The sequence below is a fragment of the Sedimentimonas flavescens genome (assembly GCF_019264375.1).
Lineage (GTDB): Bacteria > Pseudomonadota > Alphaproteobacteria > Rhodobacterales > Rhodobacteraceae > Rhodobacter > Rhodobacter flavescens.
In genome coordinates, this window is the sequence record NZ_JAHVAI010000008.1 from 112,299 (window position 1) to 159,180 (window position 46,882).

Below are 46,882 nucleotides of genomic sequence, written 5' to 3' on the forward strand. Positions count from 1 at the left end.
ATCGCCGATCGCGGCGCCCATGCCGTCATCCCGCCCCGCAAGAACGCGAAGCCATGGAAGGCGATCACTGCCGGCGCCGTGGTGCGCAACGAAGCGCTGCGGGCTTGCAAATACCTCGGCCGCGCTTTGTGGCGACGATGGAGTGGCTATCACCGTCGAAGCCGCGTCGAAACCAAGATGCATTGCCTGAAGCTACTGGGACAGCGGTTGATGGCGCGGGACTTCGACCGCCAGGTCGCCGAACTCCAGGTCCGCATCGCTGTCCTGAACTGCTACACCGCCCTCGGAATACCCGTCACAAAGGTCGTAGGATAAGTCTGTCCGGGGAAAGGGGAAACTCGACCGTCAGCTGATTTGTGCAACACAGCCCATGCTGACCGCCGCGAACGACCACTCCCCGGCCACAGCGCAGTTTTACCGATGCACGCGGCTTGGCGCTGGACGGCTTTCATTGCGATGTTCTTTACTCTGCACCGTAGCACTTCCGTAGCACCGCCCTGCCAGGCAGAAACGGCGAAAGCCTCCCGGAGAAGGCTAAGCGCATGCAATCTATGTAAGATTTTGGTTGCGGGGGCTCGCAACCACAGAATCTTACCCAGACCACATTGCCAGCTATAATCATGTAGCCAGAAATCTCTAAACCACATCAGGCAAAATCAGCACCAGCCTGATAGGGGTTATACAGATCTTTCTGCCCTTATCAGGCTCTGCGCGATCCCTTCCTTGCGGCATAACTCGGCGATGCTGTCGTCACCGCGAAGGCCTTCCAGCACGATGCGGATCTTGTCCTCGGCCGAGAAATGGCGACGCGTATGCCGACGGATGTCTTTCACAACCCGCTCCGCAGGGGGCTTCACTGGCGATTTTGAATGGGAGGATTTGGGTTTCATCTTCGTTCCTTCGTCACTACGACGAAGCCCAAATCCTCCTTAAATCACAACCTCAAATCTGTGCCATAGGCGCTGACGGGGGACACCCTACATCACCGTGAGGGCTTTCGCGCGGGGCGAGTTGTCCCTGTTTCGGCTTCGATTCTTCCCTGAATTGTGTCGGCGTCCTACCGGCCCATCGCCTGAATGCACGGTCAAGGGCCGCTGGGCCGGAGAGACCTACCCGAAGGGCAATTTGCGCAACGGGTAGGTTCGTGTTCGACAAAAGGTCTTCGGTGACGCTCTGGCGCACGTCGTCCTTCATCTGACTGTAGGAGGTGCCCTGTGCCCACAGGATTCGCTGGATGCGGCGTGGATGCACGCGGCAGATCAAGGCAAAGTCGTTCAATGTCAGATCCTGATAAGCTATGTTGTCCCTCAGAATGCCGCGAAGATAGGAAAGGGTCGCTTCGCTGGCGCCATCTGCGGCAAACTCCCCTCGTGACACCTTCACTAAGTCCCAGTCCAGCGAGAATGGTGCCCAAAGCCAGTGCGTCGGAAATGAAATCCGCATTCCGTCGATCTGGGATGTGACGAGCGCCTGTTTCGGAAGAAGACCCGGCAGAAGCCCCTGGGTGGTCGGTACAGTGATCAGGATGTCTTTTGGGTTGAAGGTTTCTCCGAGCCCTTTCTTTATCAAAGTCACATAAAGTGCGACACCGACTGCATCCAACTGTGTCGACGGCGTAGTAACCTTGACGGTGCGGTGAATGTCGAAGTTTACAATGCCGGGTGTGATGAAAACGGAGTACCGCACGTTATCAACCTGCTTTGAGACTTCCACCACCAGCCGGGAAAGAAAATCTCCCAAGGTGAGAGTGACAGCAACCGCGCTCGCTGGCCCGTGCATGAGCTGTGGCGGCTCTTCGAAGATACCATCGGCAATGACCTCAGCGTCTATTGCTCCAACATCCAGCCCTCGGACGTGATCTTTGCCAACCGCACCGCGAAGATGCGGGAGCTGGATCGGCAGCTTCTGAGCCTCTTCGTCACCCGTGCGGCGATTTCCGATATACAGCCGGGCGAGTTCTATGCCTTCATGGACCAGCACACCGACGCCCTGCGCCGGTATAGCGAAGAGCACCCGAAGACGCTGGAAGAGCGTTTGCAGAAGGCGGGCGGGAAGTATCGGTGGACTTAGTGTATTGAGCAGGAAATGTCGGATGTCTGGTTCTCCCGTTCAGCCTGAACCCTAGAGATCAATGATTTCTGATTTCCGATTAATCCAATCACGCACCAACCATATCAACAGAAAGACAGCCGGAAGAAAAAACAACAAAGGCTTAGCCATATAGTCGGTGACAAACTTTGTTGGAAACCAAGTCGCACAAACGACTATGGTGATAGCAAGCCAGCCCCTATCCGGCAGCCTCCTCAGAATAGCAAGAGCAGCGTCAAACTTTAGAACCTTATTTTTCACCAAAGACAAAAGTGAAAAGGCAAGTAATGTCACGTGAATCGCGAGAAAGCGCCCCCAATCGAACGCGACGAGCATCATTGCCGCGGTCATTGCCACACTGGCTCCAAAGCAAGCAAAAACAAATACTAACCGCCTAGTTGGCAAGTATCGCCATGGAGAAGTCGCAAGTAAGAAAATTGCGATAGGAAGAAAATACGCGATGCTTCCGAGAAGAATCTTTGTGCCGCCAGACCCAATCTCAAAAATGATCAGCTTCATGTTTTTGCGTGCGCTTCCAGAAAGAGCATCTATTGCACCGCAATCGCTTGCTGAATTCGAAAACAAGTAGAACGCTTTCTTGTACACCTCACAGGCGGCTAAAGCGTGCTCCTCTGAACCACGATATGTCAGAGCAAATGTCAGCGCCAAAGCCATGGCCACCAAAGCGGGTAGAAGCAGCAGAACCCGAGTTCGGCTGATTGATACACTCACGAGCGTAGCAAAAAAATATGGCGTCCATGCAACTAACCCTTCATGGACCAATATGATCACAGGAAGAAAATAAAGACCGATCACAATCGCTTTAAACCTTCTCGCATCATCACCATCAAGCTTGAAGATAACAAATGCATACAGCGCAAAAATTAGAATCTCCTTATGCCCTGCAAAATCTGACACCGCATAAGGCAACATGAACGCTGGCGAAAATATCAGGGGCCAAACCCACGGATTTCGTGACGTGGAAAGCGAAAAAATGAAATAGCTGCGCCACCATATAAAAATCAAAGGTAGAAGAAATACAAAGGCCAATACGTTTATCGGCACACGTAAATGTTCTGCCAGAAAAATTAAAATATCGCCACTTATACCCCTTCGGACAAACCCTCCGGATGAATTGATACCCCATTCGCTAAGTTGGTAACTATCTGGATCCAGAAGATGGATCGCAAAATTCATCACGAGCAAGACACCAACAATTTGAAGATAATACTTCAGGTAGGCTTCTTTGAAAAAACTACTTTCCATTACTCTCTAGCCCAAACAAACTTCGCCGCGCACCTGCGATCATCTAATTAGCCCAAATTATCAATAGGCACCTAAATCGCACAGCCAATCTACTCCTGCGAAATGAGCCCTCTAGAACACACCGCAGAAATGATTTTCTCCACACGGGTACTATACTGTTATTTCAACACCCAAACATAGAGACGGCGTCTCGATTGGTCCTTTCCGGACCAGTGAGCCTCACCTCCACTCCGAATAGTTGCTTCTCCGCCACACCTCTTTTCCCGCCCCACTTGCTTCCAGAGTGCTTCCACGGGCTTAGGCATAACGCAAAACACCGCCCTTAGGCGGCGCGTAACGTGTTGCTCTCATTACAAGATTTTGGTTGCGGGGGCTAGATACACTCAAGCACCTACAATTGTGCATGCCGTCTGATCGAGATCGATGAGAGTCCCTAGACCCAGCCGATCCGGCAGGTCAGGGCCGACAGACGCAAGGTCTATGGGGATCGCAAGCTGGCGGGCGATTTGCGCGATCAGGGCGAGCGTGTCTCAGAGAACCGTGTTGCACGGCTGGCGCCGCTGGCCAGGATAGCTGCGTACATCGGCTATAGGCGCCATCCCGGCCGATATTGCGGCAAGTCCGCCGTGGTGTCCGAGAACAGGCTGAAGCAGGATAAGGCCGATCTGGTTTCCGTTCGTGCTCTAATATTTAACGCGTTTGAGGCGCATCTTGCGGCACTTCGCTAGAATGAACCATTCGTGATCACGCGGCACAAACCGAGACATGCCCAGAACTCGATCCGCCAGTTCTGCTATAAGGATAAGTAAAGAGACGATGCACGACATCATTCCCGACATTCACGGCCAAGCGGACAAGTTGCGCCAACGCCTCAGCGCCCTCGGGTACCAGGAAAGGTCCCGTGTATGGAGACATCCCGACCCGGACCGGATCTGCGTTTTTCTCGGCGACTTTATAGATCGCGGCCCCAAGAATGGCGAAGTCATCGACATCGTACGCAGGATGCTGGACGCGGGAACGGCGCGGGCCATCATGGGCAATCACGAACTGAACGCCATCCACTATCATACGACCGATCCACGTACGGGCGACGGCGTCCGGCCACGCTCGACGAAGAACTCCCACCAGCACCAAAGCTTCCTGAACGAATTCCCCCTCGGCGGCGCAGGGACCCGAGACCTGATTGCTTGGATGAAATCGCTTCCGCTGTTCTTGGAGTTCGACACCTTTCGCGTGGTCCACGCCTGTTGGGACGAGGCACGGATCTCCGAACTCAGAGCGCACACCCCGAACGGCATCCTGAACGACGATCAGTTTATCGCCGCAGCAGACCCGACGACCCAGCTATTCGACCTCGTGGAAACGGCCACGAAGGGTCCCGAATATCCTCTCCCGGGGGGCTGGGGGTTTCATGACAAGGATGGGACCTGGCGAGACCAGGTCCGCATACGCTGGTGGGCCCAGAACGCAACGAGTTGGGCCGAGATCGCCGCCTCGGTACCCGACCTGTCTGACCTTCCCACAGCCCCTCCACCTAAGGACATTCTGGAACGGAGCTACCCGCAGGGCGCGAAGCCCGTATTCTTCGGGCACTACTGGTTGACCGGAGACCCCGAACTTCAGGCACCCAACGCGCTTTGCCTCGATTATTCGGCCGGGAAGACCGGGCCACTGGTGTCGTACCAAATGGATCCCGCTCAGGAGACCCTCTCGCTGCAGCACTTGAGCGGACACGAGAACGCGCAACCTCCTAAACAGGATCAAAAGGAGCGTCAGTAATGTGCACTGAAGAGAAGAAAGCCCTGTCTCCCCACGTGGACCACATTCTGCTCTGGGATCGAGATCCGGTCGTCAGAACCAGCGACGATCGATGGTTCATCGAGGGCACCCACGGTTGGTTCCAAACGAAGATCACGCAGATCACATCAAGCATGAACCCTGGGTGGTTCTATAACGCGGACGACCCGGATGGCTGGAAGAAATTCTTGCCTTCCGAGGACGATGTCGCTGAAGTGGAGAGGCTAGTCTCGAGTGGCGGATCCGCCGCCTAGCTGTTGATCTTGCGCCGCGAACCTTTTCCATTTCTTCCTTCGGTACCAATGTTTCGATTTGTACACACGGCTGACCTGCACCTTGATGCCCCACTGAAAAGCCTTGCGCTGAAAGACGAAAACCTCTCGGACCTTGTCGGCAACGCGACCCGCCGAGCGCTCGAGCGTATCGTCGATCTATGCCTTAAAGAGCAGGTCGACGCTCTGCTGATCGCGGGCGATCTCTATGACGGCGACATGCGCAGCATGAAAACTGCCGCCTTCCTCGTTAGCGAAATGGAACGACTGAACGAGGCCGGCATCCGTGTGTTTATGATCCGCGGAAATCACGACGCCGAAAGTGTATTAACGCGCGAACTGGAACTCCCCCCGAACGTGCATGTCTTCACGGGCCACGGCGGAAGTGTCGAGATCTCCGAAAAGGCTGTCACAATCCATGGTGTGAGCTTCGCGAAACCCCATCCTAATAAACTTTGGACCTAAATCACTAGTGGTGACCTGCATTAATGACAGGAGCCACCACGCATATGATAAACTTATCGAAAATGTGCGCTCCTTTAACTTGTCGAAGCTTTGGGTGGCAAAGGAGTTCCTCGAGGACAACTGGCTTCTCGTCTTTAACGTTAGTGGATGGCGCCCGGACTTGATCCAAAAGAATAACCAGAAATACACCGCAAGTCCTAAGGGAACTGGACAACTATTATCGTGGAAACCTAGAGATCCAACCACTGAGCCTTCATGCTTCAATCATTTTATATCTTGCTTTGAGACCCGAATGCTTTCCTTAAGATAGCATAAAAAATTCACAAGTTAGCCATCCAAATAGATCATTTGAGAAGTATAAAATGTGGAATCTCCCGTTAGGATCGGCACCAGGATCTAGCTTCTGCGCTCAATACTGCGTTTCCGCGCAAATATACACCAGAAAACGTCGCCGCTAATCCACATTACCATTTTCTGGGCGACCCCACGCTTGCCCCATTCACCGACAGATCGCCATCTTCGGACAACTTTAGGTTCCACACTAGACCGCCATCCGCTTCCCATTTCGAGAAACCTCGCGCCATCATTAAAGCCATCAGCAAATCGCTCATTTCCGGCGGCGCAGACCGTAAGGCATTCAGAACGTTATCAAGCCCCGTCATCCGAGCAGTTGCCTGCCCTTCGGCAGGCTCGCCAGTCTTAGCATCAACATATATATCGCCATCCAGCATTAAGTCGTATCCTTCGCCAGATATCCACGCCGGATGCACGCTCAACTTAAACGCTCCTTTCGGAAACGACGCTTCCATCCAGGTTTGGCGCGCCTGTCGCATCGTCCAACTGTCCAGAGCATAGAGAAGCCACATATTTGCGAACTTATCTGCATTAAAATCCGAGAAGGAGAACGTCACCTTTCCTGATCTTGGAGCAATGGCGGCCTGCCAATCTGCCAATATTTTTTTGGGCAACGACAGCCCTGCAACGCCTAAAGATGCGACTACCATTCCATCTGCAGTGGCCCCCCGGGAGTCGACCGATAGCTCCAGCCCATCCACATGATATTCTCCGACTTGTGCCACTGAAATCTTTGCGTTTTCCAATTCAGCACGAACTGAAATCTGGTCAAAAAACGGGATCGCCCTTTGAGCATTTTGAATAAACTTCGCACCGTCAGCCCCCTCCAATCCAGGGTAAATTGCAAGACCCGCAGCGTCATTCATGAGCTCCCGGATCGCATCCCAGACTACCCCGGCCAGCGAAAAATCGATCTTCAGTGCTTCCACCCCCAAAGAAGACTCTGTCGTTCGAGTGAGTGACGTAATCTCTAGGTTTATCGGCCTCTCTTCGGAAATGCTCTTATGGACTTGACCGAATTTTGCTTGACCAATCAGATCCAACGCATTTCCATTGAGTTCAGTATCTATCCAACCATCAAAACCCATGGTGCTTTCCGAGATAACGACCTTGACCCCAGGATCATTAGCAGAGTTTAAACCTTGATCATATCTGATGACTGTCTTCCTCGTCATCGACGAAAACTCTAGGCGCACATCAGAGAAAAGCATCGTCGCTTCATCAAAATTTCCACTAAATTTTAAATCATAAATACTGAAACGGAACTCCATATTTCCGTATTGACTCGCGCTTGTCATTCTAAATTCTTGCGGTTCACCTTCGAAGCTCCACCGCCCCGTACTCACCTCCTCGAGCTTGATATTGTAGGGTGTAATCGCAAGTGTGTGACCCAAAGTGTCGATCCAGGAACCGAGCGGCAGCTCCGCATCGATGGTAACCAAGTATTCCTTACCTGCCCCTGTGACGTCGATCGCAGAACCCACTGGACCTAATAATGTCCGCAAATGCGACTGGATCTGCGACGCATCTGCTGACGCGCCGCTGGGCAACATCAGCGCTAGCGCCAGTGTAACCGCTACACATGCGGATCCTTTGATTTCCATCGTATGCTCCACCACTAACACTGACTTCAAAGTTGCGTAGTGCAACCAGCAATCATCCCCCCATTCGATACTGAAAATTTTGCCTCAGTTAATGGCGAGCTGGATCGACGATGAATTCGTTCGGCCATGATGTCCATACCTTGCAGATGGACGCAGATTACACGACCGCGGTTCTCCTAAGGGCTCAACACTCCATCTCCTCAAAGATGAAGGGAAGATCCCGCTCACGCACGATACGCTGAGCATCTTCGACGGAGCCATTCATCTGAGCCCCTCGATAGTTGCTCCCAGGCTGATCGCCTTCGATGAGGTCTATATCGAGTTCGTCGAGAAGCTCCCCATCGACATCAAATGCGAAGAACTGGAAGGCGAAGCCCCGACCATCAATTGGACGCACGATGTCGTTGCCGTCTTCCTCCTCATAGCTGACCTCGTGCGTAAACCACTCGCGCAGTTCTTGGCGGAGTTTCGCGTCTTCCTCAGGGCTCAACGTCGACAGGAACTCGTAGACCTCATCAGTGTCGCAATCCTCGAGCCAGCGACTTTCATCGTCAAACTCCTGCGAGAACCCACAAATCCACTCTCGCAAAGCCTGGATGCGGTCGAGCAGATCCCAGTGCAGGTCCCCTTCGGCGATTTCCTCGGGCTTCACGTCGTAGGCCGTGTAGCGATCCCCGGAGGGCTCGTAGTTCAGGAGCCAGAGCTCACCATCTGCCTTGACACCGAACCGGAGCGGCTCCCGCCGCAGAAGTTCAGACGCGGTCTCGAGGATCTCTGGCGCGGCTTCCGCAACCGATGGAACGAAAGCTAAGGGCAGAAGACCCGACGCGAGGATGGTTTTCACGAAGTCACGACGGCTGAAGCAGGTCATGGGAATGATCCTTGTGATCTAAATGGATGGAAGCTGCAGATCACTGCAGATGTGCTGGCTGAAGGCCGGTCCAGGCCACGTGGAGCGCATGCCCGCGCCAGAGCGGCCGTGCATCACCCGACGCCTGCTCAGACGCTCCCGGCTCGGCAGAAGACAGCCGCACTCCCACGAAATACCCTTGAGCGCCTTTCATGGCCGGGCTCTGAGCCATCTGCGCCAACACGGGCGGTCGGGCCGGAAACGGCTCCTGGTCCCGGCTCGCGCGCAGCACGATCCAGGAAGGGCCTGTGGGGCCTTCGAACCAGATCGCCGGCTCGATGTCCGGATCGACCTGGGCCGTTAACTTGGTCACACCATGCTCTGCGGCGAGTTGCATCTGCACGACCTGGCTCGCCATGCTGTGCAGTTCCCAATCTGTCATCTCTATCAGCGCATCGCTGACGAGTGCCGGCGGATCGACCGGCAGACCCGTATAGGCATCGACGAGCCCCCATCCCGGCAGGTCGGGGCGCCAGCCGTTGGCTCCGCGACGCATCGGCATCAGGCAGGCATGGCCCTGAGACCCCGTGGCGATGCGGTCGAGCAGCGAGCGATCCCCCGGCATGGTGAGCCGTCTGTCGACATCCTCGAGGCGGATGAAGAAGAGCTGGTTGCCGAGCCGGAACGACAGATGTTCCAGGAAGGGCGGCGTCACCGTCCGCTTGAGCCAATAGGGGAACCCGGGCGGCAGGCGTGATGCGAGATGTTCGCCTGCGGCGGTGAAGCAGGCCACGAAGTCATCGCTCGGTTCATCAGGTCGAAAGGTAAACATCGCTCACACCTCCATGCTGACGGACGATTGCCCGTGAGGCGCGGACGCCCCTTCAAGCGGCTCGGCAAGGCTCTCCCCCGCGCGGAGCGGCGCCTCCCAGGGCAGATCATCCCGCCCGAAATGTCCGAAGACGGCCGTGGGCGCGAAGATCGGTCGCCGCAGGTCGAGCCGATGAATGATCGCCTGTGGCGTGAAGGCCGCCTCGAGATCAATGCCCTCCTCGGCGTAGCGCCCGAAGATCTCGCGCGCCGAGACCGCGCCCTCCGCATCGATGGCGAGGCTCACCGGAGCGGCCCGGCCGATCGCATAGGCGATCTGCACCTCGCAGTTGCGCGCCCATCCCCGCGCTACGACATCGCGCGCGAGCTGGCGCGCGGCATAGGCCGCCGAGCGATCGACCTTGGTGGCGTCCTTGCCCGAGAAGGCCCCGCCGCCATGCCGTGCAGCCCCACCGTAGGTATCGACGATGATCTTGCGCCCCGTGAGCCCGGCATCCGCCGCGGGCCCGCCTTGGACGAAGCTGCCCGCCGGATTGAGGTGCAGGCGGATCCGATCGCTCCAGAGATCGCCCAGCGTCGGTCGGATTACCTCTTCGCGCAGGAGCTCCCGCAAGTCCTCGAGCCGCAGGTCCGGTGCATGCTGGCTCGACAGCACGACGTCGGTGATGCCCAGGACGCGCCCCTTGTCGCGCGCGACGGTAACCTGGGCTTTCGCATCGGGGCCTAGGACATGACCGAGCGATCCGCGACGGAGGACATCATGGCGGCGCATCAACGCATGGGCGAGCGCGATTGGCAGCGGCATGGCGTTCGGGGTTTCCGCGGTGGCGTAGCCGAACATCAGGCCCTGGTCCCCCGCCCCACTGTCATCCCGCCCGACGCCCGCCGCGATTTCTGGAGACTGCACGGAGAGCTCGGACAGGATCTCGAGCCGATCGAGCTCGAGCCCCCAAGTCGGGTCGTCGTAGCCGATCTGCGCGAGGACGCCCCGGGCGATTGCCTCGGCGTCGATCCGAGCCTCGGTCGAGAGTTCCCCGAGCAGAAAGAGCCGGTGCCCCTTGATCGCCGCCTCGACGGCGACACGGGATCCGGGATCCTGGGCGAGGCAGGCATCCAGGATCGCATCGGAAATCTGGTCACAGATCTTGTCCGGATGGCCGGCCGAAACGCTCTCGGAGGTGAATAGCGAAGTCTCGAACATGTCTTGGTCCTCTCTTTAGTGCTTTTGCCAGGATGGCCGGGCGCACAATCTGAAGTTCAAATGCCCGTGGTTGAGGTTAGGCGATCAACGCGTCAGCGCGATGAATGGGGGCATGCCGATCTCGAGCCAGAGAAAGCCGTTCTGGCCTAGCGCGCGCGAGTTCGAACGCAGTGTCGAGGTGAAGGTCGAGGCAGCACAGGCCTCGCTCGGTTGGCCATGCGCCATCCTGGCCCCGCCCTTCGGCTTCGAGATGCCGGATCCCGAGCGCCTGAAGCCGTGCCTCGAGGCAGCTCTGAGCCGCTTCGTTTTTGGCGGGCATGCTTGGCTGGCTGCGGGAGTTCAAGGCCGTCAGGACCGCCGCGGTGGTCGCCCCGTGGCCGCGCAGAAGTTGGTCGATCCGATCATCGCTTAGGCCAACCCGCGCAACGCAGAGCGGCTCGCTCATGATCACGTAGTCGGTCGCCTCGTAAGCCGCAAAAAGCTCTGCCGCGCTACCCAATGAAAAACCCTCCGTCGCTGTGGCGAGGAGGGCTGACGACGTAACCTACGACCCCTTGGTTGCCCATCGGCCGCATCCCCTTTCGGGAACCACCTTGCCGGGTCTCGGCAGGTTGGCGTGGACGTCAGCCCAACTCTTGATGCTGATCCTTGGGTACTCCAACCGCCAAACGCAGTCAAGCGCTGCTAAGTCGCGTCGATCATCAACGTCTTCGGAACTGAACACCTAGCGCAGCACCCCTTCAACTAGGACGACATAGCCCCAGCCCTGCGTCGCGACCCTGGGACAGGGCTGAGCTCGGTCGTCGGGCTTTGGCTCGTAGCGGATCACTGCACTGACTTTCAGATCAGTGACGGCGCCTCCCTGCCCGACTGCCTTGGACAGCACCCCGATCTGGCGACGGCCCTCCGTTTCCGACTGGTGCATCAGCGCCTTCCCGGCCCATCGGTCCGGCGCCTCAATCAGGATCGGATCACCGACCGCCACGAATGTCTCGATATAGGTCTGGATGCGCCCGGGATCCGCATTGGAGTGTGACCGGTTCATCGACCAGCTGATGAAAACCTCCTTCGGTGTTCCGGTCAGTATGCGGCCACCGTCCTGCGCGCCCGTAAACTTCTTGATCGTCTTTCCCGCCCAAGAATACTCGCGATCTCCCAGATGGAACACCAGCCGGGACTTCGCGCGGGTCAGCGCCACGTAGAGCAGCCGCGCTTCTTCCGCCGCATCCGCCTCGATCTCTGCGCTCCTGTCGCCGAAGGACATGCGGGACGGCAGCACCACGACGTTGTCGTATTCCAGTCCCTTTACCTTGTGGATCGTGGAGACGAGGATCTCGCCCTCGGGGCGCGTGGCACCGAGGAGGCGCTGCAGCTCGTCGCTGCGCAGATCCTTCAGGAATTCGACCAGCGTCGAGAGATAGGGAAAGACGGTCTCCTGTGCGCAGAGGTCCCACAGTACGGAGAGATCCGGGGCCATCCGGCCTCCGGCACGGGTTTCGGGAATGTCCGTCTCCGCGTGGAAGGCCTCCAGCAGGCGCGCCCGCAGCGGATCGGTTAGGGCCTGGTCCTGTTGTGCGATCTCGCGTTCGAGCAGATCCAGCCAGAGGGCCACATGGCGGAGCGAGCGGATCGCGATGTTGTCGCTGCTCTGCACAGTGACGACGGGGAAAACGCCGGAGAGGGCCCGGTGGACACTGGCCACCTCGTCGTTGGAACGGCACAGGACCGCGAGGGATCCCGGGTTCTCCGACAGGAGCCGCCGGCTGGCGGCGCGGACCTCTTCCAGCGTCCGCTCCCAGCTCCAACCCCGCGCATCGATACGCTCCACCGTCCCCAATGGCGCCCCGTCTACGGCGCGCAGCCGGTCGGTCTTGAGCCGCCGCGAAAGGGTCCGACGGCCGAAGAAGCCGTTGATCATCTCCTGGCTCTTCTCAACGATCTCCGGGCTGGAGCGGAAGTTGACGCCCAGTGTCAGCTCGGACAGGTCCGCGCCGCCGAAATCCGCCCGGAAGCGACCGAAGTAATGATCGGCGAACACGCCTCCGGCTTCCACCGCCGGGCGCCCCCAACCCACACGGACCGGCTTGCGGTTCCAGCGCAGGATGTCCTGATCGTCATCCCCGATCGCCATGACCCCGGCCCGGTCCCCACTCCCCGCATGCAGTGCATGGATGATCTCGTAGACCTCCTCGTTGACGTCCTGGAACTCGTCAACCAGAAGCGCCCGGCACTCGCCGGCCACGCTGGCCCTGAAGGCCGCATCCCGTGTCATCCTTCGGGCGAAGGTCGGCAGGAGCTCTTCGGGCTCGGACGGGGCCGTGTCCCCCAGATGGCGCATCGCGAGACCGTGGAAGGTATGAACCCGGACGCGGGACGCATAGGCCGCGTAGCCGAGCGAACGGAACAGGTCCCGAACCCGCTTGCGGATCTCGAAGACCACGGCACGGTTGAAGGCTAGCACCATGATCTCGGACGGTTTGACATGCTGCTCGCGGATAAGATGGACGATCCGGCCCACGAGAACCGAGGTCTTGCCCGCGCCCGGTCCCGCATTCACCAGCAGGTGGCGGTCAAAAGGGTGCTGCATCGCCGCCCATTGCGCCGGTTCCGGTGAGGTCCGGTAGAAATCGAAGAACTCCGACGCACGGGTCGCCCGGAGCTGGTCGCGCTTCTCGGCGAAGATCCCGGTCTCGTCCTCGATCTCGCCCAGTTGCTCGTCGACGAAGCCCTTGAGCGCATCCACGTCGGTGCAGGCAAAGTAGCCCGGCACGAACCGGTCCCGCGCGTCTTCGGGTAGGTTGGCATGGACCTCCATGCCGAAGATCCGCGTCTCGGCGAAGCGGTTGACGCTGTCGAGCTCCTCGACCAGATCGGGGTATTGCCCCAACCCCGGCACGCGCCCTTGCGGCTGCAGCACGTAGGACGGCGGCAACAGGTCGGGCGAGGTGCTCACGAGCCCGAGCGAGGACAGCAGGCGGATCAGGCTGGAGAGATCCGAAGCGTGGAAGGTCCCGGCGGGATGCGCCTCTTGCATCCGGGTGATGAGATCCGCGACCTCGAGGCTCCCGTCCTTCGGGCTCGGGGGGAACAGGCGCGACAGGGCTGCGGCCTGCGGCAAGAGGTGATCGAGACGCTGCGCCGCGATCCGGCCTTCGGCATCCGGGCAGCGGGCCTGCCAGTAGAGGCAATCGCTCTCCGGGTCGAGACCCTGCTTGAGGCGGATCCCGACAACCCGGGCCAAGGTGCGGAAGCCGTTGATGTAGCTGCGCCGGAACCGGTCTTCCCGCAGGATGAGTTCGACCTGTTCGCGGGACTGCTTCGGAAGTCTCCGAACCTCGGGATCGACCAGCCGGAACGGCGCCGGATCGTACCAGTCGTGCGGGTCGAAGCGGAACCTGCCCGTGCCGCGGAGCTCTGCGAGCAACCGGCGCACCGCCTCCGTCACCCGCTCCATCAGGGTCCGGATATGCGACTCGCTCTCGGACAGCACGGGCCGCGTCGTGTAATCGATCAACCAGACGGGCGTCAGTGCCTCGCGGCGTGCGAGGTCCGCGATCACGGACATGGCCACGTCGAGGCTCTCCATCCGGCAGTGGCGCCGGATCCGGGAGAGATTGATGACGGCCTTGCGTTCCCCGGAGTGCTCGTCGTCGTCACCGGTCCGCAGACCAACGCTGCGCAAGATCCTCTGCATCAGCTCCGGAAGTGCCAGCTCCCTCTCGCTCAGCACATTGGACGTCGCCTCCAAGATGGCCGCTGCGACCTTCCCCGCCAGGCTGTCCTCCTCGGACACTCGTTTCAGGCGAACTGGCGAGAAGCGGATCTTGAGCAGGTCCGGCACCGTGCCCGCCTGCAGGACATGCCCTGCCTCCTCCAACCAGTGGAGCGCCAAGCGCAGGCGCGTGGCATCGCCCCGGCGTTTCGCTGGTGTTCGGTACTTTTCGACGGAGAAGCCGTCCTGTGGAACAAAGGCTATGGGGCTGTCTCCAACCGTCTCGACCGCCTTCAGGATGTCCCTCTCGATCTCGTCGATCTGCGGCACCCGCAGTTCGTTCTCGGCCCGCATGCTCCGGATCGCCTCGAAATCCTGCCCCGAGTAAAGCAGCAGCGCGTCGAGACGGTCGAGCCCCGCCTTCTCGCGCTCCCTGACACCGCGCCCGATCCGGCCCACCTCCTGCAGGTAGTCCTCAAGGTATCCGGGAGAAGCCAGATGCACGACCCAGTGGATGTCGGGGATGTCCATCCCCATCCCGAAGGCCTTGGTCGCCACCAACACATCGAACCCGCCACTTCGGAAGCGGTCGTAGATGTCCTCGCGCGTGGCGCCATCGAGACCGGCGTGGAAGCTCTCGACCTCCTGGCCCGTCTCGCGCGTCAGCTGATCCGCTAGCGTGTCGGCATGAGAGCGGGAGAGGACGAATACCAGCACCGCGCTGCGCTGCCCGGTCTCCTCGACGTTCCTGCGAGCCGTACGTATGACCTTCACGACTTCCGGGATCCGCTCCTGCAGCGCCTTGCCGTCCGTCTCGAAGATGTTCCCCTGCAACTGACGCGTGCGAACACGGATATGAGCGCGCAGCGGGCTGACCTGCGTCGTAGGATCGGGACAGATCGCGAGCGGCAGCCGGTCCGGATCTTGCGACAGTTTCTCCAGCAGACCGCGCATCCGCCGACGGTCCGAGGCCGTGAGGGTCGCCGAGAGCAGCAGGACCGGCGTCGGTTCCGGTAGGCGGCCGGTCCGCAGCCGCGACATCAGGAAGCTGAAGGCGAAGAAGTAGTCGGGGCGGAACTCGTAGCCCCACTGGTTGATGCAATGCGCCTCATCGAAGACGATGTATTCCAGCCCGTCGTCCGCCTTGATCCGGCGCAGTAGCACATCGACGAAACTGGCCACGCGCAGCCGTTCGGGTGCCACGTAGAGCATCACGATCCGTTGGTCGAGAACGCCTTGCAGGACCTCGCGCTGTTCCTCGCGGGACTGGTCTCCGCTGAGGAAGTCCACGGATTCCTCGAACCCCTGTTCATGCAGGCGCAGGACCTGGTCCCGCATCAGCGCCCGCAGCGGCGAGATCACAAGAGTGAGCCGGCGGTTGCGCAGGCCCCGGGCCAGGGCCGGCACCTGGAAGAGCACCGATTTGCCCTCTCCCGTCGGCAGGGTGACGATCACGTCGGCCCGGCAGTCACGGATATGCTCCATGGCTTGGAGCTGTGTCGGCTTGAACCCGGTCACGGGGTTGGTGCCCGCCGCTCCAGAGGGCTGCCAGTGCGTCACCAGGAAGTGCTCCATCGCGGCCATCCCGGAGGGGGCCTCTTCCCGTTCGATCTGCAGCGGGGCGAAGACGGTCTCCAGTCGCCGGCTTTCCTCGCTGGTCCAGGGCGTGAGCTCGACCGCCAGCCGCTTGAAGGCACCTCCCGTCAGGTGCCGCGTGTCCTCCAGCCGGGGGTCGAGCAGGACGGGGACCCGGGCGCTCTCCTCCAGGCCGGTCTCGCGCAGCCATGGCCGCAGCCACTTGTCCACCCGCTTGTCGATCCCGTCGAGTACCATGGACGTGGAGATCTCACGCGGCCCGTCCTCCTGCCCCTCTTCCTGCGCAGCCCAGGCGGGGGCTTCCAGCGCGTACCACTCCTCCAGCGGGGCCGCATCGACGACCGGCTGGAGGGTGATCCCGGTATCCTTCGCCAGCGCGGCCCAGTCGCGCCACGTATCGAGACCGGCGACAAGGCAGTGCCCGTTGGCCGCTGCCCGTTTCAGGTGTTCTCGCCGGCTGCGATGCTGGGGCTGTTTCTCTCCCACGCCCAGCTCGGCCAGCGCCGTTTCCAGCAGGCCCAGCATCGTGCGGCTGCGGGTGCTGCCCACCAGCAGGATCGGCACCGTATCGCTCTCCGCGGGCAGGCTGCGCAGCGTCGCCAGCTGTTCCGACCAGTAGCCGGCCTGCGTCCGGGAGCCGGGATCGCGCACGGTGGTCTGGCGAGAAACCAGCAGCGGACTGCTCGTCCGCGGGCTGCCCGGTCCCCTTACCGGCGTTACCGTCTTCGGCACGGTGATCATGTGGAAGCTCCGCCAGCCTCCGCCCGTCTCCAGCTGGTCCGCTGCCGGATCCCGCACAGCCCAGTCAGTCCCGGCGGCGAGGTCCAGAAGGAGGGTGCTTTCGCGGATCGGGGTCGTCGTCAGAACCCCGGCGGGGGCCTGCGCGCGCGCGACGATCATCCGGGGCCCGTCGGGCAGCATAGCCTGCCCGGACCACGTCTCCGCCTGCGCCCACCAGTGCAGCGAAGCGGGGAGCGGAGAAGCCCGGCAGCCGGACTCCATGTCGGGCAGCGCCGTGGACCCATCGAGCGCGGCCTCCAGCCAGGGCAGCCGCTCCGTCAGCCAGCTCGGCACCATGTTGCGCCGCACGGAGATCCTCTGTGCCTGTGCCCGTTGTAGCACCGCCATCAACACCTTGACCACGGGCGTCCGCCGTTGCACCGCCGTCAGGTCGCCGAACAAGCGCATCGCCCGGATCTCGAGGAAGCCCGGATCGAGCGGGGTCTCCGGGTCGACGGGCGCGATCACGTATCCCGGTACCCAGTCCAGCAACCGCAGGAGCCGATCCGGCAGAAGCAGGGGCTGCTCACGATCGACCGCCTCGAGGACTGCGGGCGTGGCTCGGGCAACGGAGAGGTCGTCAGGCCCCGCATCCACGATCCGCGTGAAGAGCTCTTCCGTGGAGTTGCAGCGTCCAGTTAGGATCGCCTCAAACACGGAGGTATCGAAGCGCACGGCCTGTTGACGGAAGAGATCAAGAGCCGCGCGGGCATCGGCATCGGCAGTGTGATCCCCGCCAAGCGCATGAGACAGGGCTTGGGGCTCGAGCAGGAAGGCGACAAGGAGCGTGTCCCAAACGGGCGTTCCGGGCAGTGAAGGCACGGCCCGCAACAGGATGGGCCAGTCCCAACCTATCGCGTTGTGCCCCACCGCCAGCCGGGTCCGCGTCAAGGCGCTTACCAAGTCAGGCAGACCCTGTTGCAGGCTCCCGGCCAGGCTGCTGCCCTCGAGGCGCGTACTGCCGCGGTGATCGGCCTGTCCGAGCTGATGGATCCGCGCCCCGTCCGTCTCGAGATCGACCGCAAGCACGGTGGTCTCCAGCAACCGTCCCGCCAGCGCGGGCTCGTCTTCCAACGCAATCTCGATCGCCGAGGGATCGCGTGCCCAGCTCTCTTGAAGGCGTGCCTGATCCTCGTCGGAGAGCGCGTGATACAGGACGACGCCCGCATGCGCATCCCGGAACGCGAGGTCGCGCAGGTCACCGACCTGCAGCAGATCCTTTTCGAGTAGGGTCATCAGCCAGGACAGCAGTGGCCGGGGCACCGGCTTTCCCGAGGCCAGCCATTGCCGCGCGAAGGCCGCCTCATGCGCCCCGTCGCCCTTCAGCCATGTGGCCCGGAATCTCTCGGGGTCACCGGCGCTGCTCAGCACGGCCCAATCGAGCAGGGCAACCTTGTGATCCTCGGACAAGCGCCTAGCCTTGCCCCGAGGTCCCGAGACCTGTGCCCACTCTGCCCGGGGCGCGCAAATCGCCGCGAGCTGACTTGGCACGAATGTCGCCAGCAGAGCGGAGAGGTCGGCGACATCCGACATCGGATTGAGGGCCCCCACGAAGGCAAAAGGGCTGCCTTGCGCAGCATGGAGGCGGCTGGTGAGCTCCTCGGAGCTCAGCGCGGCAAGCGCTGTGGCGTAAACCTGCTGCAGGACCGCATCCTCCAGATCGGTGGGTGGGCCCTCCTTCCATTTGCGGCGATACCAGCCTGCCGCAACGATACGTCCGATCTCCTCCGTGCTGGCCTTCCCGAAGAGAGAGCGCCGGATCCGGTCCAGCTCCGTCTGACTGTCCGGTGTGCCCATGCTCGTCCAGTCCCGCCCGGCGACCGGGGTCCAGAGCACGGCAGCGGGCTTGGACGGTTCCCGCGGTGTACTGCCGACCTGGCACAGCAGCCTGTCTCCTTCCTTCAGCGTCAGGAACACTTCTTGATCGTTCGACAAGGCGGCCTTGGCGTGAAAGAAGATCTCGTCCTTTCGGCCCTCGACCTTCAGGAACCCGAAACCCCTCGTCCAAACGATCGTTTCGACCGTAGCAAGGAAGGGCATCTTCAAAAGCGCCTTCTCGGAAATGGAGGGCAGAAGCGGTTGCTCGGTCTGAGCGGCAAGTTCGGAGAGTGGCAATGCAGAATACTTTTTGGAAAATTACCAGTACCGAAGAGTTGCAGCTAAAATACAGCACCACAACAATAAAACGCTGAGTTACCCCCTGAAATTCGAAACTGATATAAGCTGGGCTTTGAAGTCTTCTGATCTTCGACGAGAAGGAGATCAGAGATGTCGAAACGGAAGCGGCACGCGCCCGAGTTCAAGTCAAGAGTCGCGCTGGAAGCGCTGAAAGACGTAGAAAAGTGGACTGTGCTGGCGAGCCGGATTGGCGTGCATTCCACTAGGATCCATCAAAGTCAGCTCAAACTGGAAAAGGCAGTTGTCTAGGAAAAAAGGGGCTATTCAGTCCATGCTTCCTGAGCGTGTTAGCGGTCTTCAACATTCACAGACATCTTGATCTTCACGATCTTGCCAACCCTGGCACAAATGAAGTCAACGTGCAGTCCTGCACTTGAGCTCTTGTCGAGATCGACGACAAAAGACGGCGCATCGAAAAAGTCTTCAAGCCTCAGCCGACCTTTCTTCAGTGTCGATTTCTTCAGAAACCCGGTCCGACGCCTGTTCGTGTCCTGCCGGCGAAAAATGAACTTGTAGTGGCCCTCCAGATCCTCGAAGTCATCCAAATCGTAGAGCGCAAGCTGCGCCCCGTCCCGCGCGCGAAATGCCAAGATGTTGCCAGTGCGCTTTGGATGCGCCGGCTTTCCCACCGGACGTTGATTGTCCGTGCACGGGTGTTTCGGCCAAGGCCAGCCAAGGTCATCAAAGAAGACGCGCCCGCCGTTGGGAGATTGATAGAAGAAAACGGTCTCACCGCAGACCGGGCAAGTTGCGTTTGGAACGATGTAGGACCGAACGGACCGAAACGGCGAGCTTTCTGAAGCCCGACCCTTTTCCTGATAGCCTCGACACCAGCCGCCATGGACATGGATGGGCGTCGGGCGCCCATCCATGTACCTGAATACAATCGGTTCTCCACACGTGTCGCATGTTGCCATCTCCAGAAGCCTATCCTGCCCTCACATGATGGTCATCAATCGCCGCGCTCCATGCGCGCACTCCAAGCTGCCTTGCCCATGCCCCTGCGATCGACCCGGCTCTCCATCGCCAGTGACGCTTGGACCACCATTTCCTTGCGCATCCGGGACGAGAACTGTCGTCCAACGCGTCCCGCCAGCAGCTCGAGTTCCCGGATCATTTCGGGCCCTTGATCCAGGCTCTCGACGTAGCGGCGGAAGTGCCGCAGTTCGCGTTCGATATATCTTTCGGCCTCCTCATAGGCCCCGTCCCGGTTCATGCGTGCCGCAGTGGTCACGACATGAGCGCTCCACGTCCGAGCAACGATCGCCGCGATCTCGATGTCGCGGGACTGGGCCTTGTTGGTATCCCCACCCACGGCAGCGAGTCTGACCCGCACGGTGTCCGCTTCGAGCCTGGCGCGATCGTCAACAGCGCGTCCACTGGCGGTCAGCTCGAATGCAAGCTCGTCATTCTGCCGCGCCTTGGGACAGGTGATCTTGAAAACGGCAACCCGCTCGATGTCGTCTTGAACCGGCCCGAGAGGAACGAGCAAGCGACCGTCGCGGCTCTCGGATCCTGTTCTTCCCAGCACCTCGACCCGCACGCTCGCCGGTACAGTGAGTGCGATCTGTGCATCATCCACGACAGTCCCGAAGATGTCGTCCAGTTCGCCCAGAAGCACAGAGGAGATCTCGCTCGTCAGTTCCGCATCGTGGAGGCGTCCGCCACCGCTCTCGGCAATGCCCCTCAGCAGCTGCTCGTCGTAACCGTCGCCGATGCCAAGGCATGAGGTCAGGACGCCGCGCATCCGGAGCTCGCCTGCGTGCTCGCGAAGCTCTTCAGGGTCGACGATGCCTTCGTTGGCATGACCGTCACTCAGGATGATGACACGTGGAGTCATCCGCGGGTCTTCTTCGGCGATCCTAGCGGCGCACTCGACACCGGCGAACCATCCCCCCGACAGGAGCGTCATGCCCCGCGTCTGAAGACGCGAAATCTCCGACCGAATGCGGGCCGCGTTGTCGGTCGTCACCGCCACGCCATCGAGATGAACGAGGACATCTGACGCAAAGGACACCACAGTAAGCCGATCCCGCTCCGTGAGGCGTTCTGCAAGGCCGAGGGCCGCTTCCTTGGCCGCCTCGAGCTTTCCGCCCCCCATCGAACCGCTGGCATCAATCACGAGGGCAATGTTGAGGGGTGCGCGTTCTGCCGGGCGACGGTCATCTTTTCGGTGAGCCTTCAGACGGGCGACGAGGTAGCGCACAGAGTCGCCGCCCTCCCAGAAGAGTTTGCGGTCAAAAACGGCGGCGGCGGTGAAATTCAAATCAGTCATTTCTTGCTCTCCCGGTAAGAATGGCGCGGAACTGGTCCGCGAGCTGTTCAAAAAGGACCCGCTCGCGAGCCTCGAGATTGCCGCGCACGGAAAGTTCGAGATCCGGCGTGACCGAGATCCGCGTCCAGACCGCCCCTCGCGAGCGCCTCGGCGCCGGCGCTTCGAGCACCTTCTCCAACTGCAAGATCAGCCGCTCGATGCTCGCCAGTTCCGCCTGGCGTTCGTCGGAGCGAGTTCCTCGATAGGACTCCGTCGACGGCTTGCTGAAGCGAGGTTCGAAAGACGGCCGCTCTGACGCGCTCGAAAGGGTCTTCTTCGCGAAAAAGTCCATCGATCGCTGTGGCTGTTCCTCGGTGGCGCTTCGTGTCTGGATCCGCCTGAGGTAATCGCGCGCCGACCCAGTGGAAGCCGTTGTAGGGCCTGCCTCGAGGGCCCACTCTCGGATTTGATCTTCCGCCGCCATCATGAAGCGACGCCCGATCTCAGAGAGCGATAGCCCGTGCAGATCTTTGAGCGCCCGAACGGCAAGCGCACGATATGCATTGCTGGCGGGGTATCGAGCGCCTCGCCCAGGCTTGAAGGGTGGAGCCAGAAGTCCTTCGCTGACCCAGGACCTCAAGGTACGTGCCTCGACCCCGGTACGCTCGCTCAGTTCTTCGAGTGTGAGTTCATTATCAGACATAGCGACGATGTAGGCCGATTAATGCGACATGTCAATATGTCATATTTTTGAGTTTCGATCTCGATCAGGCTGCTACGCATTCTAAGCATCCGACAACGGCTCGGGGCGACGGAAATCTTGCGAGAGCCAGGATCATTCCGTGATCTCTGTCGCGAGCTTGGTCTCCAGGAGCTGCTCCTCAACGAGGACGTAAATGTCATCCGGCGGTGTATTCAGAGAATGGATCATCAGTCCCGGATCAACTCCCATCTCGATGAGATACCGCATCGTCTCCCCTGACTGTGCTGGATACCCTCGACTGCCAGAAAGACGGGCATATACCCCGGCGTGTCATAGTAATGCTGGCGAAGACCAACAGCGCTCTCATTCTGCCCAGGATTGCATTGCCGTCGTCGAAGGCCTGCTCGATGAGAGGCTGCTGCTTAGCGATCTGTTCCTCGAGGTTGCGCAACTCCTCAGTCTTCTGCGTGAGAACGCGAAAGACGGCACCTTCCCCCGCGGTTCCCGAGAGCTGTCCCGTCTTCTCCTGATTGGCTAGCGCTTCGAAGGCCTCGCGCGCGCTGCACTTCACGTCCAAGCGCCTAACCCGAAAGCGCGATGTCGTGTGCCTGTTCCAAGGCCGTCTGGTAGTCTTGAACGGTTCTCGCCAGATGCTGCTCGACGGCAGCGGATCCTGCGAGCGCGGCCGCGTTCAGCCAGCTCGACATCGCGATGATGGCGAGGGACCCGACAATCGTCGAAATCGTCAGCCCGATGAACCCTCCCGCACTTCGCATCGACGGGAGGAGCCGAAGCATGTAGCTCCAGAAGACAAAGATCCCGACGGACACGGCCACCGAATAGGCAACGGCGGCAAAGAAACTCATCGCCCCAATATCCTCCAAGAGCGATGTGACCCCCAGATAGGTATAAATGCCCGATGCGATGGCGAGCACACCAAGAGCGGCGGGTGTGAACGTGTCGAGCCAGACTAGGTGCCCCTCCAGCTCCTTGGCTGTCCGAAGGCCCTTTGCTTCAGCGGCAGTCATCTTATCTTGACGTTCAGACATCACCTGGCCATTTCAAAATCATTAGCCCCAACAGAAGTAACCGCTTTCCGAAGAACGGCGTGCTGGTCCGACCGACGACAGCAATTGTCTCTTTCTATTCCCAGGAGCCCCGCACCCATCGATTGTCGTGCTATCTTCTTTCCGGTCTGCCGTTCGCTTGGCGGCATGCACTCACCCCAACCCTACGAACTAGCAGCAACTGGCCTGCCCGAGTCTCTGGCGGGCACCTGCCGGCTCGAGACTACGATACCTTCCGCCGGAATAGCGCGCGCAATCAAGCGCATATCCATTGGCGACAAGCGCTGCGCCAAGATCGATGTACTCTCTGTCGACTTTGACGAAGCAGACGCCGACCCACCGGTCATAAGTGCGATCGCCATTCAGATCGCAGGTAATTTCTCGACCGCGAATTGCGCGTTGCATGAAGGCCTTCGATTCGCGGCCGTACCGGGCTGACAGCTCTGGCGCATCAACTCCATTCAACCTTATCGGAACTCCGGCGACGACGATCGTGTCGCCGTCACGGACGTAACCAGTTCCAGTCACCCGATCGCGTGCCAGTACGGGATGTATGGCAATCAGCAATGCGATGAACGCGATCGAAACGTGGAAGGATGCCGGAAGGATTCCGCGCAGGAGTGCCTTGAATGTCCTTGTGTCGTGATACTGCACGGATCTGCCCTCGCTCACGCACTCATCGCCTTAGTCTTCCTGCTTTCCTGCCACAGAAGCCAGACCAGGGGCTTCATCTGGGCTTCGCCGAGATATGTCCGAATAGAGAAGATCGGCATGCGTCGCGCCTCGGGGTCCACTCTGAGGAACCAGCCAGGTTCTGGTTCTGCCTCGTCAAGGCTCCCAGCCCAGACACCATGTTCACACCCGAGATAGCAATCTCCACTCTCATGCAGAACACGGTCGCTGGCGATCCAGCGCAGCAACCGCGACGCTTCCTGGTCGACAACGTCCAGAAAGAACGACAGTCCACAACTGGATCGCTCGACCAAACGTTCAAGCGCGTGTGCGCAGAATGAAATCCGATCGATCGCGAACCGGATCAAGGTTCTGCCACTGGTCACGACGAGACGCGTGTAGACGAGCTGAGGCTCGCTGAATAGATCGACGCCATCCGAACGCGTCAGTACGTTCCGCACGTTCCTCAGAACGAGAATGATGCTCTTGAGGTCCGGCGTCATTGCAGCGCGCACCACGCCCGCACGGTTGCGAAGACGTCTTGCAAGCCGAGTCCTTGCCTTCTCCCCTAGGGGGCGGCCCCTAAGCTCGGAGATGATTTCGGAGATTTCGGCCTGTTCCCGTTCCGCGCACTGCATTGCCTGCCGCGCGAGGCCGCGTTTCAGGGCTTTTCGGAGTGATGCACTGACGGCCGTGTCCTTGTGGCTGTTCATCTCGAGTCCCTCAGATTGCACTTGGTCGATAACTTCAATCTATGCGACCTAGATGTCAGAAACTGTCATGGGGGCAGAATGTCTTTCCAGAAAGCGTCCGACCTGCTTCGCCTTGCAGAACTTGCAGCGTCACGATTCCTCGGCGTCGGGCTCACCGACATCGAACAGATCTTCGAGGTGGATCGGCGCACGGCGCAACGCATGACGAAGGCACTCGAAGACATATTTCCCCATTGTGAGACCCGAACCGACGAGGAAAGGCGCAAGTATTGGAAAATCCCTGCCGCGGATCTGAAGCTCGTCGTCTCGCAGGGCATCCGGGACTCCGAGCTCGCGGCCATCGACATGTCAATCCGACGAGCGGAACGGGATGGCGCGGCTGACGAGGTTCGAAGCCTGCGAAGCCTGCGTGACCGTCTCCTTGCAGCAATGCCTGGACCTCACGCCAGACGCGCCGAGGCCGACGCGGAAGCCATGCTCGAGGCCCAGGGCTTTGCCTCGCGCCCGGGGCCAACGGTGCGATCGGATCTTACTTTGCTCCAGACCATCTCGGCAGCACTCAAGGGGCCATTTCAGCTCTCGATCCGCTACAAGGGTGCCAACGACATCGAGGGCAAGGAGCGATTGATCGAGCCACACGGCCTCCTCCTCGGAACGCGTCGCTACTTAGTCGCCCGGCCGGCGGGTGGCGACGGCAGTATGCGCCAGTTCAGACTTGACCGAATTTCGGAAGCAAGACTGCAGCAGAACTCCTTCGCACGAGATTCCGACTTCGACATTGCAACACATGCGAGTCGGGCGTTTGGCTCCTATCACGCCGAGATCGAGTACGGAGAAGTCGTCTGGCGTTTTCGACCGGCGGCCGCAGCCGTCGCTCGGGAGTTTGTCTTCCATCCACTGCAGGAACTGACGGAAGACGAAGACGGTGCGCTGATCGTCCGTTTTTCCGCTTCCGGCCATCTGGAAATGGCCTGGCACCTTTATCAGTGGGGCGACAGCGTCGAGGTGCTGAAGCCGGACACGCTCCGGGAGATGGTGCAGCACCACCGCCGCGGCGATTTCCCATCATTCCCATGATTGAGGATGCCGTCACTGCCTGGATGAGGCATCACGTGCCCACGGATCGGTGCAAAAGCTGAAGTGGACTGCTTAGTGAAGAGGCTTTTCGGTCGGGTGCAGCACAAGGCCCTTCTGGCTGCCGCCGAAGCTGTTCAACCAGGGACAGTCACAGACATTGGTGCGGTAGCTCTCGCTACAACCGCCATGTTCTGGCTATGACCCCAGAACGATTCTTGACCCAAAGCCTCCCTTGCTCTTGGTTCAAACGACGAGGTTCATGGGCTTGCTACAGAGCATGTAGATGAAGACCAGCTTGGCACGAGACCTGATGTCGCCTCCAGACCGCCCAGTGGGGCGGTTAGGATGCCTCCGGCATCATGTCTGATTTTGTCACCCAGCAATGCAAAGGTTCGAATCGCTGGCCACTGCTCCTAACGGAATGGGGAAACAGGAAGAGTCCGAATTGATATTGATCCAAGCCTCGGCTCGACTCACCGAGCCTTGTCGGAGGCAGTGTCTTCGAAATGACGATCGTGAGCCTTCACACTCCAGAAGGCCTAAATGGGAGCGGTTGACATTACGCGCCGAAGGTTCTTGGCAGTTTGGCCCAAATGGACAGAAGAAGAAAGAAATCATTACGGCAGGCGGAACAAGCAGACGAAAAATGAATAATTTTCACCTACTTGGTTGAAGTCTTCAGTGGAAGATGGAATCGATAACCAAACAGACTCTTGGGAGCATTACTCGAAGTAGATGGTTACGTTTCGGCAGAGTTCCGCTCCGCGACCAATTCCACCAATCTCGATTGAATCTAGCTGCAGCCCATGTCCCTAATACTGACGACGATCTCTGCTTTTCCGCGCGGCAAGACCATAGGGGAACTCATGGTTCTCGTGGGCGCCGGATTCGCGCATGACAAGCGGGGCGCCGCTCTCGCCGAACTCGAAGAGCTGTCGCGCAGCGGCGCAATCGAGCGAGGCAGAGAAGCGTCTGGCGACGACGACCGCGACTGGCACTCGGAAGTTACACTGGAAGTGGGACCCCAACCCGAGATCTCTGAGACGCAGGCGAACGTCATCACACTCGACTATGGAATGCGTTGCGGCAAGGCCAAGATCAAGGTCCGGCGCGCGCTTCTCTACTACGCGCTGAGACGGCTCGGGCTCGATACCGACCCGTCTGCCAGAAGACCGCAGGATCAACAGATCGTGCTTCTCAACAGCGAGGTCTTCCATGAAGTTCATGGATAGAATCTCCCGTCTTCTGGGGCGTGGCATTCAATTGGCGCCTGAACCGGAACGTCATTCTGCCGACTCCGCCCAGATCCCACCGATCCCGGATCGACGTTCGGAGAAACCCGCCGAACCACCCGGTTCCGCTCGCATTGTAGCTGTAGCGCAGAACGGTGCGGCTCCTCGTGAAGGAGGACCCGTCGAGCCAAATAGTCGGGAAACTCAGACTGATGCGCTTGAAGTTCGAGGACCGTTGACACCGTCTGAAGTGCGCATGATCCTAGCGGGAGCGATGGACAGCCTCGCGCAATTCGCTGCATCTCCTCGTCTTCATGCCACGGACGCAAAGGGGGACACACCGCTCCACATCGCAGCACGCCTTGGAAATCTTGCGCTTTGTGATTTGTTCGTTGGTTCGGGTTCCGATCCCCGCGCCCTGAATAACGAACGGCAAACACCCGCCGACATCGCTCTCGAAGAGGGACACAGTCTCGCCGCGCAACTTCTGTACTCGCTTGTTGGCGAACCGCTACAGCCGGAACAGCTTCAAGGGGTTCGAGGGATTCCGAATGCCGGTATGACCGCAGCTACGCTCGAAGGCGCTTCCAGGGCGATATCTCCGACTGCAGGCGGATCGCCGCGAGATGATGCAGTTCTGAGGGCACGCGACGGGAGCTCGAACTCATCCTGGTCGGACGAGCGGGTCCAGCGTCTCAAGACACTCTGGGCCGAAGGCCAGAGCGCAAGTCAAATCGCGCGAGAGCTGGGTGGCGCAAGTCGCAATGCCGTCCTCAGCAAACTGTTTCGTCTCGGAATGCTGAACAAACCGCGCCCCGGCGTGGATTCACCAGAAGATCAACAGATACTCGTCGAATCCGACGACCTTTCGAACCCACCGGAAAAACCTGACGAATCCGCACCCCAGCCTTTCACTCATGCCGATGAACAGCTGTCGCAGAACATTCACGCCAAAACGCTGTGTCAATGGCACGCCGGTACGTTCTGGACTGGCGAGAGAATCGAGATTCTCAGACGGATGTGGTCGGACGGTCGAAGTGCCAGCGAGATCGCAAAGGCATTTGGAGGAGTTCTGACACCCGGTGCAGTGCTGTTTGAACTCCACAGACTTGGCATACATGAGCGCCCCAGAGGACAAACTGAACCGCTCGAGAATGCCCTCCCGGATTCCTTGCCAAAAGCAGAGTCGTCGCCCCCTGTCGAGCTTGCAAGAGATAGCGCGACATCAGGCAATCCGGTGCAGATGGCAGAACTCGAGGATCAATTGAGTTTCGAAGCCGAAGAAGAACCGGAAGTATTCTTCGACAAGACTGCAAACCAGACGGCCTCAGGAACATTCCTCGCGGTCCTTAACTCATCGCCGGCAGTCTTGGATAATGAGGACGCTGATTGGGAACTTGATCTTTCACCCGCACCGATCGCCGGAGAGGGCATCGGCTCCGGCGCTGCGGTGCCGACCGATCACGGTGGAGAAAGTGACTTCCTGCAGGTCCGGAACCGCGGCCGACAATCGTTCAAACGAGCAGTCGTCCAGACCAGCACACGGATGTCGATCGACCCGGACCTCTGCTTCAACTGGGCGGAAGAAATTCTGGCAAAGGGGCACTGCTCCCTCGACGATATCGACCGCCTCGTCGCCAGTTGCGAAGGGAATGGTGATCTCGAGGAACTGAAAACCAACCTCCAGCGCAATCTTGAAGCAGCTGAATTCAACTTCAATCAGGTTCCGGGGCACGATGCCGTTCTCTGGGACTCTGCCTCGGACACTTCGTCCGACGACCTTGCTGACGCGATCGAGGCAGCACTTTCACGTCAGACGCGGCTGCCTGGCACACAGCGTTTCGTCATGGAGAAATCAGAAGAGCTGCAACTGCTTGAGCCAATGATGCGGGCCAAGCAGGAACTCCAGCTGGGCATCCTTGCCTCCAAGACCGCTGTCGAAACGATCCTCGAAGTCATGGACAGAGTCCGCGACGGTTCGCGAGACCCCGGCTCGGTCTCCCTGAGAACCATAATTCTCTCGCGCCCGGGCCATGCAGAGACGTCCGAAGTATTGGCCGCCGCGGACGCCCTGAGGTCCTGGCACACTACCGGCCGGGTGATGGACGGCAAACGACGAAGAGAGGCACTTGCTGCGCTCGAGGCATTGGATCTCTCTCGGGCATTCCAAAAGGAGTTGGTCCGCAGACTGCAACAGTCCCCAGCGTGCCAAGCCGAGGCCAGTCAGCTGGAAGCCGAAATACTGATCTCCGAAGCTGCTACCGAGCACCTAATCCGCGAGCATCTGCCTTACGTCCGGCGGTTTGCCTCGCGGAACGTGGAGGAAGGCGAGGATCCAGAAGACGTGTTCCAGGTCGCGTTTATGGGTCTGCAGCGTTCCACAAGGCGATTTGATCCCGAGCGTGGCTATCGCTTCCTCATCTACGCCACTTACTGGATGCGACAGGCCATCACGCGATGGCGCGCTGATGAAGGCGCGGCGATCCGCATCCCCGTGCATCGGAACGAGAAGATCACCAAGCTCGATCGCGCCCTCGAGAGGCTGGACGTTCGGGTCGGCGGTGCCGTCTCCGACCTCGAACTCGCCGAAGAGCTCGAATGGACAATCGACGAGGTCAGACAGTTCCGCAGCATCCCGCGTGAAGCCGAGTATCCCGAAAGCCTTGACGACTGGGACGACCTGCTACCCGAGCCTGCGGGAGTGGATGTCTTCGACGAGGCAGAAACCGAAAGGATCGTGACAGACGCACTAGCTGAGCTGCCGGAACGTCAGGCTGATGTGATCCGGATGCGCTTTGGTATCGGGCGCGATTCTGACATGACCCTTGAGGAAATCGGTCAGATCTACGGCGTGACGCGCGAGCGCATTCGTCAGATCGAAGCGAAGGGCCTTGATCGCCTTTCCCACCCGGGCCGCAAGCGCCGGCTCCAGGAGTTGCTGGGCTACGACAGCAGCCGCGGTTCAAAGGGTTCATCTTCGACCGAGCGAGAGCAGCATAGCCCAGCGGAACCAGTAGAAAAGAGTCAAGTACTTACAACTTGGTCCGAGAGTCGAGTTGATCGCCTCAGAGAACTCTGGGCAGCCGGTATGAGCGCAAGTGAAATTGCGCAGGAACTGGGGGAAACCAGCCGGAATGCCGTAATTGGAAAGCTGAGCCGCCTCGGTCTGGCAGACTCTGACAGGGGGCAATGCCAATGACCGTGAGAAATGCTCCCCCGCATGCCGGTTCGATGCTCGAATCTTTGCGTGGGCTCGGCTACGCGGCTCCCACCGCACTTGCCGATCTGGTTGACAATTCCATCGCTGCAAATGCACGCGACGTCGCCGTTCATCTTGAGTGGGCCGGTACAGAGAGCTGGGTAAGAATCGTCGATGATGGCGACGGCATGGACGACGCGGCTCTGGAGGCCGGCATGCGCCTTGGCGCTCGCGATCCGAGGGCTGAACGCGCCGCCACCGACCTCGGGCGCTTCGGGCTGGGCCTAAAGACGGCCAGCTTCTCTCAGGCTCGTCGCCTCACCGTCGCCAGTCGGAAGGAAGGTGGACCGGTCGTCTGCCTGCGCTGGGACCTCGATCTCATCGGTCAGGAACCCGGGGCCGATTGGCCGCTCTTCGAGGGACCGTCGCCGGGATCAGAGCATTTGCTTGCGCCGTTGGACCAGATGGCCCACGGCACCGTCGTACTCTGGGAGAAACTGGACCGTATCGTGACGGATGGCTTCGCGCCCACCGACATGATCGAGCTCGCGGATCGCGTGGAGGCGCATCTTGCGATGACCTTCCATCGCCTCATCGATGGCCAACTGCCCATGCTGCGCCTCTCGCTCAATGGCCGAGGATTGAAGCCTTGGGATCCGTACCTCCTCGGTCATCCCGGCAAGGCGCTCGAAAGCCCCGAGTATCGGATCCTCCACACCACCGGTGTGACCGTGCAATGCCATGTCCTTCCGCATCGCGACATGCTCAAGCCTGCCGAGCAGGAAGCGGCGGCGGGGCCCGGAGGATGGACGCAGCAGGAGGGCTTCTACGTCTACCGCAACAAGCGTCTCCTTCTCGCTGGGGGTTGGCTTGGCCTCGGCGATGGCGGCAAGCCATGGCCGCGCGATGAAGCTCACAGGCTCGCTCGTATCCGGCTCGACATACCGAACAGCGCGGATGCCGATTGGAAGATCAATGTCCTGAAATCGACGGCCAGCCCCCCGGTGCGCTTGCGATCCCAGCTTCATCGTCTCGCAACAGAAACACGCGACACGGCGCGGCGGGTCTTCGCCCACCGAGGACACGTGACCCCGGCCTCAGGCACGCGCCCGAACGCAGTCGCCGAAGCCTGGCAAGTGCGGCGTTCGGCACAAGGAACGTCTTACCGGATCGCTCGTGACCATGATCTTCTCGCCTCGATCCTCGATCGCGCCGGCCCACTCAAGCCCGACATCCTCGCTCTTCTGAGGCTGATCGAAGAGACGGTGCCCGTGCAGCGTATCTGGCTGGATACGGCGGAAGACAAGGAGACGCCGAGAACTGGTTTCACCGGAGCGGCCGAGAACGAGGTGATGGAGACCCTGTCCTCGATGTTTGAAGCACTAGTGAAGTTCCGCGGGCTCAGCCCGACCGAGGCGCGCGAGCGGCTCGGTCGCACGCCCCCATTCGACCGGCACCTCGACCTGGTTGCAGCCCTTGAAGCGAAAGACACGCAATGACGATTTCAAACCAGAAGGCCTTCGATTCAATTCTTTCCATGGCCCAGAACATGCTCCGCCTTGCTGCGGAACGCGCTCAGAGCCCTGTCACACCGGAAATGATCGAGAAGGAGCTGACCAAGCTGTCGATCATGATGGAGGATGATTTCGCCCTTGTTGATCGGGACGCGCTGGTTGACGAACTGATCCGCCGTTCAAGCCGCACGGTGGGCGAGAACGCCACCCTGTCGAGCGGTGAGGACCATGTCGCCTGGCTTGATGCAGAAAGGAAGAAGGGCTGGACCTATTGGCAGCGTTACTCGGAGTACATGGAAGCGCGCATCCCCTGGACGGCCCTCGATGCTCTCGACGTCGCCACTGACGAAGTCCTTTCGCAGCTCGAGGACCCGACCCGGGAAGGTGCATGGGATCGTCGCGGCCTGGTCGTGGGCCACGTCCAGTCGGGGAAGACAGGCAACTATACCGGACTGATCTGCAAGGCTGCCGACGCCGGTTACAAGATCATCATCGTGCTTGCCGGCCTGCACAACAACCTGAGAGCACAGACCCAGATCCGCCTTGACGAGGGGTTTCTCGGTTTTGCCACCATCGCGGATGCTGACGAGCTCCCAACAGTGGGGGTCGGACTGATCGACAAGGACATGTCGGTCCGTCCCAATGCTGCAACGAATCGGAGCGACAAGGGCGACTTCAACACGGCCGTTGCCGCGAAGATGAACGTCAGCCCGGAACAACGACCGTGGTTGTTCGTCGTCAAGAAGAACAAGACGGTGCTGGAGCGCCTGCTGCACTGGATCCGCAACCGTGTGGCCAATCACGTCGACCCCGTAACAGGTCGCAAACTCGTCACCAACCTGCCTCTCCTAGTGATCGACGACGAGTCCGATCACGGATCTGTCGACACCGGTGAAGATGTCGTGGACGAGTTCGGCAACCCGGATCTCGAGCACGAGCCCAAGACGATCAACAGGTTGATCCGGTCGATCCTCCACCATTTCTCGCGGAAGGCCTATGTCGGTTACACGGCGACACCCTTTGCGAACATCTTCATTCATGACCGCGGGGAGACTCAGGAGCACGGACCGGACCTCTTCCCCGCAGCCTTCATCACCAGCCTTGCGGCACCATCGAATTATGTCGGACCGGGCCGTGTCTTCGGATCAGCTTCCAGCACGCCGGAAGACCTGCCTCTGGTGCGCCGGCTTTCGGACGATGAGTTCCAGCCGTGGATGCCGCCAAGACACAAGAACGGCTACCGGCCACGATGGCAGGGGGAGGACCGTGTGCCGAACTCGCTCGCAGAAGCGATCCGCTCCTTCGTCTATGCCTGTGCCGTGAGGAAGCTGCGCGGACAGGGCAGCAAACACTCCTCGATGCTCATCCACGTTACCCGCTTCACCTCGGTACAGAACGCTGTGGTCAACCAGGTCGCAGAGTACGTGCGGGATCTGAAGGGCCGCTACACTCGCGGCATCGAGCTTGCGGCCCTCGAGGCGTCCATGCGCAAGGAATATGAAAATACCTTCCGACCAGGCATGAAGGGAATCCGCTCTGCACTCGTTGAAGGTGAAACGTTGGAGGATTTCTCTTGGGAGGACATTCGTACCGTCCTCCCCGACATCCTTTCCGACATTCGCGTGCGCGAGATCAACGGCACGGCCAAGGATGCACTCGACTATGCCGAGAACGATGGCACCGGCCTCAAGGTGATTGCCATCGGCGGCGACAAGTTGGCGCGTGGTCTGACGCTCGAAGGTCTCTGTACGAGCTACTTCCTTCGGACCGCGCGCATGTACGACACGCTCATGCAAATGGGGCGCTGGTTCGGCTACCGCGACGGCTACCTCGATGTCTGCCGCCTCTACACATCACAGGAAATGGTGGAGTGGTTCGGCCATATAGCCGACGCCGCCGAAGAGTTGCGCCAGGAGTTCGACAACATGGTCGCGGCCGGCGCCACGCCAAAACAGTTCGGTCTGCGGGTGAAATCGCATTCGGTGCTGACGGTCACCTCTCGGGCCAAGATGCGAAACGCTCGCGCAATGAAGCTGACCTATTCGGGCGACCTTCTGCAGACGATCGTGTTTCCCAACCGCAAGGACGACATCACGGCGAACTTCAATGCTACAGATCGGTTCATCAACGCACTCGGTCCATCGACGGATCTGAACGATCAGCATTTCGTTCCACAAGGTCAGAAGTGGAACGGTCACCTCTGGCGAGACGTACCGGCTCTGAGCGTCATCTCGTTCCTTCGGGATTACAGGACCCACCCCGCCAGCTTCCGGATCATGAGTCCGCTGATCGCGGACTTCATCGAGGAGATGAACAAGGATCTTGAGTTGACGAACTGGACGATCGCACTGATCGGCAAGGACAGCGGCCCGGATGACAAGCACCGCTCAGCAGGTGGTTGTTCGGTCAACATGCTCCAGCGCAAGCGCACGACTGAACATGCGGATCGATACTCGATCAAGACCCTGATCTCGCCTCGCGATCAGGCCATCGATCTGACCGAGGCGGAATGGAAGGCAGCGCTCGATCTCAGCCAGAAGACCTGGCGCAACGACACGGATCGAAACGAAGGCAAGGAGCCGCCCTCCGAACCGAGAGGCCCACAGATCCGTCACGTACTCGGGGAAGGCATCGCCGAAGCGGGCATTCCGGCTCGCCGGGAACGCGGCCTGCTCATGCTCTATCTGCTCGATCCCGAGGGTGCGGGTGTCGATGAACTGAGGAGTGCCGATCCCGTCGTCGCCTGGGCCATCAGTTTTCCGTCAAGCACTTCCGAGAGAAGGGTCTCCAACTCGAGGTACATCGCCAACAGCGTTCTATGGGGAGGCCTCAATGACTGGGTGGACTGAAGATGGGATTGCGCGCGCCTGGCGAGCGCTCGCACGGCAGGAAGCGGCGGAAGACTGGCGATTTGTGCATCTCACTGACGTGGGCGCCGTCTCGGTTGAGGCGGGGTGTCACTTCCCTCTCGGACGGGAGGCGTTGATCGTCTCCTTTCCGGGATCGTGGCCGGTGAACCCGGCAAAGCTTCCTGAAGGCAAGGGCTTCGACGTATCCTGCATCGAGGGTCAGTCCGCATTCGCAGGCAAGACGGCGATTGCTCTCGTCAGACGGCCGGAGGGCTCCCCCGACATCTTCGCCATCATGGTCGTTGATGTCTTGAGAACTCTGGAGGCAGCAGCCAACAGCGCGGGCCGCGATGTCATGGAGACCTTCCTCGAACGGGTAAGGGAGTGGCAGGCGTTCATGGCTCGAACCCACCGCCCTCTTTCGTCCGATGCACAGATCGGCCTGCTCGGCGAACTCTGGATGCTCAGGCTGCTCACGGACACCTCCCTCGGAGCCGGTGCTCTCGACTGCTGGCAGGGACCGTTGCGGGCTGCACAGGATTTCCACGTTCGGGGTGGCGCGATAGAGGTGAAGAGCACGGTCCGGACCGGGAGCTTCCTTGCGCGGATCAACAGCATCGAGCAGCTGGATGGCGACAGAGCTCCCATCTTCCTTTGCGCCTTCCGCTTCGAGGAAAATACGGACGGGTTCTCGCTTGTCGACCTCGTGTCTGAACTCCGCGAGAGGTTTGGACTGGCCGGAGTTCAGCGCGGCTTCGAGGCATTGCTCATGGTGATGGGATACCTCGAAGAGCATGCACTGCTCTACGGCCGAACGCTGGCATTGAAGGATGCAAGGACATTCCGTTCGGAAGGTGACATGCCGCGCCTCATGCGTGCCTCCTTGCCAGCCGCCATCCGTTCAGCCGCCTATGTACTCGACCTCGATGCCTTGGAAGTCCCTTCAATTGGGATTCCGGAGCTGATCAACGAATTTGGACTGGAATGACATGAGCCTCGAAGAGTTTCACCGCAACTTTCGATCCGACCTGCAGACCATCATCGCCGAGCGTGTGGAGGCCGGCGAAGGCCCATTTCCTTCGGATGAGCTCGTCTTTGCGGAAATGGTCATGGAGCATGTCGCAGAAACAGGGATTTGCGAGGCACCAACCGTTTGCCACTGGAGCGGCAAGGTCGGAAACGCCAAACTCCGCATTACGGGCTATGCGCTCAGTTCTGATGAAACGTCTCTCGACCTCTTCGTGACCCACTATTTCGGGACTGACGAGCTGAACGATCTCAAGGACTCGGATGCGACAGCAACCGCAAGCGAGGGCGTTCGCTTTCTCTTTCGTGCGGCCAGCGGCAACCTCGACGCAAGAATTGATCCGACCCATCCGGTCAGGGACCTTGTGGCAACCATTCGCTCTCGCTGGGGAGAAATCGACCGACTTCGTGTTTTCGTAATTACGGACGGCAAAACAAAGACCAAACGGTTCTCGAACAAGGAGGTTCACCAGAAGATGGTAGCTGTCGAGGCCATGGATATGGAGAGGCTGTTCCGCCACACCGAGGGCAAGCCTCGCGACGAACTCTCCGTCAGTCTTGTTCAGTCGATCGGTCGCCCGCTGCCTTGTGTCCATGTCCCCGATCCCGATGCCGACTATGAGTACGCGCTGACGGCAATTCCGGGACAGCTCATTCGCGACCTGTACCTGCGTTTCGGGACGCGATTGCTGGAAGCAAATGTTCGCACTTTCTTGGGGGCCAGCCGAAAGAAATCCGTGAACAACGGCATCGTCGAGACGCTCCGAAAGGAGCCGGAGCACTTCCTCGCCTTCAACAATGGCCTCGTACTTGTCTGCGACGAAGCGGCCTTCGAGCGGACTGAGGACGGGGACCTAGGCCTGTCTTTCCTGAAGGGGCTGCAGATTGTGAATGGCGGCCAGACGACCTCGACCATCTACTTCTCATCCCGCGACGATCGCACCATCGATCTCAGCCATGTAATGGTCCCTGCGAAGATCATCATCCTCAAGGGGTCGCAGGACGAAGCGCGCGAGAGACTTATCAGCAACGTTTCCCGCTATGCGAACAGTCAGAACGCGGTGAAAATGTCCGACCTGTCGGCGAACCGCCCGTTCCATCGAGAGCTTGAGAAACTCGCGAACGAAACGTGGTGCCCCGACGGTGCAACGCGATGGTTCTACGAGCGCGCAGCCGGCGCCTATAACGTCATGCTGCTCAGAGAAGGCACCACACCAGCAAAAAGGCGAAATCTGAAGGAGATGATCCCGCCGAAGCGCAAGCTGACAAAGAACGACATCGCCAAGTATCATGAAGCGTGGCGCTGCAAGCCGAACCAGGTCGCAATGGCTGGTGAAAAGAACTTCGCGGCCTTCATGGCTGCTCTCGATGACGATCCGAACATTGTGCCCAACCCACTCGATGCCCGCTGGTATCGAGCGATGATCGCCAAGGTTGTTCTTTTCAAGGCAATCGAGAGCATGATCAAGACCAAGGAAGCAAAGGAGGTGTTTCGCCAAGGATGGGTCAACATCGCAACCTACGTCGTTTCAGTGGTCGCTGACAGACTTGGCGACAGGCTCGACCTCGAACAGATCTGGATGCGGCAAGGGATTTCAGGTGGTCTGCGCGACCTGCTCTGGGATTGGGCCGTTGTCGTAAATTCAGAGTTCAATAGGATCGCTCCGGGTCAACAGTTCTCTGAGGTAGCAAAACGAGCGGATACGTGGGCAAAGGTGAAGAATGCTGATCTTAAATTGGATCGCAGCGGCATCCCGGAGCTTGGGCGATGACTCCTCTTGAAGCCACATAGGGAACGGAAGACGAAGAATGAGCGACGAAACAAAGGGAGCGTTTAGTCCGATTCATAGAACATTGCCTGATCCGAATGAACCGGATTAGACGCCGCCGGAAGACATTCCATCAGAAGAATAAATCAAAAAAGACAATTGTGAATAGACCGCGCGTGGTCACCTCCCAAGGTTGGGTCTCGCTTCAATTCAACCGCCGACTCTGGTCTCAGCTGGATGAGCATCGGGGGGCACAGCAAGGAGCATTGAGGAATTGATAGGCATAAGTCTTAACATCTCGATAGAGTAACACGTCGTCGGCAAGTCTTCACGTTTGATCGCTTGGGTGGCGGAAAGGCCTCAAGCAGTAAAACCCAATGCCGAAGCTAGTAGGGACGCCAGCTTTTTCGCGAGGAACGGCGGCACGGCGTTCCCAACCTGAACGTACTGCTGGGTCCGATTGCCCATGAACAGGTAGTCGTCAGGGAATGTCTGCAGGCGTGCAGCTTCACGCACCGTCAAGCTGCGGCACTGCGCGGGATCGGGATGGATGAAGTAATGACCATCCTTCGAGATGTGGCTCGTGACCGTGGTCGATGCCTCGTCCGCCAGCTGAACCCGGAAACGGTCATTGAAGACACCGCTGTGCCAGTTGCGGTGATCGGGGCTGAGCACCAGAGGAAAATCGGCGGCCTTCGGGCTGTAGCCACGGACAGTCCCGAACACGGCAGCAAACAGGTAGCGGCCCAGATCCGACGCCATGTGCCCGCGCGTCTCGTGCTGGGCGATCGCGCGGAGTTCTGCTCGCTCGATCCACTGGAGCAACTCATCGTTCGAACTGCCATAGCCATCCGGCAAACGTGTCGCCGCGCGAATGGTATGCGTATTGTCCTTTACTCGCTTGGAAACGGACAGGAACGCTTCGCGAAGTGCACGGTTCTCCTGGCCCTTGGAGATCCCGGCCAGCAGCTTCGCGGCGTCGAGGACTTCTGCTCGCCAGGCAGCCGCGTCGTCAAGCCCGCGGCTGATGCCGCTTCGCAAGGCGGGCATAGTTTCGATGACATCGCGGACGGTCCGCTCAATCCCGGATACAGCGATCTCTCCATCGGCAGCGCGACCTGCGAGATCCGAACGGATGCCGACGATGATCACCCTGTGGCGACGCTGCGGGACTCCAAACTCCTCGGCGCGCACGATGAAATCCGCGGGATGTGACGCCTCCTGCAGGCTGGCCTTGCCATCCTCGACCCGGACGGCACGAAGTTCGTAGTGATGGGCGTGACCTGTGCCGAGAGAGGACAGGTCCTCCATCAGCATCTCGAAGACAAGTCGGCTCTCGACTGTGGACGAAAGCATGCCCTTGACGTTTTCCATAACGAATGCGGCCGGGCGAAGCTTGTCGAGAACCCGGATGTATTCGCGAAAGAGATAGTGCCGCGCATCCTCTTCCGGGACATAGCCGACCTTGCCCTTCGACCGCGCCCGACCCACGAGGGAGTAGGCCTGACACGGCGGGCCGCCGATCAGGATCGTGTCGTCGCACCCCGACTTCAGTTTCTCGATGGCGGCATCGATCGCTGTTGCTGCGGCCTCGGTTCCGAGCTCTAGGCCGCGGGCTTCCTCGACGGCCAACTGCCAAGCAGACGCATCGACTTCCGACCAGTCCGGTTCAGAAGTTTCCCCCGCATGGAAATCGATGAACTGTTTCGGCAAGCTGCCATGACGCGACCGGCACGCGCGCAGAAACGCGCGCAGTGTCAGCGTCCGGTGCGCCGATGCCTCCTTCTCGACTGAGATGCCGATCCGGAACGGCGCGTGGCCATCCTCTACAAGGGATGCAAACCCCTCACCGAGTCCGCCGGGGCCGGCGAACAAATCAACGATGCCGAAAGTCGAAGGCAAATCAGACTCCTGACGAACTTCATTCAGCCGGTGTATACCAGGTTCAGGGACGAAAACCAGGACGCATGTGACAGATATCGTCGATCAGCAGACCCGGTCCCGAATGATGGCAGGGATCAGGGGAAAGGACACGAAGCCCGAGCTAGCGCTGAGACGGGCGTTGCACGCGCGCGGTTTCCGATTCCGGCTCCATTCTAGGGCGGTCCACGGTCGACCGGACCTCGTTCTGCCGAAGTATCGTGCCATCGTCTTCGTGCATGGCTGTTTCTGGCATCGCCACGAGAGTTGCCGTTACGCTACCACGCCATCGACACGCCAGGAGTTCTGGCAGGCCAAGTTCACTGCGAATGTCGCTCGGGACGAAGCAGTTCATGCAAAACTTCTGGAAGACGAGTGGCGCGTCGCAACTGTTTGGGAGTGCGCTCTTCGGAGGCTGGATCAGGTGAACGCCACCGCCGACCTTCTGTCAGCGTGGCTGCGGTCGAATGAGCGTCAGCTCCAGATCGGCGACGAGGAGTTATCTTCTGTCATTCGAGCGGATGTAATTTCAGTTCCTGACACCTAGCCATGCCAGAGTCCCCTGAACACCTTGGCGCCCGGCCCGTTTGGCGTATCAATGGCTTGAGCGGTTATGGAGTGAAAATGTGCTGAACCCGAGGGACGATACGGGCCGGGAGCTCGATGCGAAATTTACGCTCGAGAAGCTGCCGGATGGATTTGCCCTCACAGTGGAGTCTCGGGGCGGGTCAGACCATGGCCCGAACCCCAGCCGGAACAAGAATTACATCGATGGAATGCTTCTGCACCTGAAGCGCATGGCCGAGCATGACATGCGCCTCGACGAGATCCAGGTGGCTAGCGCGAAGGCGCTAGGGCTGCCTGAATCTGAACGCGTTGTCTGGCCTGAGGGCTACCCACGGCCACTTAGAATGGCTGCAGTGAGCGACTTCAATGAACTGCGCCTCGCAATCGGCCGCCAATCCGCCGCGTTTCAGAACACGTCGAACTCCACCGGCAATAACAGCAAGAGAATGAAGCTCATTGTGCGCTCGCAAGAAGCGGCCGCCATGCCAATGGATCAGCTCGAGGGTATCTTCACGGGACGCAACGGTGGGTCGGTTTGGACGGAAGCCCCAACGTCGGATGAGGAAGAGCTCCACAAGCGTGTGGCCAACGCGCGCCGCAAGGCAAGACGTTCGTCCGCGCAGGGCAAGACACCTCCTGAAGGACAGAATGACGTCAAGCGGGCGAGTGGTTCATCGGAACGCTTTCTCCGGGATCCGAACGTAATCGCGTGGGTGCTTGAACAGGCCGCCGGGTCCTGTGAGGCCTGCGGTGACAAAGCCCCGTTCCAGCGCGACGACGGCGAACCGTATTTGGAGGTACACCATGTGCGCCCGCTGGCAGAGGGCGGGCCAGACACCGTCGACAATGCGGTTGGCTGCTGCCCGAACTGCCATCGCCATCTGCATCACGGCTCAGGACGGGGCAATCTCAGGCAATCCCTGCTCGAGCGCCTCGGCCGTCTGAAGGACTGGCCGCAGAAGCCCATCGCCTGACCACGGTCGTTCCGTTCGGCACAAACCGCCTGCTCATGCAGGCCGCTGTGCTGGCGTTGACGTTGTCCGTAGGCGTCGAGCCGAAGAGGTGGGTGCCATCCACGGGCACGACGAAGCGGTATTTGGCGGCGTCTAACGCGCCTTGGTCGTTGCAGTCCGCCTCGTTGAGGCCGATCTACACACCCGCCCTGCTCATGCATCACTGCGTAGTCGGTCAACATCTCCACGACCGCCGCCTCCGGCAAAAGGGCCATTTCCTCGGCCGACTGCGCCTGAAACTCTCGGCTGCACTCAACGACCGGCGGACACGCACCGAGGCCAGCGAAGTCAGAAGCGCCCGTCGCGCAACATTAAGGTCCTGTCGGCTCACCTTGCGTTATCAGACAGGGATCGTGACATCCGGGGACGAGGTGACCTTCCCGAAGCTGTTCGTGAGCGACGCAAGCGGAAAGATCGGGCTCGTCGGCTACCCAGAACGCGCGCACCCTCCGACGACGCGGGCAAGCTATCGCTCCCGTGCCTTTGCCCTCACGAAGGCGATCGTCCACTTCCTCGTCGATCTTGGACCCACCTGGAAGCCTCGCGAAGCGTCTTTTGTGCGGGCACGGAATTAATTGTGTGACATCCGATCGGCGCATAGGCTTCGTTTGCACATTGATGCGTTTGGCGATGAGCTGACGACAGGAGCATATGTCGACGATCGAGCAGGAATACTGGACCCTGGTTGAGGCGGCGGCCTGGGTCGTCTTTCGGGACATGTCGCTTGTGGCGCAGTTCGCGCCGCCGAACGAGGAAGACTGGAAGGCCTTCATGTTCTACCCGTCGATGCGTGGAGAGTATCCCGAGCGCGGCAGCGTCGGCGATCTCTTCAATGCTCTGCAAAGTGGTCACCTGGTTGCGTTCGGGCGTCGCTCGACACCCGATGCCGCCTTCGAGGAGATCCCTCGCATCGAGTGGAGCGATCTGATCCACGATGTCGAGGGACCGTATCGTCGACTCGCGAGCGGTCAGAAGGTGGTACCCTGGCTCGGCATTCGGGTCCTGCGGGCCGATACGGAACGTCTCTGGCGTCGCCCCAGCGAGGTGCAGGGTCGATCCCGGTTCGACAAGGCGTGGTTTCAGCGAACCTACGCAGAACTCCGAACAAAACAGCCGGGTCTTTCGCAGAACGAACTGATCTTGGAACTCCAAGGGGCATTCCAAGACGAGACTGGCCGGGAGCCCCCCTCCCGGACAAGCATCCAGCGCTACATCAAAGATCTCTAAGGCGTTAGCTCGGCAGCAGCCCAGGTCCAGGTGGGCCGATCGCGGGCTGACGGGCCAGGTCCTGGTCACCGATATCCTCTGCTGTACCGCAAGAGGATGCTTCGATGGGCGAGCCCCGCCACAGCCAGCACGACGATGACACAAGCGCCACGCAGGATCCCCTGCGCGCGCTGGTGCGTCTGTTGGCGCGGCGGACCGCCGAAGAGTTCGTTGCCTCCGCGCGGCCAGACCTGACCGAGGAAAACCCCAGCGATGCGTTCCCGCCCCGCAACCACCCCTGAACAACTGCTCACCATACCCGAAGCCGCCGAGCTTCTGCGGGTTTCGATCAAGTCAATCCGCCGCTGGATCGAGAGTGGAGAACTGTCCGCCGCAAAGCTCGGCAACCAGTGGCGCATCCGCCCCCAGGACCTCGATCGCTTCGTTCGCGACCGGTTGGAGCGTTGACCATGGAAGGCCAAGAATGTCCATCCACGACAATGCCTTATCGGAACGTCGGGACAACGGACCCGAGCAATCGGAGCCGGATTGTTGTGCTACGTTGTCCCGAAGAAGACGCCCTGACCACCCGAGTTTGCCCGTGTCCATCGTTGACCAATGTGGAGCCTGCCCGATGACCTGCCAACCCAGTGAGAACCCGTTTGTCAGCCCCGAGAGCCTGATGATGAGCCAGGTCCTGACCAAGCTCGATGAGCTCCAGATCCCGGCCATGCGGTGTCGCGATCTCAAATCCGCGGTGCGCAGCGTCTGCCGCCTGATCGATCGCGCGCCCGAGGAGGTCCCGGCCAATATCAACTGGGTGCAGATCCGCCTGCGCCGTATCCATCCCGTGCAGGCTGGCATCTCCGAGAAGCGCCTGAAGAACATTCGCTCGGACGTGCTGAAGGCGCTCGAACTCTGCGGCGCATCGCGCGCCCGGGCAGACTGGTTGCGCGAGCCGTCGACCGAATGGGCACATCTGCTCGAGAGCGTGCCCACCAAACCTGACGCCTGGAAGCTCACACAACTCGCCCAATTCTGTACGGCACTCGGTGTTCAACCTGATGCCGTCGAGGACGCGCATATCGCCGGCTTGCTAGCGGCCCTGACACGCGAGACTTTCACGGACAAGCCGGAGGCCAAGGTGGGCGCCATCGTCTCGGTCTGGAACCGTCTGCACAAGACACTGCCGGACTGGCCCTCGCCGCCCCTCACCTATCCGCGCCAGAGAGAGCCCTGGACCTTTCCGCTGGAGCGCTTTCCAGAAAGCTTCCAGACAGATGTCGAGCGTTGGATCGACCGCCTCGCCAATCCCGATCCGTTGTCCGGCGATGGCCCGGCAAGGCCACTCCGACCGGCGAGCATCGAGCGGTGGCGCTTCATGATCCGGGAGATGGCCTCCGCAATCGTGCGCGGCGCCTCCATTTCCATGGAAGAGATGCACGATCTCGGCTGCCTGGTCGATCTTGATCGGATCAAAGCGGGCCTGCGCTTCCTGCTGGACCGTTTCGGCGGCAAGCCGACAGAAGCGATCCACGGCCTCGCAATCGGGATGAAGTCCCTCGCCAAGTATCACGTCAAGGTCGACACCGAGCACCTCGAAGCGCTTGCAGGCCTCTGCAAACGCCTGAACCTGGACGTCGACGGTCTGCGGGCCAAGAACCAGGCGCGGCTCGAACAGCTCGAAGATGAGGAGAACCTCGCACTCCTGCTGGATCTTCCACGCCAGCTGCGTAAACGCGTCGAAGGCCGCGATCTGCGCGAGCATCGACACGCCCTCATGATCCAGGCCGCGCTCTGCATCGAGATCCTGCTGCACGCACCCATGCGGATGGGTAATCTGAGCCGCCTCAGCCTCGAGCGACACATTCGCCGCGCTCGGGTCAAGGGTGAGGCCTGCCTCCTGATCACGATCCCGGGCGCGGAGGTGAAGAACAATCGCGACCTGTCCTTCGAACTGACGGGCGACGCGCTCGAACTGTTCGACCTCTACATGAGCCAGCACCGCCCCGTTCTGTTGCAGGAGCCCTCCGAGTTCCTCTTCCCGGCACGGGACGGCAGCCCCAAACGCGTGCATGCCCTGTCGGCACTGATCAAGAAGACGATCCATGAGCAGACCGGCCTCGACATTCACCCCCATCTGTTTCGGAGCATCGCCGGAAAGATCCACTGCATGATCCACCCCGGCGATTTCGCGACGCTTGGACACGCCATTGGCGACACTCTGCAAACCGCCATGAAGGCCTATGCGCAGTTCGAGCAGAAGAATGCCGTCAAGCACTACCAGGCCTCAGTGACTGCAGCGCGCCAGCAGTTGACCAAGAAGAGGATCGCACGTGGCTGATCATCTCCAACCCTTCGAAGACCCTGCACGCCGCTGCCTGCAGCTCCAGTTCTGGCCCGAGGCCGATCGTCGTGCCTGGGATGCCGCCTTGGCTGCCGGCGATCTGCTCGAAGGCACCGTTGGCCCCGGCCATCACTGGCGAGAAGAGACCCGAGAGAAGTATCGCAAGGGCTATGGCCGCTGGCTCACCTACCTGATCCGGGCGGGACTGATGTCAAATGGGCAACGTCCCGCCGAGCGCGTGACAGCAGAGCATGTGCGCGGCTACATCACGGAACTCCATGCACAAGAACTCGCCAGTTGGACGATCTGGGGGCGTCTGGCAGAACTCCTTGCCGCCATACAGGCCATGGCGCCCGAAGAGGATTTCCGGTGGCTGCGCAAGGTTGCTCGGTTCCATGAGCAAGGCACCGTAGATCGTCGCAACAAGCTGCAGCGGCTTCAGCCGGCGCACGAGATCCTCGACTGGGCCCTTGGACGCATGGACGAGGTGACACGCAATCCCCCAATGCGCGATGCCGCCGGGGCCTATCGGGACGCGCTGATGGTCGCCCTGCTCAGCATTTGTCCCGTCAGGCTTGGGAACTTCAGCGCGATCGAGATCGATCGCCACCTGCAGCGCGACGCATCGGGGTACCGTCTGCGTTTCGCCGGGCCCGAGACGAAGACCGGCCATCCGTTTTCTGCACCAATCGCTGATACCCTTACCGAGCAGATCGATCACTATCTCACTGTCGTGCGGCCGATCCTGCTCGAGGGAAGGGAGAACCCACGGCTTTGGATCACACGTTACGGAGCCCCGATGAAGCCCAAATCCATTCACGCCGCGATCACCCGAACGACCGAGCGTGCCTTCGGACGATCGATCAATCCGCACCTGTTTCGCGACTGCGCCGCCACCTTTGTTGCTCTCGAAGATCCGAAGCATGTCGGGATCGCCTCCCCGCTCTTGGGGCACATTGACCCAAGAGCCGCGGAATCGCACTACATTCAGGCCAACCAGATCGTCGCCGGTCGCCGCATTAGGAACTCGGTGGCGAAGCTGCGCAAACGCTTGGCCCAGACGAAGAAGAGGAACGCATCATGAGCCGAATAGCGATCTATGCTCGCTACTCTTCGGACCTTCAGTCCGCCGCTTCGATCGACGACCAGGTCCGGCTCTGCCGAGAATTCGCCGAGCAAGCGGGCCACGAGGTGACGGACGTCTTTAGCGATTCCGCGATCAGTGGCAGCAACCTCAAGACCCGTCCCGGCATGCTCGCCCTGATGGACGCCGCACGGCGGGGCGCCTTTGATATCGTCGTCGCCGAAGCGCTCGACCGGATCAGCCGTGACCAGGAAGATGTCGCCGGCATTTTCAAGCGGCTCAAACACGCCGAGATCGACCTCTTCACCCTCTCCGAAGGGCAGATCGACGAACTTCATGTCGGCCTCAAGGGCACGATGAACGCCCTCTTCCTGAAGGATCTCGCATCGAAGACCCGTCGTGGGCAACGCGGGCGCGTCGAAGCCGGACGCATCCCCGGTGGCAACAGCTATGGCTACCGGATGATCCGCAGGATCGGTGAAGACGGAGCACTCGTGCGCGGCGAGCGCGAGATCGACCCCGACCAGGCGGCCGTCGTGCGCCGCATCTACGAGGCCTATGTCGCGGGGGCAACGCCCCGTGCCATCGCGGCGCAGCTGAACCACGATGGCGTCCCGAGCCCGCGTGGCGGGTTCTGGAATGCCTCCACGATCAACGGGAGCCGACAACGTCGCAACGGGATCCTGAACAACGAACTTTACCTGGGTCGGATTACCTACAACCGGCAACGCTTTGTGAAGGACCCCGACACCGGCAAACGGCTATCGCGGCCGAACCCCGAAGAGCAATGGATCATCAAGGAGGTGCCAGAACTCCAGATTATCGACGATGTCACCTGGCAGGCCGCGCAGGCCATTCGGCGGCGCTATAGCTCCCAGGCCGGTAACAAGCGTCAAACCAAGAAGCGCCTACTGTCGGGGCTGGTTCGCTGCGGCGCATGTGGCGGGGCGATGACGATCATCAACCGCGAGCGCTATTCGTGCTCGGCACGTCGTGAGCGTGGAACCTGTACCTGTCCCGTCAGTATCGGCGCCGCGGATCTCGAGACACGCATCCTTAACGGGCTGCGCGATATCCTGTGCGGCCGACAGGATCTGATCGACGAATTCGCTGAGGCGTTTCGGGCTGAGGTTGCCCGGCTGAGACGGACCCGGAACCAGAGCACCGCCGCGCGTCGCAAGGAACTCGAGAAGGTGGAGCGTGGCATCGAACGGTGCCTCACCTTCATCATCGAGGGAGATGGCGATCCCGGCATGGTGCGTACAAAGCTCACAGAGCTGGAAGCCCGCAAGGACATGCTCGAACGCGATCTGCGGAGCCTGGACCCCGCACCCGGGCTCGAGCTCCACCCGAACATCGGCGAACTCTACCGTCGCAAGGTCACCGAGCTCGAGACATTGCTCGGAGACGAGGCCGCCCGCCCCCAAGCCATGGAGATCATTCGCAACATGATCGACCGCATCGAGGTATCTGCCGGCAGGAGTCGCGGCGATGTCCAGGTGCTCCTCGTCGGCGCACTGGCCTCCATCCTCGACTTCGCCGCGTCCGGTACAAATGCAAAAGCCGCCCTCATGGGCGGCGGATCGGGTAGGGTCTTAATGGTTGCGGGGGTAGGATTTGAACCTACGACCTTCAGGTTATGAGCCTGACGAGCTACCGGGCTGCTCCACCCCGCG

General features: G+C 60.3%; 37 protein-coding genes, 1 tRNA gene, 3 pseudogenes and 1 riboswitch (1 of these 42 running past the window's edge). Of the genes and pseudogenes, 23 read left to right on the forward strand and 18 right to left on the reverse strand.

Features of this window, described 5'->3' with window-relative positions; translation table 11 throughout:
- Positions 1-315, forward strand: the 3' portion of a protein-coding gene (locus KTQ37_RS09660) for an IS5 family transposase (RefSeq protein WP_218630310.1). It extends 618 nt beyond the left edge of the window; the window shows 315 of its 933 coding nt (coding positions 619-933); the start codon falls outside the window, past its left edge; its stop codon occupies positions 313-315.
- A gap of 386 nt (positions 316-701) precedes the next feature.
- Here the strand turns inward: KTQ37_RS09660 and KTQ37_RS09665 are convergent.
- Together KTQ37_RS09665 and KTQ37_RS09670 are read right to left on the reverse strand one after the other, a co-directional pair.
- Positions 702-890, reverse strand: a pseudogene (locus KTQ37_RS09665) (transposase); the annotation flags it as partial.
- A gap of 52 nt (positions 891-942) precedes the next feature.
- Positions 943-1,740 carry a helix-turn-helix domain-containing protein gene (locus KTQ37_RS09670; RefSeq protein ID WP_218630311.1) on the reverse strand — a complete coding sequence of 266 codons (798 nt, stop codon included), beginning with the start codon at positions 1,738-1,740 and terminating at the stop codon, positions 943-945.
- Positions 1,741-1,773: 33 nt separating this feature from the next.
- Between KTQ37_RS09670 and KTQ37_RS09675 the strand changes: the two genes are divergently transcribed.
- Positions 1,774-2,070: a hypothetical protein gene (locus KTQ37_RS09675; protein WP_218630312.1), complete on the forward strand. Its 297-nt coding sequence runs from the start codon at positions 1,774-1,776 to the stop codon at positions 2,068-2,070.
- Between the two features lie 51 nt (positions 2,071-2,121).
- Here KTQ37_RS09675 and KTQ37_RS09680 read toward each other — a convergent pair whose 3' ends face one another.
- On the reverse strand, positions 2,122-3,354 hold the full coding sequence (locus KTQ37_RS09680) for a hypothetical protein (protein ID WP_218630313.1): 1,233 nt from the start codon (positions 3,352-3,354) through the stop codon (positions 2,122-2,124).
- A 446-nt stretch (positions 3,355-3,800) separates the two neighbouring features.
- On the opposite strand from KTQ37_RS09680, the gene KTQ37_RS17010 reads away from it, so the two are divergent.
- From KTQ37_RS17010 to KTQ37_RS09695, 4 genes are all read left to right on the forward strand, one after another.
- A complete protein-coding gene (locus KTQ37_RS17010; protein ID WP_413243721.1) occupies positions 3,801-4,082 on the forward strand; it encodes an IS3 family transposase in 282 nt (93 codons plus the stop codon).
- 88 nt (positions 4,083-4,170) lie between these two features.
- A complete protein-coding gene (locus tag KTQ37_RS09685; protein WP_218630314.1) occupies positions 4,171-5,133 on the forward strand; it encodes a metallophosphoesterase in 963 nt (320 codons plus the stop codon).
- On the forward strand, positions 5,133-5,405 hold the full coding sequence (locus KTQ37_RS09690) for a hypothetical protein (RefSeq protein ID WP_218630315.1): 273 nt from the start codon (positions 5,133-5,135) through the stop codon (positions 5,403-5,405). Before KTQ37_RS09685 ends, KTQ37_RS09690 begins: the two co-directional genes overlap by 1 nt.
- A gap of 48 nt (positions 5,406-5,453) precedes the next feature.
- Positions 5,454-5,888 carry a metallophosphoesterase family protein gene (locus tag KTQ37_RS09695; RefSeq protein WP_218630316.1) on the forward strand — a complete coding sequence of 145 codons (435 nt, stop codon included), beginning with the start codon at positions 5,454-5,456 and terminating at the stop codon, positions 5,886-5,888.
- Between the two features lie 464 nt (positions 5,889-6,352).
- Here KTQ37_RS09695 and KTQ37_RS09700 read toward each other — a convergent pair whose 3' ends face one another.
- The 6 genes from KTQ37_RS09700 to KTQ37_RS09725 all read right to left on the reverse strand — a co-directional run bounded on the left by KTQ37_RS09700 (position 6,353) and on the right by KTQ37_RS09725 (position 18,931).
- Complete coding sequence (locus KTQ37_RS09700) at positions 6,353-7,846, reverse strand: hypothetical protein (protein ID WP_218630317.1); 1,494 nt, start codon at positions 7,844-7,846, stop codon at positions 6,353-6,355.
- A gap of 184 nt (positions 7,847-8,030) precedes the next feature.
- The gene (locus KTQ37_RS09705; protein WP_218630318.1) at positions 8,031-8,717 is read right to left on the reverse strand and encodes a hypothetical protein; all 687 of its coding nucleotides are present in this window, start codon (positions 8,715-8,717) and stop codon (positions 8,031-8,033) included.
- 40 nt (positions 8,718-8,757) lie between these two features.
- Positions 8,758-9,528 carry a hypothetical protein gene (locus KTQ37_RS09710; RefSeq protein WP_218630319.1) on the reverse strand — a complete coding sequence of 257 codons (771 nt, stop codon included), beginning with the start codon at positions 9,526-9,528 and terminating at the stop codon, positions 8,758-8,760.
- A 3-nt stretch (positions 9,529-9,531) separates the two neighbouring features.
- Positions 9,532-10,728: a methionine adenosyltransferase gene (gene metK, locus KTQ37_RS09715; protein WP_218630320.1), complete on the reverse strand. Its 1,197-nt coding sequence runs from the start codon at positions 10,726-10,728 to the stop codon at positions 9,532-9,534.
- Positions 10,729-10,804: 76 nt separating this feature from the next.
- Positions 10,805-11,173, reverse strand: coding sequence for a DUF3293 domain-containing protein (locus KTQ37_RS17015; protein WP_218630321.1), 369 nt, complete (start codon positions 11,171-11,173; stop codon positions 10,805-10,807).
- A 99-nt stretch (positions 11,174-11,272) separates the two neighbouring features.
- Positions 11,273-11,375, reverse strand: a riboswitch (SAM-I-IV-variant riboswitch).
- 77 nt (positions 11,376-11,452) lie between these two features.
- Positions 11,453-18,931, reverse strand: coding sequence for a UvrD-helicase domain-containing protein (locus KTQ37_RS09725; protein ID WP_218630322.1), 7,479 nt, complete (start codon positions 18,929-18,931; stop codon positions 11,453-11,455).
- A 153-nt stretch (positions 18,932-19,084) separates the two neighbouring features.
- Here KTQ37_RS09725 and KTQ37_RS09730 point away from each other — a divergent pair, with 153 nt between their 5' ends.
- Positions 19,085-19,243: a hypothetical protein gene (locus tag KTQ37_RS09730; RefSeq protein WP_218630323.1), complete on the forward strand. Its 159-nt coding sequence runs from the start codon at positions 19,085-19,087 to the stop codon at positions 19,241-19,243.
- A gap of 38 nt (positions 19,244-19,281) precedes the next feature.
- Here the strand turns inward: KTQ37_RS09730 and KTQ37_RS09735 are convergent, their stop codons facing one another.
- From KTQ37_RS09735 to KTQ37_RS09760, 7 genes and pseudogenes are all read right to left on the reverse strand, one after another.
- The gene (locus tag KTQ37_RS09735) at positions 19,282-19,866 is read right to left on the reverse strand and encodes a hypothetical protein (protein ID WP_218630324.1); all 585 of its coding nucleotides are present in this window, start codon (positions 19,864-19,866) and stop codon (positions 19,282-19,284) included.
- Between the two features lie 80 nt (positions 19,867-19,946).
- A complete protein-coding gene (locus KTQ37_RS09740) occupies positions 19,947-21,269 on the reverse strand; it encodes a vWA domain-containing protein (RefSeq protein WP_218630325.1) in 1,323 nt (440 codons plus the stop codon).
- Positions 21,262-21,951 carry a helix-turn-helix domain-containing protein gene (locus KTQ37_RS09745; RefSeq protein ID WP_218630326.1) on the reverse strand — a complete coding sequence of 230 codons (690 nt, stop codon included), beginning with the start codon at positions 21,949-21,951 and terminating at the stop codon, positions 21,262-21,264. The genes KTQ37_RS09740 and KTQ37_RS09745 overlap by 8 nt, the downstream gene beginning before the upstream one ends.
- Before the next feature lie 132 nt (positions 21,952-22,083).
- A complete protein-coding gene (locus KTQ37_RS16885) occupies positions 22,084-22,218 on the reverse strand; it encodes a hypothetical protein (protein WP_268921075.1) in 135 nt (44 codons plus the stop codon).
- 82 nt (positions 22,219-22,300) lie between these two features.
- Positions 22,301-23,000: pseudogene (locus KTQ37_RS09750) on the reverse strand (hypothetical protein); the annotation flags it as partial.
- A gap of 189 nt (positions 23,001-23,189) precedes the next feature.
- Entirely contained in the window at positions 23,190-23,672 is a 483-nt protein-coding gene (locus KTQ37_RS09755; protein WP_328799713.1) for a thermonuclease family protein, read from the reverse strand.
- 14 nt (positions 23,673-23,686) lie between these two features.
- A complete protein-coding gene (locus tag KTQ37_RS09760; RefSeq protein WP_218630328.1) occupies positions 23,687-24,403 on the reverse strand; it encodes a hypothetical protein in 717 nt (238 codons plus the stop codon).
- A gap of 78 nt (positions 24,404-24,481) precedes the next feature.
- On the opposite strand from KTQ37_RS09760, the gene KTQ37_RS09765 reads away from it, so the two are divergent.
- From KTQ37_RS09765 to KTQ37_RS09810, 7 genes and pseudogenes are all read left to right on the forward strand, one after another.
- Positions 24,482-25,480 (forward strand): helix-turn-helix transcriptional regulator, encoded by a 999-nt coding sequence (locus tag KTQ37_RS09765; RefSeq protein WP_218630329.1) that lies wholly within the window; start codon positions 24,482-24,484, stop codon positions 25,478-25,480.
- Positions 25,481-26,445: 965 nt separating this feature from the next.
- Positions 26,446-26,712: pseudogene (locus tag KTQ37_RS09770) on the forward strand (WYL domain-containing protein); the annotation flags it as partial.
- Between the two features lie 274 nt (positions 26,713-26,986).
- Positions 26,987-29,911 carry a sigma-70 family RNA polymerase sigma factor gene (locus KTQ37_RS09790; RefSeq protein WP_236021164.1) on the forward strand — a complete coding sequence of 975 codons (2,925 nt, stop codon included), beginning with the start codon at positions 26,987-26,989 and terminating at the stop codon, positions 29,909-29,911.
- Between the two features lie 32 nt (positions 29,912-29,943).
- Positions 29,944-31,410 (forward strand): ATP-binding protein, encoded by a 1,467-nt coding sequence (locus tag KTQ37_RS09795; protein ID WP_236021165.1) that lies wholly within the window; start codon positions 29,944-29,946, stop codon positions 31,408-31,410.
- Positions 31,407-34,274 (forward strand): Z1 domain-containing protein, encoded by a 2,868-nt coding sequence (locus tag KTQ37_RS09800; protein ID WP_218630331.1) that lies wholly within the window; start codon positions 31,407-31,409, stop codon positions 34,272-34,274. Before KTQ37_RS09795 ends, KTQ37_RS09800 begins: the two co-directional genes overlap by 4 nt.
- Positions 34,258-35,262 carry a PD-(D/E)XK motif protein gene (locus KTQ37_RS09805; RefSeq protein ID WP_218630332.1) on the forward strand — a complete coding sequence of 335 codons (1,005 nt, stop codon included), beginning with the start codon at positions 34,258-34,260 and terminating at the stop codon, positions 35,260-35,262. The genes KTQ37_RS09800 and KTQ37_RS09805 overlap by 17 nt, the downstream gene beginning before the upstream one ends.
- Position 35,263: 1 nt before the next feature.
- The gene (locus KTQ37_RS09810) at positions 35,264-37,072 is read left to right on the forward strand and encodes an AIPR family protein (RefSeq protein ID WP_218630333.1); all 1,809 of its coding nucleotides are present in this window, start codon (positions 35,264-35,266) and stop codon (positions 37,070-37,072) included.
- A gap of 357 nt (positions 37,073-37,429) precedes the next feature.
- Here the strand turns inward: KTQ37_RS09810 and KTQ37_RS09815 are convergent, their stop codons facing one another.
- On the reverse strand, positions 37,430-38,971 hold the full coding sequence (locus tag KTQ37_RS09815; protein ID WP_218630334.1) for a DNA cytosine methyltransferase: 1,542 nt from the start codon (positions 38,969-38,971) through the stop codon (positions 37,430-37,432).
- Positions 38,972-39,077: 106 nt separating this feature from the next.
- On the opposite strand from KTQ37_RS09815, the gene KTQ37_RS09820 reads away from it, so the two are divergent.
- From KTQ37_RS09820 to KTQ37_RS09860, 9 genes are all read left to right on the forward strand, one after another.
- Positions 39,078-39,536, forward strand: a complete 459-nt coding sequence (locus tag KTQ37_RS09820) for a very short patch repair endonuclease (RefSeq protein WP_459565441.1) — start codon at positions 39,078-39,080, stop codon at positions 39,534-39,536.
- Between the two features lie 40 nt (positions 39,537-39,576).
- Positions 39,577-40,530 carry an HNH endonuclease gene (locus tag KTQ37_RS09825; RefSeq protein WP_218630336.1) on the forward strand — a complete coding sequence of 318 codons (954 nt, stop codon included), beginning with the start codon at positions 39,577-39,579 and terminating at the stop codon, positions 40,528-40,530.
- 35 nt (positions 40,531-40,565) lie between these two features.
- Positions 40,566-41,144, forward strand: a complete 579-nt coding sequence (locus tag KTQ37_RS09830; RefSeq protein ID WP_218630337.1) for a BREX system Lon protease-like protein BrxL — start codon at positions 40,566-40,568, stop codon at positions 41,142-41,144.
- Between the two features lie 76 nt (positions 41,145-41,220).
- A complete protein-coding gene (locus tag KTQ37_RS09835) occupies positions 41,221-41,796 on the forward strand; it encodes a hypothetical protein (protein WP_218630338.1) in 576 nt (191 codons plus the stop codon).
- Between the two features lie 104 nt (positions 41,797-41,900).
- Positions 41,901-42,077, forward strand: a complete 177-nt coding sequence (locus KTQ37_RS09840; protein ID WP_218630339.1) for a hypothetical protein — start codon at positions 41,901-41,903, stop codon at positions 42,075-42,077.
- The gene (locus KTQ37_RS09845; protein WP_218630340.1) at positions 42,049-42,243 is read left to right on the forward strand and encodes a helix-turn-helix domain-containing protein; all 195 of its coding nucleotides are present in this window, start codon (positions 42,049-42,051) and stop codon (positions 42,241-42,243) included. The genes KTQ37_RS09840 and KTQ37_RS09845 overlap by 29 nt, the downstream gene beginning before the upstream one ends.
- Before the next feature lie 166 nt (positions 42,244-42,409).
- On the forward strand, positions 42,410-44,119 hold the full coding sequence (locus KTQ37_RS09850; protein ID WP_218630341.1) for a tyrosine-type recombinase/integrase: 1,710 nt from the start codon (positions 42,410-42,412) through the stop codon (positions 44,117-44,119).
- Entirely contained in the window at positions 44,112-45,206 is a 1,095-nt protein-coding gene (locus KTQ37_RS09855; RefSeq protein ID WP_218630342.1) for a site-specific integrase, read from the forward strand. Before KTQ37_RS09850 ends, KTQ37_RS09855 begins: the two co-directional genes overlap by 8 nt.
- Entirely contained in the window at positions 45,203-46,849 is a 1,647-nt protein-coding gene (locus KTQ37_RS09860) for a recombinase family protein (protein ID WP_218630345.1), read from the forward strand. Before KTQ37_RS09855 ends, KTQ37_RS09860 begins: the two co-directional genes overlap by 4 nt.
- Here KTQ37_RS09860 and KTQ37_RS09865 read toward each other — a convergent pair.
- Positions 46,806-46,882: transfer RNA gene (locus tag KTQ37_RS09865), tRNA-Met, on the reverse strand. The two genes, KTQ37_RS09860 and KTQ37_RS09865, sit on opposite strands and share 44 nt — an antisense overlap.

Bases quoted from the DNA above. Each gene is read 5' to 3' on its own strand.
- KTQ37_RS09740 (WP_218630325.1), bottom strand. From the start codon at position 21,269: ATGACTGATTTGAATTTCACCGCCGCCGCCGTTTTTGACCGCAAACTC.
- KTQ37_RS09835 (WP_218630338.1), top strand. From the start codon at position 41,221: ATGTCGACGATCGAGCAGGAATACTGGACCCTGGTTGAGGCGGCGGCC.
- KTQ37_RS09705 (WP_218630318.1), bottom strand. From the start codon at position 8,717: ATGACCTGCTTCAGCCGTCGTGACTTCGTGAAAACCATCCTCGCGTCG.
- KTQ37_RS09765 (WP_218630329.1), top strand. From the start codon at position 24,482: ATGTCTTTCCAGAAAGCGTCCGACCTGCTTCGCCTTGCAGAACTTGCA.
- KTQ37_RS09800 (WP_218630331.1), top strand. From the start codon at position 31,407: ATGACGATTTCAAACCAGAAGGCCTTCGATTCAATTCTTTCCATGGCC.
- KTQ37_RS09690 (WP_218630315.1), top strand. From the start codon at position 5,133: ATGTGCACTGAAGAGAAGAAAGCCCTGTCTCCCCACGTGGACCACATT.
- KTQ37_RS09695 (WP_218630316.1), top strand. From the start codon at position 5,454: ATGTTTCGATTTGTACACACGGCTGACCTGCACCTTGATGCCCCACTG.
- metK (WP_218630320.1), bottom strand. From the start codon at position 10,728: ATGTTCGAGACTTCGCTATTCACCTCCGAGAGCGTTTCGGCCGGCCAT.
- KTQ37_RS09790 (WP_236021164.1), top strand. From the start codon at position 26,987: ATGGACAGCCTCGCGCAATTCGCTGCATCTCCTCGTCTTCATGCCACG.
- KTQ37_RS09700 (WP_218630317.1), bottom strand. From the start codon at position 7,846: ATGGAAATCAAAGGATCCGCATGTGTAGCGGTTACACTGGCGCTAGCG.
- KTQ37_RS09830 (WP_218630337.1), top strand. From the start codon at position 40,566: ATGCAGGCCGCTGTGCTGGCGTTGACGTTGTCCGTAGGCGTCGAGCCG.
- KTQ37_RS09845 (WP_218630340.1), top strand. From the start codon at position 42,049: ATGCGTTCCCGCCCCGCAACCACCCCTGAACAACTGCTCACCATACCC.
- KTQ37_RS09760 (WP_218630328.1), bottom strand. From the start codon at position 24,403: ATGAACAGCCACAAGGACACGGCCGTCAGTGCATCACTCCGAAAAGCC.
- KTQ37_RS16885 (WP_268921075.1), bottom strand. From the start codon at position 22,218: ATGCGGTATCTCATCGAGATGGGAGTTGATCCGGGACTGATGATCCAT.
- KTQ37_RS09805 (WP_218630332.1), top strand. From the start codon at position 34,258: ATGACTGGGTGGACTGAAGATGGGATTGCGCGCGCCTGGCGAGCGCTC.
- KTQ37_RS09685 (WP_218630314.1), top strand. From the start codon at position 4,171: ATGCACGACATCATTCCCGACATTCACGGCCAAGCGGACAAGTTGCGC.
- KTQ37_RS09745 (WP_218630326.1), bottom strand. From the start codon at position 21,951: ATGTCTGATAATGAACTCACACTCGAAGAACTGAGCGAGCGTACCGGG.
- KTQ37_RS09840 (WP_218630339.1), top strand. From the start codon at position 41,901: ATGGGCGAGCCCCGCCACAGCCAGCACGACGATGACACAAGCGCCACG.
- KTQ37_RS09860 (WP_218630345.1), top strand. From the start codon at position 45,203: ATGAGCCGAATAGCGATCTATGCTCGCTACTCTTCGGACCTTCAGTCC.
- KTQ37_RS09850 (WP_218630341.1), top strand. From the start codon at position 42,410: ATGACCTGCCAACCCAGTGAGAACCCGTTTGTCAGCCCCGAGAGCCTG.
- KTQ37_RS09730 (WP_218630323.1), top strand. From the start codon at position 19,085: ATGTCGAAACGGAAGCGGCACGCGCCCGAGTTCAAGTCAAGAGTCGCG.
- KTQ37_RS09680 (WP_218630313.1), bottom strand. From the start codon at position 3,354: ATGGAAAGTAGTTTTTTCAAAGAAGCCTACCTGAAGTATTATCTTCAA.
- KTQ37_RS09735 (WP_218630324.1), bottom strand. From the start codon at position 19,866: ATGGATGGGCGCCCGACGCCCATCCATGTCCATGGCGGCTGGTGTCGA.
- KTQ37_RS17015 (WP_218630321.1), bottom strand. From the start codon at position 11,173: ATGAGCGAGCCGCTCTGCGTTGCGCGGGTTGGCCTAAGCGATGATCGG.
- KTQ37_RS09710 (WP_218630319.1), bottom strand. From the start codon at position 9,528: ATGTTTACCTTTCGACCTGATGAACCGAGCGATGACTTCGTGGCCTGC.
- KTQ37_RS09820 (WP_459565441.1), top strand. From the start codon at position 39,078: ATGGCAGGGATCAGGGGAAAGGACACGAAGCCCGAGCTAGCGCTGAGA.
- KTQ37_RS09810 (WP_218630333.1), top strand. From the start codon at position 35,264: ATGAGCCTCGAAGAGTTTCACCGCAACTTTCGATCCGACCTGCAGACC.
- KTQ37_RS09795 (WP_236021165.1), top strand. From the start codon at position 29,944: ATGCTCGAATCTTTGCGTGGGCTCGGCTACGCGGCTCCCACCGCACTT.